The organism is Stenotrophomonas sp. BIO128-Bstrain (assembly GCF_030128875.1).
Classification (GTDB): Bacteria; Pseudomonadota; Gammaproteobacteria; order Xanthomonadales; family Xanthomonadaceae; genus Stenotrophomonas; species Stenotrophomonas bentonitica_A.
In genome coordinates this window covers 1,266,028-1,322,704 of the sequence record NZ_CP124620.1, presented here as the reverse complement: position 1 = coordinate 1,322,704, position 56,677 = coordinate 1,266,028, and the positions used below count along the sequence as shown (strand labels likewise).

Annotated in this window: 53 protein-coding genes and 1 riboswitch (2 of these 54 running past the window's edge); of the genes, 21 read left to right on the top strand and 32 right to left on the bottom strand. The window is 67.3% G+C overall.

The annotated features are described in order from the left end of the window. From POS15_RS05960 to POS15_RS05950, 3 genes are all read left to right on the top strand, one after another. Positions 1-445, top strand: the 3' portion of a protein-coding gene (locus POS15_RS05960) for a TadG family pilus assembly protein (RefSeq protein WP_284129194.1). It extends 1,727 nt beyond the left edge of the window; the window shows 445 of its 2,172 coding nt (coding positions 1,728-2,172); the start codon falls outside the window, past its left edge; it ends in the stop codon at positions 443-445. Positions 446-537: 92 nt separating this feature from the next. Beyond that, a complete protein-coding gene (locus POS15_RS05955) occupies positions 538-1,257 on the top strand; it encodes a DUF2968 domain-containing protein (protein WP_026070082.1) in 720 nt (239 codons plus the stop codon). A 120-nt stretch (positions 1,258-1,377) separates the two neighbouring features. Then, a complete protein-coding gene (locus POS15_RS05950) occupies positions 1,378-2,757 on the top strand; it encodes a serine hydrolase (protein WP_284129193.1) in 1,380 nt (459 codons plus the stop codon). A 209-nt stretch (positions 2,758-2,966) separates the two neighbouring features. On the opposite strand, the gene POS15_RS05945 is transcribed toward POS15_RS05950, so the two are convergent. The 7 genes from POS15_RS05945 to POS15_RS05915 all read right to left on the bottom strand — a co-directional run bounded on the left by POS15_RS05945 (position 2,967) and on the right by POS15_RS05915 (position 10,001). Then, positions 2,967-3,209, bottom strand: a complete 243-nt coding sequence (locus tag POS15_RS05945; RefSeq protein ID WP_284129192.1) for a hypothetical protein — start codon at positions 3,207-3,209, stop codon at positions 2,967-2,969. Between the two features lie 127 nt (positions 3,210-3,336). Then, a complete protein-coding gene (locus POS15_RS05940) occupies positions 3,337-3,804 on the bottom strand; it encodes a GNAT family N-acetyltransferase (RefSeq protein WP_019185090.1) in 468 nt (155 codons plus the stop codon). Positions 3,805-3,910: 106 nt separating this feature from the next. Then, entirely contained in the window at positions 3,911-6,634 is a 2,724-nt protein-coding gene (locus POS15_RS05935; protein WP_284129191.1) for a TonB-dependent receptor, read from the bottom strand. Positions 6,635-6,832: 198 nt separating this feature from the next. Then, positions 6,833-7,600 (bottom strand): SapC family protein, encoded by a 768-nt coding sequence (locus tag POS15_RS05930; protein ID WP_046272573.1) that lies wholly within the window; start codon positions 7,598-7,600, stop codon positions 6,833-6,835. Positions 7,601-7,901: 301 nt separating this feature from the next. Next, positions 7,902-8,678 (bottom strand): CDP-diacylglycerol diphosphatase, encoded by a 777-nt coding sequence (locus POS15_RS05925; protein WP_080341474.1) that lies wholly within the window; start codon positions 8,676-8,678, stop codon positions 7,902-7,904. A gap of 98 nt (positions 8,679-8,776) precedes the next feature. Then, positions 8,777-9,406: a hypothetical protein gene (locus tag POS15_RS05920; RefSeq protein WP_019185086.1), complete on the bottom strand. Its 630-nt coding sequence runs from the start codon at positions 9,404-9,406 to the stop codon at positions 8,777-8,779. Between the two features lie 100 nt (positions 9,407-9,506). After that, on the bottom strand, positions 9,507-10,001 hold the full coding sequence (locus tag POS15_RS05915) for a DUF1543 domain-containing protein (protein ID WP_284129190.1): 495 nt from the start codon (positions 9,999-10,001) through the stop codon (positions 9,507-9,509). A gap of 170 nt (positions 10,002-10,171) precedes the next feature. Between POS15_RS05915 and POS15_RS05910 the strand changes: the two genes are divergently transcribed. Next, complete coding sequence (locus POS15_RS05910) at positions 10,172-10,477, top strand: hypothetical protein (protein WP_019185084.1); 306 nt, start codon at positions 10,172-10,174, stop codon at positions 10,475-10,477. Positions 10,478-10,603: 126 nt separating this feature from the next. On the opposite strand, the gene POS15_RS05905 is transcribed toward POS15_RS05910, so the two are convergent. The 8 genes from POS15_RS05905 to POS15_RS05870 form a co-directional block, all read right to left on the bottom strand. After that, positions 10,604-11,215, bottom strand: coding sequence for an SMI1/KNR4 family protein (locus POS15_RS05905; RefSeq protein ID WP_284129189.1), 612 nt, complete (start codon positions 11,213-11,215; stop codon positions 10,604-10,606). An 84-nt stretch (positions 11,216-11,299) separates the two neighbouring features. Further along, the gene (gene dld / locus POS15_RS05900) at positions 11,300-13,012 is read right to left on the bottom strand and encodes a D-lactate dehydrogenase (RefSeq protein WP_284129188.1); all 1,713 of its coding nucleotides are present in this window, start codon (positions 13,010-13,012) and stop codon (positions 11,300-11,302) included. After that, on the bottom strand, positions 13,009-14,169 hold the full coding sequence (lldD, locus tag POS15_RS05895) for an FMN-dependent L-lactate dehydrogenase LldD (protein WP_019185082.1): 1,161 nt from the start codon (positions 14,167-14,169) through the stop codon (positions 13,009-13,011). Before lldD ends, dld begins: the two co-directional genes overlap by 4 nt. A 3-nt stretch (positions 14,170-14,172) precedes the next feature. Further along, complete coding sequence (lldR, locus tag POS15_RS05890) at positions 14,173-14,937, bottom strand: transcriptional regulator LldR (RefSeq protein WP_026070079.1); 765 nt, start codon at positions 14,935-14,937, stop codon at positions 14,173-14,175. A gap of 67 nt (positions 14,938-15,004) precedes the next feature. Next, positions 15,005-16,663: an L-lactate permease gene (gene lldP, locus POS15_RS05885; protein WP_019185080.1), complete on the bottom strand. Its 1,659-nt coding sequence runs from the start codon at positions 16,661-16,663 to the stop codon at positions 15,005-15,007. A gap of 185 nt (positions 16,664-16,848) precedes the next feature. Next, a complete protein-coding gene (locus POS15_RS05880; protein WP_019185079.1) occupies positions 16,849-17,283 on the bottom strand; it encodes a VOC family protein in 435 nt (144 codons plus the stop codon). Continuing rightward, entirely contained in the window at positions 17,280-17,738 is a 459-nt protein-coding gene (locus POS15_RS05875) for an MgtC/SapB family protein (RefSeq protein WP_019185078.1), read from the bottom strand. Before POS15_RS05875 ends, POS15_RS05880 begins: the two co-directional genes overlap by 4 nt. Positions 17,739-17,837: 99 nt before the next feature. Then, complete coding sequence (locus POS15_RS05870) at positions 17,838-18,596, bottom strand: SDR family NAD(P)-dependent oxidoreductase (RefSeq protein ID WP_019185077.1); 759 nt, start codon at positions 18,594-18,596, stop codon at positions 17,838-17,840. Positions 18,597-18,804: 208 nt separating this feature from the next. On the opposite strand from POS15_RS05870, the gene POS15_RS05865 reads away from it, so the two are divergent. Then, complete coding sequence (locus POS15_RS05865; RefSeq protein ID WP_026070078.1) at positions 18,805-19,899, top strand: alkene reductase; 1,095 nt, start codon at positions 18,805-18,807, stop codon at positions 19,897-19,899. Positions 19,900-19,999: 100 nt separating this feature from the next. Here the strand turns inward: POS15_RS05865 and POS15_RS05860 are convergent, their stop codons facing one another. The 3 genes from POS15_RS05860 to POS15_RS05850 all read right to left on the bottom strand — a co-directional run bounded on the left by POS15_RS05860 (position 20,000) and on the right by POS15_RS05850 (position 23,742). Next, positions 20,000-21,895, bottom strand: coding sequence for a CocE/NonD family hydrolase (locus tag POS15_RS05860; RefSeq protein ID WP_019185075.1), 1,896 nt, complete (start codon positions 21,893-21,895; stop codon positions 20,000-20,002). 99 nt (positions 21,896-21,994) lie between these two features. After that, complete coding sequence (locus POS15_RS05855; protein ID WP_284129187.1) at positions 21,995-22,390, bottom strand: hypothetical protein; 396 nt, start codon at positions 22,388-22,390, stop codon at positions 21,995-21,997. Then, on the bottom strand, positions 22,387-23,742 hold the full coding sequence (locus POS15_RS05850; RefSeq protein WP_026070076.1) for an MFS transporter: 1,356 nt from the start codon (positions 23,740-23,742) through the stop codon (positions 22,387-22,389). Before POS15_RS05850 ends, POS15_RS05855 begins: the two co-directional genes overlap by 4 nt. A 106-nt stretch (positions 23,743-23,848) precedes the next feature. Here POS15_RS05850 and POS15_RS05845 point away from each other — a divergent pair, with 106 nt between their 5' ends. Continuing rightward, positions 23,849-24,745, top strand: coding sequence for a LysR family transcriptional regulator (locus tag POS15_RS05845; RefSeq protein WP_046272568.1), 897 nt, complete (start codon positions 23,849-23,851; stop codon positions 24,743-24,745). A gap of 38 nt (positions 24,746-24,783) precedes the next feature. Here POS15_RS05845 and POS15_RS05840 read toward each other — a convergent pair whose 3' ends face one another. Both POS15_RS05840 and POS15_RS05835 read right to left on the bottom strand, forming a co-directional pair. Beyond that, positions 24,784-27,612, bottom strand: a complete 2,829-nt coding sequence (locus POS15_RS05840) for a glycoside hydrolase family 3 C-terminal domain-containing protein (protein WP_080341473.1) — start codon at positions 27,610-27,612, stop codon at positions 24,784-24,786. 268 nt (positions 27,613-27,880) lie between these two features. Beyond that, on the bottom strand, positions 27,881-28,324 hold the full coding sequence (locus tag POS15_RS05835) for a helix-turn-helix domain-containing protein (protein WP_046272567.1): 444 nt from the start codon (positions 28,322-28,324) through the stop codon (positions 27,881-27,883). 75 nt (positions 28,325-28,399) lie between these two features. Between POS15_RS05835 and POS15_RS05830 the strand changes: the two genes are divergently transcribed. The 6 genes from POS15_RS05830 to POS15_RS05805 all read left to right on the top strand — a co-directional run bounded on the left by POS15_RS05830 (position 28,400) and on the right by POS15_RS05805 (position 36,110). Continuing rightward, a complete protein-coding gene (locus tag POS15_RS05830; protein WP_284129186.1) occupies positions 28,400-29,740 on the top strand; it encodes an MFS transporter in 1,341 nt (446 codons plus the stop codon). After that, entirely contained in the window at positions 29,662-30,096 is a 435-nt protein-coding gene (locus POS15_RS05825; RefSeq protein ID WP_088433435.1) for a glyoxalase, read from the top strand. Before POS15_RS05830 ends, POS15_RS05825 begins: the two co-directional genes overlap by 79 nt. A 256-nt stretch (positions 30,097-30,352) precedes the next feature. Beyond that, entirely contained in the window at positions 30,353-30,970 is a 618-nt protein-coding gene (imuA, locus tag POS15_RS05820; protein ID WP_019185067.1) for a translesion DNA synthesis-associated protein ImuA, read from the top strand. A gap of 9 nt (positions 30,971-30,979) precedes the next feature. Beyond that, the gene (locus POS15_RS05815; protein WP_284129185.1) at positions 30,980-32,395 is read left to right on the top strand and encodes a DNA polymerase Y family protein; all 1,416 of its coding nucleotides are present in this window, start codon (positions 30,980-30,982) and stop codon (positions 32,393-32,395) included. Beyond that, on the top strand, positions 32,392-35,493 hold the full coding sequence (locus tag POS15_RS05810) for an error-prone DNA polymerase (protein ID WP_019185065.1): 3,102 nt from the start codon (positions 32,392-32,394) through the stop codon (positions 35,491-35,493). The genes POS15_RS05815 and POS15_RS05810 overlap by 4 nt, the downstream gene beginning before the upstream one ends. Before the next feature lie 110 nt (positions 35,494-35,603). Continuing rightward, the gene (locus POS15_RS05805; RefSeq protein ID WP_284129184.1) at positions 35,604-36,110 is read left to right on the top strand and encodes a hypothetical protein; all 507 of its coding nucleotides are present in this window, start codon (positions 35,604-35,606) and stop codon (positions 36,108-36,110) included. Here the strand turns inward: POS15_RS05805 and ptsJ are convergent. After that, the gene (ptsJ, locus tag POS15_RS05800; protein WP_284129183.1) at positions 36,077-37,405 is read right to left on the bottom strand and encodes a transcriptional regulator PtsJ; all 1,329 of its coding nucleotides are present in this window, start codon (positions 37,403-37,405) and stop codon (positions 36,077-36,079) included. The genes POS15_RS05805 and ptsJ overlap by 34 nt on opposite strands. An 88-nt stretch (positions 37,406-37,493) precedes the next feature. Between ptsJ and POS15_RS05795 the strand changes: the two genes are divergently transcribed. Together POS15_RS05795 and POS15_RS05790 are read left to right on the top strand one after the other, a co-directional pair. After that, entirely contained in the window at positions 37,494-38,261 is a 768-nt protein-coding gene (locus POS15_RS05795; RefSeq protein WP_019185062.1) for a YggS family pyridoxal phosphate-dependent enzyme, read from the top strand. Beyond that, positions 38,258-38,494, top strand: a complete 237-nt coding sequence (locus tag POS15_RS05790) for a hypothetical protein (RefSeq protein ID WP_019185061.1) — start codon at positions 38,258-38,260, stop codon at positions 38,492-38,494. Before POS15_RS05795 ends, POS15_RS05790 begins: the two co-directional genes overlap by 4 nt. 271 nt (positions 38,495-38,765) lie before the next feature. Here the strand turns inward: POS15_RS05790 and POS15_RS05785 are convergent, their stop codons facing one another. Continuing rightward, positions 38,766-39,668, bottom strand: coding sequence for an AraC family transcriptional regulator (locus POS15_RS05785; RefSeq protein WP_019185059.1), 903 nt, complete (start codon positions 39,666-39,668; stop codon positions 38,766-38,768). Between the two features lie 160 nt (positions 39,669-39,828). On the opposite strand from POS15_RS05785, the gene POS15_RS05780 reads away from it, so the two are divergent. Together POS15_RS05780 and POS15_RS05775 are read left to right on the top strand one after the other, a co-directional pair. Then, on the top strand, positions 39,829-40,899 hold the full coding sequence (locus tag POS15_RS05780; RefSeq protein ID WP_019185058.1) for an aldo/keto reductase: 1,071 nt from the start codon (positions 39,829-39,831) through the stop codon (positions 40,897-40,899). A gap of 3 nt (positions 40,900-40,902) precedes the next feature. Then, entirely contained in the window at positions 40,903-41,427 is a 525-nt protein-coding gene (locus tag POS15_RS05775; protein WP_037553735.1) for a nuclear transport factor 2 family protein, read from the top strand. Between the two features lie 61 nt (positions 41,428-41,488). Here POS15_RS05775 and POS15_RS05770 read toward each other — a convergent pair whose 3' ends face one another. The 3 genes from POS15_RS05770 to POS15_RS05760 form a co-directional block, all read right to left on the bottom strand. Next, positions 41,489-42,475, bottom strand: coding sequence for an MDR family oxidoreductase (locus tag POS15_RS05770; RefSeq protein WP_284129182.1), 987 nt, complete (start codon positions 42,473-42,475; stop codon positions 41,489-41,491). 236 nt (positions 42,476-42,711) lie between these two features. After that, positions 42,712-43,575: a trypsin-like serine protease gene (locus tag POS15_RS05765; RefSeq protein ID WP_019185054.1), complete on the bottom strand. Its 864-nt coding sequence runs from the start codon at positions 43,573-43,575 to the stop codon at positions 42,712-42,714. Between the two features lie 70 nt (positions 43,576-43,645). Continuing rightward, positions 43,646-44,065 (bottom strand): MarR family winged helix-turn-helix transcriptional regulator, encoded by a 420-nt coding sequence (locus POS15_RS05760; RefSeq protein WP_019185053.1) that lies wholly within the window; start codon positions 44,063-44,065, stop codon positions 43,646-43,648. Between the two features lie 114 nt (positions 44,066-44,179). Between POS15_RS05760 and POS15_RS05755 the strand changes: the two genes are divergently transcribed. Beyond that, entirely contained in the window at positions 44,180-45,664 is a 1,485-nt protein-coding gene (locus POS15_RS05755) for an FAD-dependent oxidoreductase (protein WP_019185052.1), read from the top strand. A 7-nt stretch (positions 45,665-45,671) separates the two neighbouring features. On the opposite strand, the gene POS15_RS05750 is transcribed toward POS15_RS05755, so the two are convergent. From POS15_RS05750 to POS15_RS05735, 4 genes are all read right to left on the bottom strand, one after another. Beyond that, positions 45,672-46,352, bottom strand: coding sequence for a L,D-transpeptidase (locus POS15_RS05750; protein ID WP_026070074.1), 681 nt, complete (start codon positions 46,350-46,352; stop codon positions 45,672-45,674). Between the two features lie 156 nt (positions 46,353-46,508). Next, positions 46,509-46,778, bottom strand: a complete 270-nt coding sequence (locus tag POS15_RS05745; RefSeq protein WP_019185050.1) for a membrane protein — start codon at positions 46,776-46,778, stop codon at positions 46,509-46,511. Positions 46,779-47,124: 346 nt separating this feature from the next. Beyond that, entirely contained in the window at positions 47,125-48,399 is a 1,275-nt protein-coding gene (locus tag POS15_RS05740; RefSeq protein WP_284129181.1) for a hypothetical protein, read from the bottom strand. 301 nt (positions 48,400-48,700) lie between these two features. Next, on the bottom strand, positions 48,701-49,078 hold the full coding sequence (locus POS15_RS05735; protein ID WP_070470822.1) for a glycine zipper 2TM domain-containing protein: 378 nt from the start codon (positions 49,076-49,078) through the stop codon (positions 48,701-48,703). Positions 49,079-49,304: 226 nt separating this feature from the next. Here POS15_RS05735 and POS15_RS05730 point away from each other — a divergent pair, with 226 nt between their 5' ends. The 4 genes from POS15_RS05730 (at position 49,305) to POS15_RS05715 (ending at position 53,267) form a co-directional block, all read left to right on the top strand. Then, the gene (locus POS15_RS05730) at positions 49,305-49,682 is read left to right on the top strand and encodes an H-NS family nucleoid-associated regulatory protein (protein WP_046272557.1); all 378 of its coding nucleotides are present in this window, start codon (positions 49,305-49,307) and stop codon (positions 49,680-49,682) included. A gap of 9 nt (positions 49,683-49,691) precedes the next feature. Beyond that, positions 49,692-50,048, top strand: a complete 357-nt coding sequence (locus POS15_RS05725; RefSeq protein WP_019185044.1) for a VOC family protein — start codon at positions 49,692-49,694, stop codon at positions 50,046-50,048. Positions 50,049-50,112: 64 nt separating this feature from the next. Then, complete coding sequence (locus tag POS15_RS05720; RefSeq protein ID WP_284129180.1) at positions 50,113-51,021, top strand: hypothetical protein; 909 nt, start codon at positions 50,113-50,115, stop codon at positions 51,019-51,021. A gap of 191 nt (positions 51,022-51,212) precedes the next feature. After that, positions 51,213-53,267 (top strand): TonB-dependent receptor, encoded by a 2,055-nt coding sequence (locus tag POS15_RS05715; protein ID WP_266084451.1) that lies wholly within the window; start codon positions 51,213-51,215, stop codon positions 53,265-53,267. Positions 53,268-53,315: 48 nt separating this feature from the next. On the opposite strand, the gene pnuC is transcribed toward POS15_RS05715, so the two are convergent. From pnuC to POS15_RS05700, 3 genes are all read right to left on the bottom strand, one after another. After that, positions 53,316-53,912 (bottom strand): nicotinamide riboside transporter PnuC, encoded by a 597-nt coding sequence (pnuC, locus tag POS15_RS05710; RefSeq protein ID WP_019185041.1) that lies wholly within the window; start codon positions 53,910-53,912, stop codon positions 53,316-53,318. After that, positions 53,909-56,074, bottom strand: a complete 2,166-nt coding sequence (locus POS15_RS05705) for a TonB-dependent siderophore receptor (RefSeq protein ID WP_284129179.1) — start codon at positions 56,072-56,074, stop codon at positions 53,909-53,911. The genes pnuC and POS15_RS05705 overlap by 4 nt, the downstream gene beginning before the upstream one ends. A 67-nt stretch (positions 56,075-56,141) precedes the next feature. Beyond that, positions 56,142-56,237: riboswitch (TPP riboswitch) on the bottom strand. Positions 56,238-56,277: 40 nt separating this feature from the next. Then, on the bottom strand, positions 56,278-56,677 hold the end of the coding sequence (locus POS15_RS05700; RefSeq protein ID WP_284129178.1) for a phosphotransferase. It continues 737 nt past the right edge of the window; 400 of the gene's 1,137 nt are visible here — the last part of the coding sequence; its start codon lies off the right edge, out of view; it ends in the stop codon at positions 56,278-56,280.

Below are 56,677 nucleotides of genomic sequence, written 5' to 3'. Positions count from 1 at the left end.
TCTTGGCACCTGTTTTGAAACCGGCTCGGTCTGGGACGGCTACAACGCCACCGTTACCGGAAAGGGAATGGGCGGGCTCAGTGGCCTGCTCGGCTCCCTGCTCGGTGGGCTGGTGATCAACCGCTGCAACAGCCTGTTCAGTACCCTGCTCAACTACAACAACTGCGTCAAATCCAACCTGGCCGCTTACCTGCAGACCCGGCCGGGCGGCCTGGAGGACCTCGCCGGCGGAACCGGAGTCACCGACCCGGGCACCGACCAGGTCCGCTGCAGCGGCCTGCTGTGCCTGGCGCTGACCCCGGTGCTGGAAACCCTCAAGCCGCTGCTCAACGGCGTCGGCACCCTGCTCTCGCAGACGCTGGCCCAGGTGCTCGGGCTTGAGCTGGGGCGGACCGACGTGCACATGCAGTCCATCCAGTGCACCCCGGCACAGTTGGTTTATTGACGCTGCGGCAAAGTGCAGGCCCCGCGATTGTGCGTGCTAGACTCCGGCGGGGACTTTACTTCACTGATAATCCACTCGTGGATGGCCTGAATATGCGAGAGAGAAAAGGGGTTGGTTCCATCGTCGCGCACGCGCTGACCGGTGGGATTGTGTTGCTGCTGTCGTTGAGCGTCATTCCGCAGGCCCTGGCCGCGCGCGCACCGCGTGCCGAGCCGGCCGTGGAGACCGCCGTTCGCCCGGCGCCGGTGGTCCGCAATACCGTGGACGAACTGCGCCAGCTGGTCGACTCCAAGCAGCTCACCGAGCTGCGCACTACCTATAACGGCAGTTACGGTGCCAGCCTGCTGTTCAATACCAGCACGCTGAATTACTACGTGGCGCTGTTCCACGAGAAGGACTTCTGGCGCGTGATCAAGACCGATTCGGTCGACAACGCCGAGAAGGTCTACCGCACCTTCGTCGAACAGACCGAACAGCTGGCCCAGGTGTATATCGATACCACCCGCCTGCAGGCCGGCAAGCGCTATACCGAAAACCTGGTCGCCTACAACGAAGAGCGGCTGCGCAGCCTGCAGCAGGAAGCCGATCTCCAGCGCCAGCAGTCGCTGCAGGTCAGCGCCTCGCTGGAACAGGCCAAGCAGCAGGCGGTCAGCCTGAGCACCGACCTGCGCAGCAGCCACAGCGAACTGGACGCGCTCAACCAGCGCATCCAGATGCTGCAGGCCCAGCAGCTGAACCCGGCGCTGTCGCTGCCGTCAGCCGAGTCGGCCACGCCGGCACCGGCGCCGCAGGGCAACCCCGGCAACCCGTAACGGCATCGCGCGCCCTGCCCCGGCAGGGCACGTCACGGACGGCGCCGATGGCGCCGTCTTTCATTCCGGTGCAGTACCCTTGGTGGCACAGACGTCCTGCGCATCAGCAAGGAGTGCCCCATGCCCGTTCCGCGCCCCCTCATCGCCCTGACCCGCGTGCGCGCCGCCTTGGCGTCATCCCGCGCCCGGCTGGCCGCGGCCCTGGTCGCGGTGTTCGCCCTGCCGGGCGCCGCCACTGCCGCTCCGGCCTCGCCCACCTCGCCGCCGCTGTCGGCCGAAGCGTCCGATCCCAGGCTGCTCGGCTGGATGCAGGGCGCGCCGCCGCCGGAAGACAAGCGCATCCGTTACACGGATGACGACTATTTCAGTTTCCCCAAGCTGCGCTGGACGGCCTGCCATTTCCGCCAGTTGATGCCCACCGTGGGCGTCAGCCGGGGCCCCGGCGCGGCCCGTGACCTGCCACGCCGACTGGATGCCGCGATCGACGCGCTGTCGTTCACGCCCACCGGCACCCACCGTCAGATGACCTGGGCACAGTCACTGTCGGCCAACTACACCGACGGCATCGTGGTGCTGCACGACGGGGTGGTGGTCTACGAGCGTTACAGCGGCTGCCTGGACGAGCATGGCCAGCACGGTGCGATGTCCGTCAGCAAATCGATGACCGGCCTGCTCGGCGAGATGCTGGTCGCCGAGGGGGTGATCGATGAAACCCAGCGCGTCAGCGCGATTGTTCCCGAGCTGAAGGACAGCGCGTTCGGCGATGCCACGGTCAGGCAGGTGCTGGAGATGACCACGGCACTGCGCTACAGCGAAGACTACGCCGACCCAAACGCCGAGGTCTGGGCATTTTCCGCCGCGGGCAGCACCCTGCCCCCGGCCCCCGGCTACACCGGGCCGCGCAGCTATTACGATTACCTGAAGACCGTGCAGAAGCAGGGCCGCCACGGCGAGGCCTTCGGCTACAAGACGATCAACACGGACGCGCTGGGCTGGATCATCGCCCGGCGCACGGGGCAGTCGGTTGCACAGCTGCTGCAGTCGCGCATCTGGCAGCGCCTGGGCGCCGAGCAGGACGCGTACTACACCGTTGATTCCACCGGCACGCCGTTTGCGGGCGGCGGCTTCAATGCCGGCCTGCGGGATCTGGCCCGCGTCGGCCAGCTGCTGCTCGACGACGGCAAGGTCGACGGCCAGCCCATCGTGCCCGCCGCCGCGATCGGCCGTATCCGGGCCGGCGGCAGCAAACAGGCCTTTGCCAAGGCCGGTTACGCGCAACTGCCTGGCTGGAGCTATCGCGGCATGTGGTGGATCTCCCACAACGACCATGGCGCCTACATGGCGCGCGGCGTGCATGGCCAGGCGCTCTACATCGACCCCACCGCACGGGTGGTGATCGCGCGGTTCGGCTCGCATCCGGTCGCTGCCAACAGCGCCAACGACCCGACCACCCTGCCCGCCTTCGATGCGGTCGCGCGGTATCTGATGGCGCAGCCCTGAGCGTGCGTGCCGGCTGACTACCGGCACGCATCGTGCACCAGGTCATCCATTCGCCGGCTGAGCGCCAGGCTCGGCCGGCCGCCCGCTTTCCGGTACGTCGTCTCGCGCTGGCGTCGCGCGGCGGCGCAACGGGCGGGATCGGCATGCACGGAGATGACCGCCCCCCGGATCGCGGGCGTCGGGCGGACACTGCGTCGCGGCAGACGCTTCTATCGCACGGCTGCAGCCTCAGCACGCCGCTTGGCCTGTAGTTCCTGCCGCACGGACTCGATATGGATCTCATTGGCCCAGGTATCGGCGGGCGGCGGCATCTCGCGGATGCGCTCGGTGCGTCCCTCGCACGGGGTGGACTGATAATGACGCGCGCCGTCGACCAGGCAGGTATGCACCTGTCGCGGCGGCAGATCCACCGCTGTGGCGCTCATCATCAGGGTCAGCCACCACGCAGGCATCGCATCGCTCCGTCCAGATGCGCCCAGCATGTTTCAGCGGCGGATCACCGAGCCGTGACCGGCTGCACAGTGAGCGGGCGATGCGCATGCCCCTGACACGCCATCACTGCCATGCCCTACCCAGGTGCTATGGCCTGGCGCCCACGTGCAGTTCCAGCACTTCGTCACCCAGGGCGTCGATCTCGCCGGTCGGCCGCCAGCCCAGGTAGCGATAGAAGCCATGCGAGCGCACCGCAGGATCCGCCGCACACCCCAGGATCAGCCGCGAATGGCCGGCCTCGACTAGATCGGCGATGGACATATCCAGCAGCCGCCGACCGATGCCCTGCCCTTCATGGGACGGCAGCATTGCCAGCACCACGATCTCGCCGCCGTCGCGATCGCCGAAGCAGTAGCCGACCATGTGCTCGCCTTCCAGCGCGATATGCCCCGGCAGTACATCGTCACGGATACCGGCCGCCCAGCTGTCTTCGGTGATGCCGAGTCCGGCAAGCTCGGCCGCGGAAAACGCATTTTCGCGGGTGCGCCCACGCAGATCGATGCAGGCAGCGGCATCGCCCGGCACGGCGCGACGGTAATGAATCGGGTGGGTCATGCGTGCTTCCTGCAACCGCCGGAACACTCGGCGGCGCGCAGTATATCGTCGCATGCGCTGTAGACCCAAACGCAGCGGGCCCGGCATTGCCGGGCCCGCGAGGGAATTACAGGAAGCGGTAATCGAACTCCAGCCACAGCTGGCGGCCGTAGGGGTCGTAGTTGCCGACCGGATAGAACGGCCAGCCGCCGCCGTTCTTGTCCGCCGGCGGGCGGCTGTCGCGCAGGTTGTTGACGATCAGGCCGAGCGTGGCGTTGTCGTTGAGCTTGCGATACAGGCTGGCGTTGTAGGTCATGTACGGCGCGATGCGACCACTGCCGTCGGTCTTCGGCAACGAGCCGTAACGCATGCCGTACAGGGTGGCGGTCCAGTCGTTGATCGCCCAGGTCACGCTGCCGTTGACCTTGCTGCGCCACTGGTAGGAATCCAGCGAGTTGCGCTGGTCCTGCACCTCATCGCCGGCGAACTGGCGGTAGCTGTGATCGATCACCAGCGAGTACGCCACGCGGGCGGAGAAACGACCATAGCGGCCCGCGTCCCAGCGCAGGGTCGACTTCAGGTCGATGCCGCGCACCGTTTCGGAGGCGGCGTTGATCGGGTTGATCAGCACGCGCACGACCTGGTTCGGCTGCACTGCCGCGTCGGCCGGATTGCGGATCACGCGACGCAGCGCGTCCTGGCATTGTGCCGAGCCGATGTCGCGCGCGTCCCCACCCACGGTCTGGCCGAGGCGGCAATCGGCTTCGTCCTTGAGGATGCGGGTGGCATCCAGGTTGGTGACCTCATCGTCGATGCGGATGTCGTAGTAATCCGCCGTGAAGTCCAGATTGGCCGACGGCGACCACACGAAGCCCAGTCCATACGATTTGGCGGTTTCCGGCTGCAGCTGCGGATTGGCACCACTGGTGTAATCGATCGCCAGGCCGCTGAAATCGCAGTCGTCATACGCCTGGCCGGCACTGCGGCAGCGCCAGTAATCGGTCATGCCGGGGTTGTAGCCGCGCGTTTCGGTGGCGAACACGTAGTTCATGTCCGGCGCACGGAAGCTGGTTGCTGCACTCGCGCGCAGCAGCAGCGTATCGAACGGACGGAACTCCAGACCGGTGCTCCAGGTGGCCTTGCCCAGATGATCGCCGGCAGCACGATACTGGTCGTATCGACCGGCCACGGTCGCGGTCAGGCGCTCCAGCAAAGGCAGCTGCAGCTCCACCCCGGCGGCATAGCGGTCACGCTCGCCACCGGCCGGAATGCCGGCATTGAGGTTCCAGAACACGCCCTGTCCCAAGGCCGGGTCGGGGCGGTTGCGGTAGCCCTGGCTGCCGGCTTCGACCACGGCGGCCAGCGCTGCACGGCCGCCGGGCAGATCGAACAGCTGGCCATTGACGCTGACGCTGGCGGTCTGCAGCCACGCAGCGTTGCGGCTCTCGTAGCGGTCCGACAGCCCCTCGTACTCGCCCGGGGTCAGCGGCTGGTACAGGCGCGACGGATCCGGCGCATACACTTCAACGCCATCGCGGGTGCCCAGTTGTGGGCCCAGCAGGTACGCATTGATGCCGACCAGCAGGCCCGGGCGCTGCGTCCTGTTCTCGTAGCGCGAGCGGCTGTAGGCCGCTTCGTAATCCCAGTCCGAGCCGCCGATGCTGCCACGGGCGCCGACGTTGAACGACCACGACTGCTCCAGGAAGCGGTTGGCATTGCGCTGCACGCCGCCGATCTCTTCGGGCGCGAAACGCCGGTACCAGCTTTCCAGCTGACCGCTGTTCTGGTTATAGAAGTAATTGCGCGAAGAGGTCCAGCTCGGTGCGCGGGTGTTGTTGTAGATGCGCGCAGTGCCGATCGCCGCATCGGCGAACAGTTCCTGACGGTCATTCAAGCGCCAGGTCACCGCGCTGTACGCATCGATGTTGCGCTTCTCGGTCTGCACGGTCCAGAACGTGGGTGCGGCTTCATTGCTGCCGCAGTACCAGCCCTGGCGGGGATTCTGCGCGCGGAAGACGCTGCCGCCGTACAACGTGCTGGCGGCATCGCAGCCATCGGCACCGGGATCGATGTAGTTGTTGGTGGAGGCGTTGCGGCGATACGCCACGGCCGTCGCGAGCGGCGCCACGCCGCGCGGATCGTCGGTGAGCGAATCCATGAAGTCGCGCTGCGAACCGTAGATCGCTTTGCGGTTGGCGATCTCCAGGCCGAAGATCGCGTCCCAGTTCTCACCCGAACCGCCACCGACCGCCTGCAGGCGCTGGTTGTCGCCGCCACCCTGTTCGGTGGTGCCGGCGCGGACATTGATCCCGACGCCGTCATAGGTTTTCTTCAGGATGATGTTGACCACGCCGGCGATCGCATCGGAGCCGTACACCGCCGAGGCGCCCCCGGCCAGCACTTCGATCCGGTCGATCAGCGCGCTGGGGATGTTGGCCAGGTTGACTACGTTGACCGAGCCTTCGTAGGCCAGCGGGTAGTCCGACTGCCGGCGGCCGTTGACCAGCACCAGGGTACGGTTGGGGCCGAGGCCGCGCAGGTTGATGGTGTTGGCAGCCGGGGTGAAGGTGTTGCCGAAATCCTCGCCCTGCACGTTGCCGGTATTCTCGGTCAGCGCGCTGAGCGCCTCGAACGCGCTGCGGTAGCCCTGCGCCTCGATCTGCTCCTGGGTGATCACGGTAACCGGGGATGGACCTTCCACGCTGGCGCGGGGGATGCGCGAGCCGGTGACGGTGACGGCCTCCAGCTGGGTGGGTGCATCGGCCGCGTGGACCAGCGATACCGCACCAAGCAAAGGCAACAACGACACAACCAGGGCCCGCCGACGCAGCGGGCGATACAGCACAGACATGCAGATTTCCGGTAAAGACGTACGTGCCGGCGGGGTCAGGCCCGTGCCGGAGCGTAGTGAGGGAGGGGCCGTGATTCTGCTGAACAGGCGGAAAAGGAGGAAATGACCGCCCGCGATATGCTTATCGATATTTCGCCTAAGCAACGAAAAACGGCGGCCCTGCGGCCGCCGTTTCCGTGACACGCCGTGCGCCCGGACTCAGGCGTCGGCAGGCAGCGCGCTCTGGCGGTTCACCAGCGCGCTGAAACGTGCCAGCGAGCTCAGGTGGTGGTGCACCAGCGCCAGCCAGCCACTGCGATGCCAGGCCACGACGGTGGCGTCCGGCAACGCGGCGAACTTTTCCACATCCACGACCTGGAAACCGTTGACCGACATCTGCCGGCCGTCAGCGAGGGTGACGTCGATGTTGCGGTCGATCAGCAGTTCGTTTTCGATCAGGGCAGCAGTGAAGCGGCGGGTCTGGTCATGCTCGCGGGTGTAATCGCCGCAGAAGCGCATGGCGTTGTCGACGATCTCGGTGGCCTTGCCATCCTGGAACAGCGGCACGCCGTCCTCGCTGTGGCCCTGGTTGACCTGCCTGGCGGCCGAATCCAGCGCGAGCACGTACTCGTCCTGATCACCGGCCTGCATGAACACGAACGGATAACGGCGCACGTAGGCCGGCACGTAGCTCTGCTCGTCCCACACGCCATCGGTGACGAACAGGTTGCGCTGTGCCAGGCCGACGGCGACCAGCGGCATCGCGTCCTTGCCGGTGAAAATGATCGGGTAATGCTGGGCCAGCGAACCGAATTCGCCGATCACGGCGGGGATCGCGTTGGTTTCCCCGGCAAAATGCGCGGTGTCCGGCACCAGGCGCCAGGCGGCGTGCAGATCCGAGCGCAGCGGAACGGGCGCCTGGTAGAACAGCGGACCGGTGGCCTGGGACGGCGCAGCGGCGGGCGGAGTCGTGGTTTCAGCAGTCATGGATTAAGTCGGATACGTCGCGCCAGTCAGCCCGGGCGCGAAAGCGGGAACCGCATTGAACGGCCACTATAACGTGCCACGTCCGTGGTTTTTGTTTCAATCGCGCTGGATTCCCTGCGCCGCGCGATCGTCCGGTGATTCCACGGTAGCCCGGCACTGCCTCTGATCGGCGATACAGGTGTCGTCCGGGGAAGCGAGATTCACGCCGCCAGGAGCAGGCCGGATCCAACACGGTGCGCAGGTGCGACGTTTTTACCCGGGCATGCGCAAGCCGATGCTGCGCGCCCTGCCCTGCACCGCCTCACAGCACACCGTCCAGCGGGCCGGCGGCACCGGTCAATACGGCGCAGGCGTGATCCTGCAGTTCCTCACCGCTGGCCTTGTTGCCCGCCGCAAGGTCCAACCGGGTGGCCAGCAACACGAAACCGGGCGCACCGGAGGGGCCCGTCTGCCCGGCGACCACCAGCGACCAGTTCCCGATATCGGCCGGATCGGCCAGATGGGCGGCCAGCAGACGCACCGGGTTCGCGGTGAGCTCGGCCCCGGGCAACTGGCGGGCGAGATAGGCATGCCCGCGCAACGGCTCCGGCAGCGGCTGCCAGCTGGCGCCGATGACCGGCTGCAGCCGGCGCAGCTGGGCCAGGACATCCGCGCGCAGGCAATCCACGTGGATGTGCAGTTGGTGCTGGGAGCGTCCATGGGGCGAATTCAGGGCCAGGCTGGCCACATCGCGCGGCAGTGCCATTCCGAGTGCCTGCTCGGTGTGGCTGCGCGCGTTCCACGCGGCGGCGAAGTAGTTGGGGGCACCGGCACGCAGCAGCGCCGGGCTTTCAATGCCCGAGATGCGGTCCAACGGCAGCACCAGGAACTGGTAGTGGCCGTGCGAATCCTTGAGCAGCACATCGCGCCGCTGCGCCTGGGGAGAAACGGCCAAACAGCTGCCGCGAGGGGCGGCCTCGCCGGCGCAGTCGCGCTGGATGATGCCCCACAGGGCGTCTGGATTGGCAGGCGGTCTGGCCGGCGGCCGGGGCGGCGTGGCGCAGGCTGCCAACAGCAGCACCGCACAGGGCAAGGACAATCGGGCGATCACGGACAAGCTCGGACAGGAATGCGGGCCCAGCCGGCCGTGCCGATGGGCGGGCGCGATTGTACCGCGCCGTTTCTGTCGCTTCCGTGTCAGTAGGTGCTGTACGGCACCTCGACCACCACCGGTGCGGCCGGTGCCGGCGGCTGCAGGGTGTAGCGATCCAGCGCGCCATTGTCATCGGCGAAGCGCTGTGACTGCACCTGCAGGCGGTACGTGGTGGTACCGAACTTGACGCTGCCGCCGCTGGCATCCAGCGCGGCACCGGCCGGCAGCAGCAGGCCGCCGAGGTCACTGTAACCGCCGCCTTCCTGCGAGAAGACATGGTCGACCAGGTCGCCCTCGCGCTTCATCGCAAACACATGCGGGTCGCCGTGGCGGCGGTTGTAGTCCTCGTTGCCGAGCAGATCGGCGATCCACACCCCGGGCAGCCGGTAGCTGGTTTCCAGGGCAATCGCATCGAGACGGTCACTGTCTACCACCAGGCAGCAGACCGCCTGCTTGTTTTCGCGGTCCAGGATCGCAAAGCGCTCGCCCTTGGCAACCTCGCGCGGCAGGATCGCAAACGGCTGGTTTCTCAGAACCGGTTCGGCGCCACTGGCCGAATGCAGGTTGCGCCAGCCACCGAATACCGGTGCGTCCGGCTCGGCCGCCACGGCGTTGCCGGCCATCGTCATTCCCAGTGTCACGATCAATGCGGCCGTGATCTTCCTGCTGTGCATGCGCTACTTCCGTTGGTTGACCTGTCGCGGCGACATCGCCGGACCTCACAAGACCGCGACACTATGCGCCAGCAGTGGGGCCGCGGGCAATCGGCGCCGCTCAGCCGATCACGATGTAGTCACTGACCAGCGTGATCCCGCGGTGCTCACCGCGCTCAAGCTGCACGTGGCGTCCACCGACCTGGTCGATGGCGATGCAGTCATCCACCTCCAGCAGGGCATCGGTATGCGGCTTGAACCAGCTGGCATCACGCAGGGCCTTGGCCTTGCGCTTGGCCGCCTCGGCATCCGTGGCGACCAGCAGCCGGTAATCATGCGCCTCGCCCAGCGCGCCGGCGGCATACCCGCCGAGATTGAGGAAGTAAAGGCGCGGCGCGCCCACGGCCGGGGCCGCGTCGCCGAAGCGCACCCGGTACGCCTCCACCCCATCCACCGCGAGCCAGCCATCGAGATGCAGCCCTTTCCGCTCACCGAACCAGTCCTGGCGCAGCTGCGGGTAGGCCTCTTCAATGGTATCGACGTTGGCGAAGGCCACGTCGTGGACCTCGATCCGGGCGCGGGCATGTCGCCCACCCAGCATGAACACGTGCAGCACCTGCGACTCCCGGCATGGCCGATCTGAGAGGCCGCCAGTGTAGCGCCGGTGGCCGTTGCGCCCTGCCCCATCAGCCGCGTGGGCTGCGTCCAACGGTCGCGGGGTGCCCACCACGCGCCGGTGCACACCGCAGTGGTATGGTCGGCGCCTGACCCCGCAGGAGCGACCCGATGGCATCCCTTTTCCGTTACCCCCTCGCCGCGATCACGCTCGCCGGCACCCTCTCGCTGGCCGCGTGCGTGAGCACGCCGGGCCCGGAGATCAAGGGTCCAGGCCTGTGCAAGGCCGATGCCCTGGGCTGGGCCATCGGCCAGCCGGCCGACGAGGCGAACATGCGCAAGCTGCTGGTGCAGAGCGGCGCCGGCCTGATCAACCCGATCGGCCCGGCCACGATCACCACCCGTGACCTGCGCCAGGATCGGCTGCGGGTGTTCATCGACAAGGACAACGTGATTACCGCCGTCCGCTGCGAATGAAGCCCCGCGGGTAGAGCCACCCCATGGGTGGCTGCCCTGAAACCTGCGATACGCCGGCACAGCCACCCATGGGGTGGCTCTACCGTGGCCTCACGCCGGTAACGCCGCTCAACGCTGAGCGGCTGCCTATTGGAAGATTGCCGGTAGTGCATATCCGCCATCGGCGCGGTTTGTGAGGCACTCCCCATCCCAGTCCGCCTGCTTCAGCCACTCAATGGCGTGGAGGAGAAAAGGGGAAATGTCGGGCGCGAGCAGGATCTTGGTGTCTTCATCCCTGCCAAAAACGATCATCTGCCCAACGCTACCGCTATGGTCTGGATCAAAATCCAGACCCATGTGATTCCCGCCGGCGTCACGGCTCAATGCAATCCAGTGCGGGTTGGTATACATGGGCTTGACGGCCCCCGGCGGTCGGGACGCCATGTTCCACGCAAATTCCTTGTTGAGCTCGTCCTCCTCAATACTCCGCCATCCATCCCAGGTAGATCGAATGCCTTGAGTGGACAACATCTGCATGCCGAACAGGACGCCAAACGCTGTTTGTCCATCATGGATTCTCAGCATGGCCTTGAGCAGCTCCGGAAGAGCCACTCCCAAATGGTGTTCGAGATCGATAAGCGCCTTCTCGCTGGCACCCGGTTGGAGTCCCATCTCGGCAAGGCAATCCTTCCGCGCGAGGATCGCCTTGATTTCGTTCCATGTTTCAGCCGCCTGATGCATGCGCACTGCCTTTCTCACGTTGGATCATTCCGCAGCCAACGCTAGATCCTTGTGGCTCCGCAGGAAATACAACAAATACGAATATGGCGCGACATTTTCGCGTCAGTGCATTCCACAGTCGCTCCAATGCCGGGTTCTGGGCGTCTGCCCGATGCCCGGGTTGAACGTATTGCTCGGATCCAGTTGCTGGTAGAACGCCGCCAGGGCCGGCTTGGCCGGGTACAGATGGCCCACGTTGTGTTCGGCCGGATACTCCGCGCCACGCGCGTCCAACAGCGCCCACATCGCGTGCTCGATGGCCAGCGGATCCTCGCCCTTGCGCACGATGTAGTCCTGATGGAACACATGGCACAGGAAATGCCCGTAATACAGCTTGCCGGCCAAGCGTGCGTCGAGTTCGGCCGGCAGGTGTTCCACCCACGCGCGGTCATCGCGCCGTAGTGCCACGTCCAGGGCCACGATGTCCTCGACCTCGCGCCGGTGCACCTCGCGATAACGCACGGCCGCGCCGGCCACCGCAAAGCGGTGCAGGAACGCCTTGCGCCCCTCCTCGGCCGTGCACTGGAAGAAGTCGCCCTCGCTGTCAGCGAAGTGAGTGCGCAGGAAGGTTTCGGCGGCGGCGGCATCCACCGCTGACACCTTGAGCAGCAGGTGGTGCTCGTAGCGGTCACGGAACTGGCCCATGCGCGCGGGCAGATGGCCCGGCAGGCAGCGCATCGCCCCCTGGATCACGCGGTCGGTGACCCCGCGCAGGCCAAGGCTTTCGAACCATCCATCGACGCGGCTTTTCAGCGCGAACGCCGCCGGCACCCTGGCCGTGCCGAAGCGATCGATGAGCAGGAAGGTGTCCTTGCCGTACCGTTCGCCGATGTCGTACGCCTCGCGGTGCAGGTACTCGCCCGAGATCGGCAGGCGCTCGAACGCGGTCAGCAGATGGCGGCGGATCGCGGTCAGATCCTCCATCGCATTGCTGCCGATGTAGAACACCTCGCCGGGCTCGCGCGCAAACGTATCCAGCCGCACCGCGAACACCGCCAGCTTGCCGGCCGAGCCGGAGGCTTCGTAGTGGCGCGAGGGATCGGCGTTGTAGCGGGCCGGCGTGGCTGCATCGACCTGGCGCACCTGCTCGGCATAGCGCGGGTCGGAGGCGGCGCGGTCGTTGCCATTGTCCACGTCGGCGGGCGCGTAGTCGCCGCCCTGCAGCCGCTCCAGGATCTGCTCGGCGGTATCGCCCAGCGCGATGCCGAGATGATTGACCAGCTGCAGCTTGCCGTTGGCATCGACCTGGGCGAACAACGCCAGTTCGGTATAGGCCGGGCCGCGTCGCACCAGCGAGCCGCCGGAGTTGTTGCAGACCCCGCCCAGCACCGAGGCACCGATGCACGACGAGCCGATCACCGAGTGCGGTTCGCGGCCCAGCGGCGCCAGCTCCTTTTCCAGCCGGTCCAGCGTCGCCCCGGGCAGGCAGACCACCTGGCGGCCCTCGTTGATCAGCTGCACACCGGTCAGGCGCAGCGTGTTGAGGATGACCACCGGTCGGTCATAGTCAGCACCATCCGGCGTGGAACCGCCGGTGAGGCCGGTGTTGGCCGCCTGCATGATCACGATCGCGTTGGCCGCCACGATGGCCTGCAGGGCGCGCCACTGTTCCAGCAGCGTGCCCGGGCGGACCACCGCCAGCACCGGGCCATCGCCGAAACGGTAGCCCTTGCGGAAGCGCCGGGTCGGCTTGTCGCCGCACAGCACGTGTGCGTCCCCGACGATCGCGCGCAGCTGCGCCAGCAGCGCTGCCGTGCCCTGGGATGCCGCGTTCATGGTGCGGCCGCGAGGCGACGCGTGGCGTCCACCAGCGAATCGCGGCTGATGTCGGCGATGGTCCTGGCGCCGGTGAGCGTCATCGCCACGCGCATTTCCTTGGCCATCAGGTCCAGCAGATTGGCCACGCCGGCCTCGCCCTGCGCGGCGAGCGCATAGACGAAGGCACGGCCGAGCAGCACGCTGTCGGCGCCGAGCGCGATCATGCGCACCACGTCCAGGCCGTTGCGGATGCCCGAATCGGCCAGGATCTTCAGCTCACCCTTGACTGCATCGGCGATCGCCGGCAACGCCCGCGCGGTGGACAGCACACCGTCCAGCTGGCGACCGCCGTGGTTGGAGACCACGATGCCGTCGGCCCCGAAGCGAACGGCGTCACGTGCATCGTCCGGATCAAGAATGCCCTTGATCACCATTGGTCCGCTCCAGAACTCGCGGATCCACTCCAGGTCTTTCCAGGAAATGGACGGATCGAAGTTGTTGCCCAGCCAGCCGATGTAATCGGCCAGGCCGGTCGGGCTGCCCCGATAGGTGGAGATGTTGCCCAGATCGTGCGGGCGGCCGAACAGGCCCACGTCCCATGCCCAGCGCGGGTGCGTCACCGCCTGCAGCATGCGCCGCGCCGGCGCGTTCGGGCCACTCATGCCCGAGTGCGCATCGCGGTAGCGCGCGCCCGGCGTGGGCATGTCCACCGTGAACACCAGCGTGGTCACGCCAGCCGCCTTGGCCCGCTCCAGCGCATTGCGCATGAAGCCGCGATCCTTGAGGACATACAGCTGGAACCACATCGGCCTATCGATGGCCGGGGCCACTTCCTCGATCGGGCAGACCGACACGGTGGACAGCGTGAACGGAATCCCCCGGCTCGCCGCCGCCCGCGCCGCCTGCACTTCACCGCGGCGCGCATACATGCCGGTCAGCCCGACCGGCGCCAGCGCCACCGGCATCGCCAGGCGCTCACCGAACAGCTCCGTTTCCAGGCTCAGATCGGACATGTTGCGCAGGATGCGCTGGCGCAGCGCGATCTCCGACAGGTCCGCGACGTTCCGCTTCAGGGTGTGCTCGGCATACGCGCCGCCATCGATGTAGTGGAACAGGAACGGCGGCAGGCGGCGTTGTGCCGCTGCGCGGTAGTCGGTGGAGGCGGAAATGATCATGGGTCAACCGTGGGAAGAAGGAAGCCGTGACGCACGTGCGCGCCGGGCCTCGTTGTCATCGAGCGTGCGCAGGGAGGTGTGCACGAATTCCAGGTGCGCGTGTGCGGCGGCACGCGCGCGTTCGGGGTCGCCGGCGAGCACGCCATCCATCATCTCGCGGTGCTGGACGGACAGCGGCTCGAAGGTGCGGGCGGAGGTATAGAGCTTCTCGCGGCTCTGCGAGATGTTGGTCTGCAGCAGCTCGAACAGGCCACGCATCACCTGCAGCAGCACCAGGTTGTGCGAGGCCTCGGCGATGGCCAGGTGGAAGGCCGCGTCGGCCTGTGCCTCGCCGGCCGGATCGTCCTTGCCATGCGCAGCCATCATGGTGTCGAAGGCCTGGCGGATCTTCGCGCGGTCTTCGTCGGTGGCGCGCAAGGCGGCGTGCCACGCAGTCGCCCCTTCCAGCGCGTGGCGGATTTCCAGCACGTCGAAGCGGTATTCCGGGTCGCCCTGGAACAGCGGCAGGTACGGCATCAACGGCTCATCGATGGCCTGCCGGGCACGGGCCGCCGGTTCGCTCACGTAGGTGCCGCCGCCGACCCGCGCGTTCAGCAGGCCCTGGCTGGCCAGCTGCGCGATCGCCTCGCGCAGCGCCGTGCGCGAGACCCCCAGCTGCACCGCCAGCGGTCGTTCGGCCGGCAGACGGTCACCCGGCTGCAGGTTCTGCTCACGTATCAGGCTGCGCAGCTGCGCGGCCACCTTGTCGGACAGGCGTTCGTTCTTCATGCCGCCATTGTCGCCCGCGTGGCGGGCGATGGGGTCGATGCCGGTGGCCGGACTGCCGCGCATGGGCTCAGGGAATCATCCAGGTCAGCCAGTACGCCTGCACCGTGGTGATGATGCCGACCATCACGGTGAAGATCAGGCTGTGCTTGACCGTGAAGCGGAACAGGTCCGATTCCTTGCCGGCCAGCCCGACCGCCGCGCAGGCAATCGCGATCGACTGCGGCGAGATCATCTTGCCGGTCACCCCGCCGGTGGTGTTGGCCGCGACCAGCAGCACCTGGGACACGCCGATCTGCTGGGCCGTGGTGGCCTGCAGGGCGGAGAACAGCGCATTGGAGGACGTATCCGAGCCGGTCAGGAACACGCCCAGCCAGCCGAGGAACGGCGAGAAGAAGGTGAAGGCCTTGCCGGTATGCGCCAGGGCCAGCGCCAGCGTGGCCGACAGGCCCGAGTAGTTGGCGATGAAGGCAAACGCCAGCACCATGCCGATGGAGTAGATCGGCACCTTGAGCTCCCGGGCGGTTTCGCCGAACGTGCGCAGCGCCGCGGCCGGGCGCATCTTCAGCAGCACGATCGCGATCACCGCGCCCAGCATGATCGCCGTGCCGGTGGCCGAGACCGCATCGAACGTGTAGACCGCCTCGTAGCCGGTCGGGACCGGCACGATCGGCGGCATTTTCAGCACCAGCTGATCCAGCGCCGGTACCGGAATCTTCAGCACCCAGTGCTCCAGCGCACCCCCGGTGGCGAACAGCGCCTTGAACGGCTTGATGCTCCAGATCGTGACCATCGCGGTCAGGATCAGGAACGGCGACCATGCCTTGACGATCTGGCCGGTGGAATAGCGCGGTGCCTCCAGTGCCTGGGCGGCAGCTTCTGCGCTGGTCTCGGTATCGAAGCGGAAGATGCGCACCGGCGTCCACTTGCGCAGGAACAGGGTCAGGCAGACCAGCGACGTCAGCGAGGCGGTGATGTCCGGCAGCTCCGGGCCGATGAAGTTGGAGGTCAGGTACTGGGCGATCGCGAACGAACCACCGGCCACCAGCACCGCTGGCCAGGTTTCCTTGATGCCGCGCCAGCCGTCCATGATCGCCATTATCCAGAACAGCACGATGACGGTCAGGAACGGCAGCTGGCGCCCGGCCATCTGCCCGATCTCGAATGCATCCAGCCCGGTCACCTGCCCGGCCACGATGAGCGGAATGCCCATCGCGCCGAAGGCCACCGGCGCGGTATTGACGATCAGGCACAGGCCGGCGGCATACAGCGGCTTGAAGCCCAGCCCGACCAGCAGCGCAGCGGTGATCGCCACCGGCGCTCCGAAGCCGGCCGCCCCTTCCAGGAACGCGCCAAACGCAAAGCCGACCATCAGCATCTGCAGGCGCTGGTCTTCGGTGACCGACAGGATCGACGCCCGGATGATGTCGAACTGTCCGGTCTTGACCGAGACCTTGTACAGGAACACCGCGCCCAGAATGATCCAGGCGATCGGCCACAAGCCGTAGACGAAGCCATAACCGGCTGCTGCCAGCGCCTGCGACAGGGGCATCCGATAGAACAGCAGGGCCACCGCCAACGCGATCACCACGGTGATCGTGCCGGCCAGCCAGCCCTTCATGCGCAACACGGCCAGGGCGACAAAGAAGAAGGCGATCGGCAGCAGCGCGATCAGGCTGGACAGCCAGAGGTTGCCAGCGGGGTCATACAGTTGTTGCCAGGCCTGCATCGGCGGATCTCATCAAGACGGACAGGGGTCCGCGCGGTCAGCACCGCGCGAGCCGAGAACGTCCAACAGCGATTATTGGTAGCACCAATAACCAAAACGCCTGTTGGAACTGCCCGCATTGAAACGCCAAACGCGAGACGAGCCTATTAGACCATAGGTCTACGTCCGAATATTGGTCCTACCACTCAGCAGCCGCAATCGTTCGAACGACCCTTGAGTTCCACCGAGTTGCCGTCCGGGTCGCGCAGACGCAGCGAGAGGCCATCGCCCTCGGCACCGTAATTGCGCTCGGCCGGCCCACTGAGCTCTACCTGCAGTCCCTGCAGATGCACGCGCACCTGCTCGGCATCGAACGGTTCCACGCGCAGGCAGACATGCTCGACATTGCGCCCTTCCCGCCCGGGCGCCGCACCGCCCTTGATTCCCAGCGGACCGTCCACGCTGATCAGATCGATCAGCGACTCACCGGCATGCAGATGCACCATGCCCAGCGACGGCCGTTCGCGGGCGACCGTGCAGCCCAGAACGTCACAGTAGAAGCGCACCGCGCGGGGCAGATCCTGCACGCGCAGCACCACGTGGTCGATGCGCTGGATCTCGAAGGGACGTTCGCTGCTCATGACGACTCCAGTTTTCTGGCGATACGGCTGAATACCACCAGCACGATCAGGCACAACACACTCACGCCGACAGCGATCACATACTCGCCGATGCCAACCGCGATACCGATCGCGGCGGACATGATCAGTGAACTGGCGGTGGTAAGGCCGCTGACCTGGTCATCGCGCGAGCCCCGCAGGATCGTGCCGGCGGCAACGAAGCCGACACAGGCCACCACCGCCTCGATCAGACGCACCGGATCGACCTGCAGCAGGTCACGGTAGCGTTCCTCCTGGAAGTGTTCGGCAATGCTGTCGCCCAAGCCGACAATCAGTGCGGCTGCACCGGCGATCAGCATGTGCGTGCGCAGCCCGGCGGCGTGCTTGCCCATCTCGCGTTCGATGCCGAGCGTGGCGCCCAGCAGCATGGCCACGGCAATCCGCAGCAGGATCGATAGATCTTGTTCCAGTCCCATCTGCGTCTCTCATCCGGCAATGGACGGAGCGTCGCAGACAGGGGCGTCTGGGGACCGTGAAACCAGTGGCAGGCCCGGGTGAGCCTGCCACCACGTGTCTTACTGGGCCAGGTATCCGCCATCGATGGCGTAGTAAGTGCCGGTTGCAAAACCCGCATCCGCGCTGGCCAGCCAGGCCACCAGCGCGGCGACTTCTTCCGGCTTGCCGAGGCGTCCCAGCGCATGCTTGCTTTCCAGCGCCTGCTTCACCTTCGGGTCCATCTTGTCCAGCAACGGGGTGGCGATGAAGCCCGGGCCCACCGCATTGATGCGGATCTTGTCCGCCGCGTGTTCCCACGCCGCCGTCTGGGTCAGGCCGACCACGCCATGCTTGGCCGCGACATAGGCCGCCGAGTTGTTGAAACCGACCTGGCCCAGGATGGAGGCCATGTTGATGATGCTGCCGCCCTTGCCCGTGCTGCGCATCGCCTGGATCTGCGCCCGCTGGCACACGAATACGCTGTTGAGATTGACGTCGATGACGTTCCTCCAGCCATCCACGGGGTAATCGCCACTGGCCGCCGACGGCCCGCCGATACCCGCGTTGTTCACTGCGATGTCCAGCCCACCGAGTTCCTGCACGGTCTGCTTCACGGCTGCTTCCACCGCGTGCTCGTCGGTGACGTTCAAGGCGATGCCGATCGATTTCACGCCTTTGCTGCGCAGCGCCTCGGCGGTCTTCTCGACGGCGTCGGCCGTGAGATCCCACACCGCCACCGCCGCGCCGGAATCGGCCAGCAGTTCGGCCACGGCCAGTCCGATGCCGGAGACGCCGCCGGTGACGATGGCGACCTTTCCCTTGAGCTGATAATCAATCATCGCGTTGTTCCTCGGGTTGGAATAAGGCTGCGGGCACTGCCTGCCCATGCCTCGACCATACGCCGCGAAAACGTTACAGAACGTGCACAGCGTGCTCCGCAACAATCCTTCCCATCGCTGCAACGCACCTGCCCCTATGCTCGGGGTCGTACGCCCACATCCTTTCTTTCATCCGCCGCTGGCGGTCGCCCTCCCCCAAGGTAAGCCCATGACAGATTCCACTGACGGCCAATTGTTCTCCCCCACCCGTCTGGGGGCCATCGACGTCGCCAACCGCGTCGCGATGGCACCGCTGACCCGCAACCGCGCCATCAAGGACCGCATTCCCAATCCTCTGGCCATCCAGTACTACGAACAGCGCGCCAGCGCCGGGCTGATCATCGCCGAGGCCACCCAGATCAGTCCGTTGGGCCAGGGCTATCTGGATACGCCCGGCATCTACAGCCAGGACCAGATCGATGCCTGGAAAAAGGTCACCGACGCCGTGCACGCGCGCGGTGGGAAGATCGTGCTGCAGCTGTGGCACGTCGGCCGCATCTCGCACACCAGCCTGCTGCCCGAGGGCGAGGTGCCCGTCGCGCCGAGTGCCCTGCGCGCCGATGCGAAGACGTTCACCGCCAAGGGCTTTGAAGATGTCTCCGAGCCGCGCGCCCTGCGCCTGGACGAGATTCCCGGCCTGATCCAGGACTATCGCCAGGCCGCACGCAACGCCATCACGGCCGGCTTCGACGGTGTGGAAGTGCATGCTGCCAACGGCTATCTGATCGACCAGTTCCTGCGTGATGGCAGCAACCAGCGCACCGACGAATACGGTGGCAGCATCGAAAACCGCACCCGCCTGCTGGATGAAGTGGTCAGCGCGATCGTTTCGGAAATCGGTGCAGAACGAACCGGCGTACGTCTCTCGCCGGTGACGCCAGCCAACGACGCTGCCGACTCCAACCCGCAGCCGTTGTTCGAACGCGCCGTGGAGCGTCTGGATGCCATCGGCCCGCTCGCGTTCATTCACGTGATCGAAGGCGCGACCGGCGGCCCGCGCGACAACATCGCCTTCGACTACGCCGCGCTGCGCGCCAAGTTCAAGGGCGCATGGATCGCCAACAACGGATACGACCAGGCGCGTGCCGAAGCGGCGGTCGCCTCCGGCTATGCCGACATGGTCGCCTTCGGTCGTCCCTTCATCGCCAATCCCGATCTGGTCGAGCGCTTCCGTCTGGGCGTGGCGCTGTCCGAGCTGGACAACGACACGCTGTACGGCGGTGGCGCGCACGGCTACACCGACTACCCGACCATCGACGGTTGAGTGTTGATCCTGTTGGGCCGGATGCACGTTCCGGCCCACCAGGGCGAGATGCGCTGCATCCTGGAAGTGCCGGCCGGTGGCCGGCACTTCCTTCAAGGGTTCAGTACACCGGCAACGAAATGAAGCTGGCCTGCTGCGGCGAATGCCAGACCTGCTGCGTTGCCTTCTGGTAATCGCCCGGCTTGGCGAGGTAGATGTTCGGCACGAACGTCTGCGGGTTGCGGTCGTACAGCGGGAACAGACTCGACTGCACCTGCACCATCACCCGGTGGCCCGGCTGGAACACATGGTTCGCGGTCGGCAGACCGAATTTGTAATCCAGCACCTGGTTGCTCGCGATCGCCTTCGGGTCGCTGAAGCTTTCGCGATACCGGCCACGGAAGATCGCCATCGAGACCGACAGCTCGTAGCCGCCCATCTCCGGCGTCGACGGGGTCTGGTCCGGATACACATCGATCAGTTTCACCACCCAGTCGCTGTCGCTGCCACTCGTCGCTGCCTGCAGATTGACCTGCGGCGCGCCGCCGATCCGCAGCGGCTCGGTCAACGGCTCGCTGACGAAGGTCAGCACGTCCGGGCGACCATCCACGAAACGCTGGTCCTTCACCAGCCAACTCGTCCACATATCGCGGTCAGCAAACCGCACCGGGCGCGGTACGAACGGCACCGGCTTGGCCGGATCGGATACATACGCCTCGAACGTGGCCTCCCCCGCCTGTGGTGCTTCAAAGGACAGCCTGCCGCCCGCGCGCAGGTACAGCGGCCGGGACTGCGCCGCGCTGCGCGGCCACTGCTGCAGCCTGTCCCAGTGGTTCTCCCCGGTGTTGTAGATCAACACCGGCGGTGTCTGCGCCTTGGGCGCGCCATCGACCAGGTACTGATCGAAGAACGGCTTGAGTACATCGCGGCGGAACTGCAGCGCGGTGTCGCCCTCGAACTTCAATGCGCCCAGGCTGCTGCCGTCATAGTTGACCTGGCTGTGCCGCCACGGCCCCATCACCAGATAGTTCAGCGTGTTGCCGGTGTCACGCGGCTCCATCGCCGCATAGCTGTGCACCGCGCCCCACATGTCTTCCTGGTCCCACAGGCCCTGCAGCCACATCGTGGGGACCTTCAGTTCGGTTCTGGCCATGCGCGCGTCCAGCGCCTGTTCCTGCCAGAACGCATCGTAGCTGGGGTGTTCGATCAGCTTGTGCCACCACGGCAACTGATCCAGCCCGTTGGCCCTGGCGTAGTCACCGGCCGAGCCGGCACGCAGGAAGGTGGTGTAATCGTCATAGCCCACGCTGGGAATCGCCGGGCCCTTGCCGCGCTTGGCCAGCTGCCCGGTGAAGTAGCCGAAATTGACCTGCCGGAACGCGCCGTAGTTGAGCCAGTCGTCGCCCATCCAACCATCGATCATCGGGCTCTGCGGCGCGGCCACCTTCAACGCCGGGTGCGGGTTGGTCAGTGCCATCACCACGGTGAAGCCCTCGTAGGACGAGCCCAGCATGCCGACCTTGCCGTTGCTTTCGGGCACGTGCTTGACCAGCCAATCGATGGTGTCCCAGGCATCGGTGGCGTGGTCGACCTTGGTGTTGTTGAGCGGCCCGCGCAGCGGCCGGGTCATCACGTAATCGCCCTCGGAGCCGTACTTGCCGCGGATGTCCTGGAACACGCGGATGTAGCCGCCATCCACGAACACCTCATCGCCCTGCGGCAGGATGTCACGCATGTTCGGCGAATCCATGCGCTTGGCACGATTGGCCGCATCGTAGGGCGTGCGGGTCAGCAGGATCGGCGCATTCCTGGCGCCCTTGGGTACCACGATCACCGTGTAGAGCTTCGTGCCGTCACGCATCGGCACCATCACCACGCGCTTGTCGTAGTTGTCCTGCGCCGTGGGGGTCGCGAAGCCCTTGGCCGGAATGTCTGGGGTCATCGGCGAGGTCTGCGCCGACACACTGGCGGCGACCATCAGACTCAACAGCGCAACTGGCAATACACGCACACGCATGGGCTCTCTCCCGGCAGTGAAGGCAACGTCCGGAGCCTAGCGCTGCCCGGCCCGCACCGGTAGATGCCGATCGGCCTGGCGCAGGGCCTTCATCCCCATTCAGCCGCCAACCACCGTTTCGTGCAAAGCCTGCCAGCGCAGCATGCCGTCGGTGCCGCCAACAAGAATGGCCAAGGACTCGCGCCGATTGCCGGTGCCCTGTGCGTCGCTCTGGTCTTCCCGATAGCGCACCGCGCATGCGCCCGTGCCCAGCGGCAGGTACGTCATTGCATCGATGGTGATGTGCAATCCCGGCCGGCTGCCATGCGCGGCAGCGAAGAAGCCGGCCAGCGTGGGTTTGTCCAGGCGCACGCCGCGGACGCCGACCATGCTGAAGCCCTCGCTGAAGCGGGCCAGCAGTGTGTCCAGCGCCGCCACCGGCGAGCGGCCGGTGAACCAGTCTTCGATCAGCACATGCAGGTCGTGGATCTCATTGAAGGCAAGGGTGTCATTCATGGGGAGGTTCTCAAGGAAAGGGCGGACGCCGGCAGGCGCCACAAGGGAAGGAGCGGCAGCAGGCTCATGCCCGCCGCCAGCACCAGGGTGAGTGCAAAGGCGTGATCCGGCGTCACCGAAGAGAGCACCGCCAGCACACAGGCCAGCACCGCGGCCGCCAGGCAGAAGCTGAGTTGGCGGTTGAGATTCCACAGCGCGCTGCCCGGCAGCAGCTCCGCATCGGCCAGCCTCTGGAAGGCGAGCGTCTGCGCGCTGCTGCTGCACAGGCTGCCCCCCAGGCCCATCAGCGCGAAGGCCAGCACGGGAAGCCAGGGCTGCTGGGCCTGCACGGCGATCAGCAGCACGATACCGACGGCCTGGCATCCCATCCCGGCACTCAGCAGTGGGCGCGCCCCGATGCGCGGCAGCCAGTGCCGCGCAGTGGCGATCGCGCAGGCCGAGGCGAGCGCCCACGGGAGCATGAAGCCACCGATGGTCGCTGCACCGTAACCCTGCCGATGCAGCAGCAACGTCGCCACCAGCTGGGTGCCGATGAAGGTCCCGGGCACCAGCAGGTAGACCGTCATCGCCAGCCGCAGCGAGGCATGCCGCAGCAACGACCACTGCAGGACCGGATGATCCGTCCGGCGCGCACTGCGGGCATACTGCGCCAGCACCAGGGTGGCGACCACCAACAGGCCCGCGCCCAGCATCCGTTGCCCCGGCGCTGCGAGCAGTCCCAGCGCGACCAGCAACGCGCTCAGGCCCACGGAGCCCAGCAGCAGCCCACGCCGGTCTAGTGCCGGCACGGCCACCGGTGCACCCGGGCGCACCCACGCGGCCGCCAGCGCGAAGGCCAGCGCGGCCAGCGGCACACTGACCAACAGCACGCCCCGCCACGAGCCCCACTCCACCAGCAGTCCGCCCAGCGTCGGTGACAGCGCCGGCACCAGCAGTGCGACCGCCATGATGCGGGCGGTCAGTCGCGCACGATCGGCCGGCGGGCATTCGCGGTAGGCCATCGCCTGCCCCACCGGAATCAACAGCCCACCGCCCAGCCCCTGCAGCAGGCGCCACGCGATCAGCCACTCGATGCTCGGCGCGGTGCCTGCCAGCACGGCGCCCACGGTAAACAGGGCCAGCGAGAGGCACAGCACCCGGCGTTCGCCCAGGCGCGCCGCCAACCAGCTGCCCAGCGGAATGACCAGGGTCAGGCCCAGCATGTAGCCATTGCCGATCCACGCCAGCTGCGGCACGGAGGCCTGCAGGTCCGCGGCGATGGCCGGATAGGCCACGGTGCCGATGAACATGTTCACCAGATCCAGCGAGAATCCCAGCAGGTACAGCGTTTCCACTCTGGCCCGGTATGTCATGGCGCGCTCCGATTTCGAGGCGGCAGCATGCGCGTCGGCAGCGGCTGGATATACGGGCAGGCGGATGCAAGACTGTCAAACCATTTTTGACAGTTAAAACGCCGCCATGGTCAGCCTGGACCGCTTCGAGACCTTCAAGGCCATTGTCGATGCCGGCAGTCTGACCGCTGCCGCACAGCGCCTCGGCCAGAGCCGCGCCGTGGTGAGCTTCAACCTCAAGCGGCTGGAACAGGAACTGGGCGTGACCCTGCTGGTACGCAATACCCGCAGCCTGGCCCTGACCGAGGCCGGTGAACGCTTCTACCAGCACTGCACGGCGCTGTTGGCCACTGCCGAGCTCGCCATCGAGGAAGCACGCAGCGAACAGCTGCAGCTGCGCGGCACGCTGCGGCTGACCACTACGCCGGAATATGCGATCGCGAGGGTCGTGCCGGTGCTGGAGTCGTTCCGCGCCCTGCATCCCGAGTTGCGCCTGCACCTGTCCACCTCACCGGCACCGGCGGACCTGATTCCCGAGCGGTTCGATCTGGCGATCCGGTTGGGGCGGCTGCAGGACTCGCAGCTGCGCGCGACCCTGCTGGACGAACACGCGCTATGCGCGGTCGCCTCACCGTCGTTGTTGGCCACGCTGCCCGATGAGGCCGCGCGCGATGATCCGGACTGGGTCCGTACGCTGCCAAGGCTGGGCTATCCGCGCCTGGCGGATCTCCCACTGGTGGCGCCCGATGGCAGCGACCAGCTGTTTGCCTGCAACCCCGCCCATGCGGTGGTTACGGTTGATAACGCCTCCACCCTGCGGGCGTTCGCGCTGGCCGGGGCCGGCGCGACCGTGTTGCCGCACTGGTTGATCGATGACGATCTGGCGCAGGGCCGGCTGCTGCCGATCCTGCGCCGTCATCGCTTCCCGCGCCAGGGGGTGTATGCGGTGTTTCCCAACACCGCCCAGCCCTCGCGCCGGGTCCGGCTGCTGCTGGCGCACCTGCGCGAGCACCTGCCGGGGTGACCGGAGGCACGACCCACGGTCGTGCCCTGCCCGTCAGCTCAGCGGACCACCTGCCCGGCCAGCTCCAGCGGCACGCGCTGCACCGGTGCATTGGCCGCGCGCGAGAGCTGCACTTCGTACTGCCCACCGGCGATCTTCCACTGCTTGTCGGCGGTGTCGAAGCTGGCCAGCGTCTTCGGCTCGGCTTCGATGCGGATCCGGCGGCTTTCACCCGGCTGCAGCGTCACCTTCTGGAAGCCGATCAGGCGGATCGGAGTGGTGCTGCCCTGCGGCAGCTGCAGGTACAGCTGCGGCACATCCGCACCGGCGACCTTGCCTGTGTTGCGCACGTCCACGCTGGCGACCACGCGCTGGCCTTCCACCACCACCGTCAGGTTGTCGTAGCCGAAGCTGGTGTAGGACAGGCCATGGCCGAACGCGTACTGCGGGGTCAGGCCCTTGGCGGCAAACCACTTGTAACCGACGTTGGCGCCTTCGATGTCGTAGTCGATGGTGTCATCCGGCTTGTTCTTCGGGTTGAAGCCCAGGCCGTTGACGTGCGGGCGCGGCAGCTGGCTGACATCCACCGGCCAGGTCACCGGCAGGCGGCCGGACGGATTGACCTTGCCGGTCAGCAGCGCGGCGATGCCTTCGCCACCGCGGATACCCGGATACCAGGCCTGCAGGATGGCCGGCACCTGCTGCAGCCACGGCAGCTCGACCGGGCCATTGGTTTCCAGCACCACCACCGTCTTCGGGTTGGCCTTGGCCACCCCCGCGATCAGCGCGTCCTGGTTGTCCGGCAACTGCATGTGCGGCAGATCGACCGACTCGGCCGACCACTGCGTGGCGAACACGATGGCGACATCGGCCGCAGCGGCAGCGCGCGCGGCGGCCGCGACATCGCGGCCATCCACGTAATCGATCCGGGCATCCGGACGCTCGGCGCGCAGCGCTTCCAGCGGCGAGGACGGGTGGAAGATCACCGGGCCCGGCCAGGTGGTCGGCATCACGCCCGGCACCGCATTGGTGCCGCGGGCGGTCCAGCCCACCATCGAGGAACCACCACCGCCGATCACGCCCTTGTCGGCATGCCCACCGATGATGACGATGCGCTGCACATCCTTGCCCAGCGGCAGCAGGTCATCGGCATTGCGCAGCAGCACGCTGCCTTCTTCGACGGTGCGCTGCGCGGCCAGGAAGCCGGCCTCGTCATCGATCGGCTCGTGCACCGGCGGCAGGTCGAAGTTGCCGTGCGCGAACATGGTGCGCAGGATGCGGCCAACCATGTCGTCCAGGCGCGCCTGCGGCACGACGCCACCGGCCACGGCCAGGCGCAGCGGCTCATCGAAGTAGACCGCCTTGTCGAACACTTCACCGGCCGACTGCTGGTCCAGGCCGGCCAGGGCCGCCTTGGAGCCGCTGTGCACGCCGCCCCAGTCGGACATCACGAAACCGGGGAACTTCCATTCCTGCTTGAGCACCTCGTTCATGAGGTAATCGTGTTCGCAGCCGTAGGTGCCGTTGATGCGGTTGTACGAGCACATCGCCGAACCCGGCTTGCCGATGTCCATGGCGATTTCAAACGCCAGCAGGTCCGATTCGCGCATCGCCTGCTCGCCGATCTCGGCGCTGTGGAAATTGCGCGAGGTCTCCATGTCGTTCAGCGCGAAGTGCTTCATCGTGGAGATCACGTGCTGGCTCTGCACGCCGCGGATCGACTCGCCCACCAGCACGCCGGCCAGCAGGGGATCTTCACCGGCGTATTCGAAGTTGCGGCCGTTGCGCGGGTCGCGCTGCAGGTTGACGCTGCCGGCCAGCAGGATGTTGAAGCGCTGCTGCCAGGCTTCGCGACCCATGGTGGCACCGCCGGCGAAGGCGATGTCCGGGTTCCAGCTCGATGCGGTGGACGGGCCCGACGGCATCGCCGTGGCATGGTCACCCTTGCGCAGGCCACCCGGGTTGGTCACGCCGACGCCGGCATCGGCCGACTGCTGCGCCGGAATGCCCAGGCGCGGCACGCCCGGCACGAAGCCGGCCGAACCGACCGCACCTTCGGGCAGCGGGCCGCCGTCCTTGCCCAGCCCGAAGTAGCTGTGCAGCATCTGGAACTTCTCGTCCACGGTCATCTGCGCGACCAGTGCCTTGGCACGGGCATCGGCGTTCAGGCCGGTATCCATCCATGGCGTATCGCCACCGACCGGCGCGGTGTAGCCCAGGGTCAGCAGCGTGGCCGCGGTGGTGCCCTTCTTTCCGTCATGGGTGCGCAGCTTGATGGCGGCCGAGGTAGCCGACTGGAAGCCATCGCTGAAGTAGCTTTCGTTGGCTTCCAGCGCGACACGCGACGGATCGAAGCCGGCGGTGGTGGCCGCATCGGCACTCACCGCGCCCAGCAGCACGGCCGGTGCGCCCAGGCGTGAGCCGGTGACCAGCGGCGGCAGCGCGGCGGCATCGGCGGCATCGGCGGCACTGGTGTACAGCGCGACCACATGGCGGCCATCGTTGAGGCGCAGGTAATTCAGCGACGGCTGTTCGGTGCCCGACTCGGCCTCGATCGGCAGGCGGGTCAGCACGACACTGCCGGTCTGCTGCGCGGCGGCCGGATCGGCGGTCACGAAACGATAGTGATAGCCCAGCGCATCGGCCAGACCCTGCAGCGGATCCACGCGGTCGGCGCGGCGCTCCACGTTGCGCACCGTCACGGCATCGACCTGCAGCTGTTCCAGCTGTGCGGCGACCACGGCCGCATCCAGCTCACCCGGGGTCTGTTCCAGGGTCAATACGGTGAACGCGTCGGTGGTGGCGGCCGGGGCAGCGGCCCAGGCGGAAGCGCTCAGCGAGAGCGCGATGGCGGCCGTCAGGGCCAGGGGCTTTGAAATCGTTTTCATGAGCGGACGAAACACCTTTGCTTGCGCAATAAATCCAGGGAGTCTTGCCGCAGAAGGGTGCAGCGCCATATCGGCGGGAACCACGCGCAGGGGCGCGGAACCGTTTACAACGCAAGGCGATGACGGCTACGTCCAGGCCCCTCCGCCCGTCGTGACAGCCGCACCACCCGGGAGGCCCTTGCCGGCACCTCACCCCGGAAGAGTGTCCGAGCGTGTTCATGCCTGTCAACAGGATGCTTACATTTGAGACAGTGAAAACCGCCCCGAATCAGGGCGACGGCGGCTTGATCACCTGGGTGTCGGCAGCCGCCACCACCTGCCCATGCTGGTCACGCGGCTGCATCAGCGCCAAGGGCAGGCCATCGCTGTCGGCCTGCAGCACCGAGCGCGGCTCGCCCGGCGCGAACAGGAAGGCCTCGCCCCACTGCCGCAGCGCCACCACCAGCGGGAACAGCGCGCGGCCGCGTTCGGTGAGCACGTATTGCTGGTAGCCGCGCCCCTCCTCCAGCGGCTGCTGCGTCAGCACATCGGCCTCCAGCAAGGCCTGCAGGCGCTGGCTGAGCATGCTGCGCGACATCCCGAGGCGGCGCTGGAAATCACTGAAGCGCCCTACCCCATCGAACGCCTCGCGCACGATCAGCAGCGACCAGCGGTCGCCGACCAGGTCCAGCGCGCGCCCGACCGGGCAGGGTGTCATCGACTCGGTGGCCATCAGGATTCTCCGCTAATAGTTTCATTTTAGAACCACATCCTGCAGAATCAACTGGTTCTATTTTGAGACCTAATGATGGCGACCATCGCATCCGGCACTTCCCCCTCCCCGCTTCCCTCGTCCCTGCTGATGCTGTTCGCCTGCGCGGCCGGCCTGAGCGTGGCCAATGTCTATTACGCCCAGCCCCTGCTGGACGCCCTGGCTGCCGACCTGCAGATCAGCACCGGCCGCATCGGCACGGTGATCGCGGCGACCCAATTCGGTTCGGTCGCCGCCTTGTTATGGATCGTGCCGCTGGGCGACCGCGTGGACCGCCGCCGCCTGATGGCGGTCCAGACCGGCGGCCTGGTGCTGGCGCTTCTGGCCGTCGCGCTGGCCACGCAGGCCTGGAGCCTGCTGCTGGGGATGCTGGCGGTGGGCCTGCTCGGCACCGCGATGACCCAGGGGCTGATTGCCTACGCCGCCGCCGCGGCGGGCGAGCACGAGCGTGGCCGGGTGGTCGGCGCCGCACAGGCAGGCGTGGTGGTCGGGTTGCTGCTGGCACGGGTGGTGGCCGGGGCGGTGGCCGATCTGGGCGGTTGGCGCGCGGTGTACCTGCTCTCGGCAGTGCTGATGATCGTGACCGGCACCGTGTTGTGGGCACGGCTGCCGCGATTGCCTGTGTCGGCCGCACACGACGCGCGGACCGGCTTGTTCGCGCTGCTGCGGCAGCAGCCGGTGCTGCGCCAGCGCGGCGTGCTGGGCCTGCTGCTGTTCACCGTGTTCGGGGTGTTCTGGAGCAGCATGAGCCTGCCACTCAGCGCGCCACCCTATGCCCTCAGCCACACCGCCATCGGCGCTTTCGCGCTGGTCGGCCTGCTCGGTGCGTTGGCCGCGGCCCGCAGCGGGCACTGGAGTGACCGGGGCCATGCCGGGCGGGTCACCACCGGGGCCCTGTGGCTGATGCTGCTGAGCTGGGCGCCGATCGCGGCGATGTCCCATCACCTGGGCTGGCTGGTGCTGGGCGTGCTGCTGCTCGATCTGGCCGTGCAGGCGCTGCACGTCACCAACCAGAGCCGGATCCTGGCCGCCGCACCGCACGCGCAGGCACAGGTGATCGCCGCTTACATGCTGTTCTACGCGGCAGGCAGCGGGCTGGGCGCGTTGGCCGGCAGTGCGCTGTATGCCGCCTTCGGCTGGCCCGGGGTGTGCATGGCAGGCGCTGCCGTCTCGCTGCTGGCACTGCTGGCGTGGTGGGCGATGCGGGGTTATCACACCATCACCGGTGGTCATGAGCCCAGCCCGGTTCCCGGTGGATCGCGGATCGATAATGACCGCTCACGTCCCGGAGCGACCGCATGCCCCCACACCGCCACTTCGATCAACTCTGGCGCGACCGCAACGACACCTCCCGGCAACGCAGCCCGCGGGTGCTGATCCGGGTGTTCGTCGGCCCGGGCGAACTGGAAGCGCGGGTGGCGTTCTACGAGCAGTTGCAGGGCGTGGTCGCCGATGCGGGTTTCCCGTTCCCCGAGGCCGGCCTGCGCCTGGCGATGGTCGGGGCGTTCCTGCTGATCGAAGGCGCGCCGGACAAGCTGGCCCCGTTCACTTCCACCACCGGCACGCTGCTGGTGGATGACGTGCAGCCGTACTACGACCGGCTGGTGGCGGCCGGGGCGGAGATCATCTTCCCGCTGCAGGTCGTACCGACCGGCGCAGCCTTCAACGCCGTGCATCCGGACGGCACCGTGGTCGAGTACGTGCACCACCGGCCTGATCCGCAGGGGCGCTAAGACCCCGCTCCCTGTACATCGACAGGGCGCCCAGCCCCCATCCCGTGTAGATCCACGCCATGCGTGGAGGCTCTCGCTGAAGCATTCAGCACCTTCAACCGGTTCGGAATCCGGCTGTCGAATTCGTTAGCATTTTTACTAATTGCGGGTAGGATTGTCGGTCTCAGCCTTTGACACGCGTGCTGCCGATACTCGCCGCCATGCCCTTGTTTCCCGCCCGTTTCCGCCTGCTCCAGCCCTGCCGGGAGGCCCGCTGATGGGCGCCGTGCTGGCCCTGGACCGGCTGCTGGAAACCCGCCGGGTCTGGCGGGGGCAGCCACGTACGGCCTTCCCCGAGGTAGCGCCGCACCCGACCGGCCACCCGGCACTGGATGCCCGCCTGCCCGGTGGTGGCTGGCCGCCCTCGGCCCTGTCGGAAGTGCTGCTGGCCTCGCCCGGGGTCGGTGAGCTGGCGCTGGTCTGGCCGACCCTGGCGCGGTTGAGCCAGCAACAGCAGACCGTGGTGCTGATCGCCCCGCCGCACCTGCCGCATGCCCCGGCCTGGGCACGCGCCGGGTTGGCACTGAGCCAGGTGCAGGTGGTCCAGGCCAGCCCGCGCGATGCGTTGTGGGCGGCCGAACAATGCCTGCGCTCGGCAGCCTGCGCGGCAGTGCTGTGCTGGCCGCAACAGGCCGATGACCGCGCGCTGCGCCGGCTGCAGGTGGCCGCTGAAACCGGCCAGTGCCTGGGCTTTTCCTTCCGCGATGCCCGGCATGCGCGCAATCCCTCCCCGGCCGCGCTGCGCCTGCAGCTCGACGATGGCCAGGTGCGGGTGCTCAAGTGCCGTGGCGGGCTGGCACCGGCCCAGCCGCTGCCGCTGGCCGTGGCCCATTGAGCCGCCGCCGTGGATTGGGCCTGCCTGCTGCTGCCGCACCTGGCGCTGGATGCCGCCCTGCGCCAGCAACCCGATCCGGACGCGCTGCTGGTGCTGGTCACCGGCCCGGCGCAGCGGCGCGTGCTGCACGCGGTCAGCCCCTCGGCCCGGCAGCGCGGGCTGCGCCGCGGCATGCTGCTCTCGGCCGCCCAGGTGCTGACCCGCGACATGCTCAGCGTGGAGTACGACCCACGCGCCGAGCAGGCCACCCGCCACCTGCTGGCCAGCTGGCTGTACGGCATCAGCTCACAGGTCAGCCTGGATTTCCCGCATGCGATGGCGCTGGAAATCCGGGCCAGCCGCGCGCTGTTCGGTGATTGGCCGAGGGTCGAGCAGCGGCTCACCCGTGGCCTGACCGAACTGGGTTTCCGGCATCGGCTGGTGGCCGCACCGAATCCGCATGCCGCCAGCGTGCTGGCCCGCGTGCATGGCCGGCTCGGCGTGGCTGCACCCCAGCTGGACACGGCCCTGGCCCAGGTGCCGATCGAACGCAGCGGGTTGCCGGCCGAGGCGGTCACGGTGCTCGCGCGCTCGGGCCTGCGCACGCTGGGCGCCGCGTTCGGCCTGCCGCGCGAGAGCCTGGCCCGGCGCTTTCCACCGCAGGTCCTTGCGCATCTGGATGCACTGCGCGGCATCAGCACGCCACCGCTGCGCTATTTCCAGCCACCGGACCGCTTCGATGCGCGCATCGAGTTCGAGTACGAGGTCGAGTCCACCCAGGCGATGCTGTTCCCGCTGCGGCGCCTGACCGCCGACCTGGCCGCGTTCCTGTGCTCGCGCGATGGCGGCGTGCTGCAGTTCGATCTGTGGTTCGAACACGAAAACCACCCCGACACACGGCTCTCGATCGGCCTGCTCGCCCCCGAACGCGAACCGGCGATGCTGTTCGAACTGGCCCGCAACCGCGTCGATCATCTGCAGTTGCCTGCCGGCAGCCGTGGCCTGCGCCTGCAGGCCGAGCAGCTGCCGCCGTTCGTCCCGGCCGCACGCGATCTGTTCGACCCGCGCCCGCAGCAGGCGATGCCGTGGGAGCAGTTGCGCGAACGCCTGCGTGCCCGGCTCGGCGATGACGCCGTGCAGGGGCTGGGGCTGCGCGCCGACCATCGGCCCGAACGCGCGACCGGCGATGCCAAGGGCGCCCCCAAAGCACCGCCGCCGCAGCTGCCGATGCGCCCGGGCTGGTTGCTGGCCCAGCCGCAGGCGCTGCAGGATCCACACCTGCGCATCCTGTCCGGACCGGAACGGATCGAATCGGGGTGGTGGGATGCCGGGGACATCCGCCGCGACTATTACGTGGTGGAAACCACGCAGGGCCAACGCGGGTGGGCGTATACCGCCGCCGATGCACGCAGCGGGCCGTTCATGCTGCACGGCTGGTTCGCATGAGCGCGCCCCTGCCCGACTACGCCGAGCTGCATTGCCTGTCGGCCTTCAGTTTCCAGCGTGGCGCGTCCATCGCCGAGGAGTTGTTCGCGCGTGCCAAGGGCCAGGGCTACCGCGCGCTGGCGATCACCGATGAGTGCTCGCTGGCCGGCATCGTGCGCGCCTGGCAGGCCGCGCAGAAGCACGCGCTGCCCCTGATCACCGGCGCCGAATTCCAACTGGAAGACGGCCCGAAACTGGTGCTGCTGTGCACCGATCAGGGCAGCTACGCCGCGCTGTGCCAGCTGATCACCACCTGCCGCAGGCGTGCACCCAAGGGCGAGTATCGCTGCCTGCGCAGCGACATCGAGCAGTTGCACGCCGGCCTGCTGTGCCTGTGGCCGGCACCTGCCCCGGCCATCGAGGATGCGCAGTGGCTGCAGGCCTGCTTCCCGCAGCGGCTGTGGCTGGCGGTTGAACTGCACCGCGAGGCCGACGACCGCGCGCGCCTGCAGCGCCTGCGTCGTTTCGGCCGTGACCAGGGCATTCCATTGGTGGCCAGCGGCGATGTGCACATGCATGTGCGCCGCCGCCGCGCGCTGCAGGACACCCTCACCGCGATCGGCCACCACTGCACGCTAGGCGAAGCCGGCTGGCGGTTGTTCCCCAACGGCGAGCGCCACCTGCGCACCCGCCAGGCCCTGGCCACGCTCTACCCACCCGAACTGCTGGCCGAAACCCTGCGCATCGCCGAGCGCTGCCACTTCGATCTCAAGCAACTGCAGTACACCTACCCACGCGAACTGGTGCCGGCCGGCCACGACCCGGCCAGCTGGCTGCGGGTGCTGGTGGAAGAAGGCATGCGATGGCGATGGCCAGCGGGCGAGACGCCCCGGCAGCGCCACCAGATCGAACACGAGCTGGCGCTGATCCATACCAAGCAGTACGAGTCCTATTTCCTGACCGTGCACGACATCGTGCGCTTCGCGCGCGGCCAGCAGATCCTGTGCCAGGGCCGCGGCTCGGCCGCCAATTCCTCGGTGTGCTACGTGCTGGGGGTGACCGAGATCGATCCCAGCGAGATGGAGCTGCTGTTCGAACGGTTCATCTCCGCCGAGCGCGACGAGCCACCGGACATCGACATCGATTTCGAACACGAACGCCGCGAGGAAGTGCTGCAGTACGTGTTCAACCGCTACGGCCGCGAGCGTGCGGCACTGACCGCCGTGGCGATCAGCTACCGTGGCCGCAGCGCGGTGCGCGATGTGGCGCGGGTGCTGGGCCTGCCGCCGGACCAGGTCAACGAACTGGCCGCCTGCCTGGACCGCTGGAGCAGCCACGAGCCGCTGCCCGAGGCATTGCGCGAACGCGGCTTCGATCCGGAGACCCCGTTGATGCGGCGCGTGGTGGCGCTGACCAGTGAACTGGTCGACTTCCCGCGCCACCTGTCCCAGCACCCGGGCGGTTTCGTGATTTCCGAACATCCCTTGTCCACGATGGTACCGGTGGAAAACGCGGCCATGGACAACCGCACCGTGATCCAGTGGGACAAGGACGACCTGGACGTCACCGGCCTGATGAAGGTCGACTGCCTGGCGCTGGGCATGCTCACCGCGGTACGCAAATGCCTGGCGATGCTGGAAGCGCATGGCGGACCGCGGATGACCATGGCGAAGATTCCGCAGGGCGATGCGCCCACCTACGACATGATCTGCCGCGCCGATACCCTGGGCGTGTTCCAGATCGAGTCGCGCGCGCAGATGGCGATGCTGCCGCGCATGCAGCCACGCTGTTTCTACGATCTGGTGATCGAAGTGGCGATCGTGCGCCCGGGCCCGATCCAGGGCGACATGGTCCACCCGTATCTGAATCGACGGAAGCGGCTGAAGGAAGAAGGCATCGAAGAGATCGACTACCCGCCCGCCCTGGAGAAGGTATTCAAGCGCACCCTCGGCGTGCCGCTGTTCCAGGAACAGGTGATGCAGCTGGCCGTCGCCGCCGCCGGCTTCAGCCCCGGGCAGGCCGACGCACTGCGCCGCTCGATGGCGGCGTGGAAACGCCACGGTGGGCTGGAACCCCACCGCGACAAGCTGCTTGCCGGCATGGCCGCCAACGGCTACAGCCGCGACTATGGCGAGCGCCTGTTCGACCAGATCAAGGGCTTCGGCAGTTATGGCTTTCCGGAAAGCCACGCGGCCAGTTTCGCGCTGATCACCTATGTCAGCTGCTGGCTCAAGTGCCACCACCCTTCCGCGTTTGCCGCCAGCCTGATCAACAGCCAGCCCTTGGGCTTCTACACCCCGGACCAGATCCTGCAGGACGCGCGCCGCCATGGCGTGCCGGTGCTGCCGGTGGATGTGCGCTACAGCGCATGGGACTGCACGCTGGTGCCTCCCGCCTCGCCGGGCCGGCCGTTCGGCATCCGGCTGGGGCTGCGCCTGATCGATGGTTTCAGCGAAGATGTCGCCACCGGCGTGGTGCAGGCACGCACCCGCGCGCCCTTCGACAGCGTCGCCGACCTGAGCCAGCGCGCCCGGCTGGACCGTCGCCATCAAGGCCTGCTGGCCGATGCCGGCGCACTCAAGGGCTTGAGCGGCCATCGCCATCGCGCGCGCTGGGAAGTCTCCGGCGTGGAGAAGCCGCTGCCGCTGTTCGAGACCGCCCGTGCCACCACCGAAGCCGCCGTGCCACTGCCGCTGCCCAGCGCCTTCCAGGACATGCAGGCCGACTACAACACCACCGGCACCACGCTGGGCCGGCACATGGTCTCCTTCATCCGCAGCCAGCTGCGTCAGCGCCGTTGCCACCGTTCCGATGAACTGGCCGCGCTGCCACACGGGCGCAGCGTGCGCTTTGCCGGGCTGGTGCGCATGCGCCAGCGCCCGCAGACCGCCAGCGGGGTCACCTTCCTCACCCTGGAAGACGAATGCGGCATGGTCAACGCGGTGGTCTGGCGCAAGATCGCCGACCGGCAGCACCGCGTGCTGGTCGAAGCCCGGATGATGCAGATCGATGGCCGCCTGGAACGCGTGGACGGCGTGCAGCACCTGATCGTCCGCCAGATGCACAACATCGATACGCTGATCGACGGGGTGCGTACCCACAGCCGCGATTTCCGCTGAGCCATCCCGTGACCGGGTTCACGGTCTGGTGGTAATTCCAGAATTTTCCGACTGGTGCCGTCAATGGCCTATCCGGTATGGTCGCAACCTTCCAAGGATCCGGAGAACCCATGTCGCGCGCCCTGACGCTTACCACGCTGGTCGTCTCCAGCCTTGCCCTGGCCGTCTCCGGCTGGACCGCGCTGCGCCTGCACCACAGCCAGTCCGATGAGCGTGTCATCACCGCACGCGGCCTGGTGATCCGCGATGCCAGCGGCCAGGCAAGGGTGATCCTCGGCGCACCGGTGCCCGATCCACTCACCAAAGGGGTCACCCAGGGGCCGCGCGCCTCACCGCTGTCGGGCCTGATCCTGCTGGGCGCCGATGGTTCCGAGCGCGGCGGCTACGGTACCGCCGATGTCGGTGACGAGGCCATCCTTACCCTGGACGATGCCAGCGGCACCACCGAAGTGTTCAAGGTCACCGCCAATCCTGACCGGGGCGCGACCCTGGTGGTCAAACACCAGAACAGCACCGGCGCGATGCTGACCTCCTGGCAGGGCAAGCCGGAACTGATCTTCCTCAACGAGGACGAACAGTCGCACTACGTCAGCCCCAACGCTGCCGCTGCCCCCTGAACCCGGGCGGCCAGCGCCTCGCGCAGATCCCGGGCGAAGCGCCTTGCGTCGGTCGCGGTCAGCGTGGCGGTGGTGATCCGCACCCCGTGCACCGGCGTGTGGACCGAAAACACTTCGCCGCCGCGCACCTGCCAGCCGCGCTGGGCCAGGGCCATCACCAGCGGCTGGCTGTCACGCTGCAGCGGCAGCCACAGGTTCAACCCATCCATCTGCGCGCCCACCGCGATGCCTTCGGCCCGCAGCGCCTGCCGCAACACCTCCCGGCGCGCCACGTAATCATCCCCGGCCCGTTTCATCCGCGCTGCCACCCGGCCAGACCCCAGCGCCGCGGCCGCCGCGTCCTGCAGCAGATGGCTGACCCAACCGGTACCCGGTGCCATCCGCAGGCGTAACCGGGCTGCGGTCTCGGCATCACAGCCAATCAACGCCAGGCGCAGATCCGGCCCCAATGACTTGGACAGCGAGCGCAGCAACGCCCAACGCCGGGTCGTTGGCGGAATCACCGCGTGATACGGCTGCCGGGACAACAATGCGAAATGGTCATCGACCAGCACCAGCACCTGTGGGTAGCGCTCCAGCACCTGGCGCAGCGCGCGCGCACGTCGCCGGCTGAGGCTGGCGCCGGTGGGATTGTGCGCACGCGGGGTCAGCAGTACCGCCCGCGCGCCGGCGGCCAGCGCCTGTTCCAGCGCTTGGGCCTGCATGCCCTCGTCGTCGATCGCCACCGCCACCGCGTCGTAGCCGGCCGCACGCATCGTATTGAGGCTGCCGAGGAAACACGGGTTCTCGACCGCCACGGGATCACCGGCCAGCAACCAGCAGGCCAGCACACGTTCGATCGCATCGACCGCGCCGTGCGCCAGCTCCAGCGCATAGCCGGCCGGACAATCCGCGGCCAGCTGCTGATGCGCCAGTTCAGCCAGCACCGGATCGATCGTCGCTGTGCCGTACAGGCGTGGCGGCCGCGCCGGCAGCAACGCGCGCAGGTCCGGCAGGCAGCGCGGGTCCGGATTGCCACTGGCCAGATCATGCAGTGCCGAGCCCGCCTGCGTGCCCTCCTGCGCCCCAGGGCTGGGCCGTGCACTGACCACGGTGCCGCGCCGGCCCTGGGTCTGGGCCAGACCGGCCGCGTCCAGTCGCTTGTAGGCCGACGCGACCGTGTTGCGGTTGATCCCCAGTGCGAACGCCAGATCGCGGACCGGGGGCAGCAGCTGCCCGGGCACCAGCGCGCCACTGAGGATCTGCTGGCGGATGCTCTCGAACACCGCACTGGCGGTCTGGCCGGTGATTTTCATTTTGTCCTATGCCAATATGTTCATCGTCACGGGACAGTGTTGCACGTGCGCTGCCGCCTTGCAGCCGTCCCCGCTTCCGGAGCTCCCCATGCCCATCGCTGCCCCCACCTGGCCCCAGGCCACCACTGTCGACGAGATCCGCCACAACCTGCAGGCGGTCCGCGAACGCATCGCCCGCGCCTGCGCGCTGGCCGGTCGCGATCCGGCCAGCGTGCGGCTGCTGCCGGTCAGCAAGACCGTCGATGAAGCCCGCCTGCGCATGGCGTGGGACGCCGGCTGCCATGAGCTCGGCGAGAACAAGGTGCAGGAAGCCCAGCGCAAGGCCGCGGCCATGGCCGACCTGCCCGGCCTGCGCTGGTCGGTGATCGGCCACCTGCAGACCAACAAGGCGCGAGACGTGGCGCGCTTCGCCAGTGAGTTCCAGGCGCTGGACAGCCTGCGCGTGGCACAGGCACTGGATCAGCGGCTGGAACTGGAGCAGCGCACGCTGGACGTGTTCGTGCAGGTCAACACTTCCGGCGAGGACAGCAAGTACGGCCTGGACCCGATCGAGGTCGCCGATTTCGTGAAGCAGCTGCCGGCCTTCTCCAACCTGCGCGTACGCGGGTTGATGACGCTGGCAGTGTTCTCGCCCGATCCGGAACAGGTACGGCCGTGCTTCGCGAGACTGCGCGACCTGCGCGAGCGGCTGCGCCCCACGCTGCCGGCGGGCATCAGCCTGGAGGAACTCTCCATGGGCATGTCAGGCGATGTCGAGATCGCCATCGAAGAAGGGGCTACCGTCGTGCGCGTCGGCCAGGCCATCTTCGGTGCGCGCTCCACCCCGGACAGCCTCTACTGGCCGAGCCCGGCATGAGCCACTATCGCTTGATCATCCATTGCCACGATCAACGCTGGGGCCAGTTCGACAGCGAGGGCCCGCAGGCCCGCGAGCACCTCATCGCGCTGGCCGCCCGACTCCCCGATGCGGACGGTTTCCGTCTGCAGTGGCAACAGGCGATCGGGGAGCAACGGCTGCTGCACAGTGGGCCGGACGGACTGAAGGTGCTCAGCAGCGAGCCGGTGTACCGGGACATGCCTGCGCCCTGAACGGCCGCAGCCCGGGTTCACTCCAGGGCGCCCATCGCACGCCGATGCGCCGGCCGACACCGGATGTGCCATGCTCGCCCCGTTGCAACCCACCTGGAGAGCGTCATCATGGCCAAAGGCCTGAACCAACAGAAAGAGCAGAAAAAGAAACCTGCCAAGACCGCCAAGGAAAAGAAGGCGGAAAAGAATGAAAAGAAGACCACCCGCGGTTTCGCACCGGTCTGACGGCGGCCGCCCGCAGTTGCGCGGGCATCATGGGAGTGCGGCCACACTACGGTGTCCCGCAGCTCCTCCCCTCCGCGAACCGCAGCCGCTGGGCATCGGTCGCCGGGGGCAAGCCGAACAGCCGTGAGTAGTCCCGGCTGAACTGCGAAGGGCTTTCATAGCCCACGTTGAAGCCGGCCTCGGCCGCATCCAGGCCATCACTGACCATCAGTCGCCGCGCCTCCTGCATCCGCAGCTGCGTCCTGAAATCCAGCGGACTCATCGCCGTGACCGCCTTGAAGTGCGCATGGAAACTGGAACGGCTCATGCCGGCGATCCCGGCGATCTCTTCGATCCGGCAGGCCTCCCGGAAGTGCGTGCGGATCCACAGGATCGCGCGGGCAATCTGTCCTTGCCGGCTGTCGTTGAGGGTCATCGCGTGCAGCACGCCGCCATCGGGGCCGCGCAGCAGCCGGTAAAGGATCTCGCGCAATGCGAGCGGGCCCAGTGCTCCGGCGTCTTCCGGTGAATCCAGCAAGCAGACCAGGCGCGTGGTGGCATCCAGCAGCCCGGGCGTCATCGCGCCGAGCGACAGACCCGCGGCTGCCCGGTGCTCCGCAGCGGGCCGCGGGTACTGCAGCGCAAGCTCGCCCAGCACCGCCGCGTCCAGATCGAGCTGCAGGCTCAGATACGGCTGCGCTGCCGTTGCCTCGATCACCGAGCCCATGACCGGCAGCCCCACCGAGGCCATCAGGTAGCAGGTCGGATCGTAGTAATAGACGCTGGTGCCGAGCATCGCACGCTTGCGGCCCTGGGCCACGAAGCAGACGGTCGGCTCGTAGATGACCGGCATCGGCAGCGTCGGCGTGCTGCATCGGATCAGCTTCACGCCGGGCAACCGGCACTCGAAGGTGCCGTCGCGCGGTGCATGCCGGGCGATGGCATCACGGAACAGGTCAAGCGAGGGCATGCCGTGGTCTCCGGACGCGCGCCTGCGCGGGCGCTCATCTTCCCTTGCCTTCGGACGATCGTGCAAGTTTCCCGGAGGACGGTGCTACCGGCTCCGGGCATTGCGGCGGAACACTGGGCGTCCACGCAGGCAATCGCTGCCCACCCCGGAGAACAACCGCATGACCTCCCCCACCTCGCTTGATCACTACCGCCTGCTCGGCCGTTCCGGCCTGCGCGTCTCGCCCCTGTCGCTGGGCACGATGACCTTCGGTGCCGACTGGGGCTGGGGCGCGGACGACGCCGAAGCCCGGCGCATCTTCGATGCCTATGTCGACCGCGGCGGCAATTTCATCGACACCTCGGTGAACTACACCAATGGCGCATCCGAACGCATCCTCGGCCGCTTCGCCAAGGCCCAGCGCGACCGCCTGGTGCTGGCGACCAAGTTCACGATGGCGCGCGATGCCACCAACATCAATTCCGGGGGCAACCACCGCTACAACCTGGTGCGCTCGGTGGAAGCCAGCCTGCGCCAGCTTGCTACCGACCGCATCGACCTGCTGTATGTGCACGCCTGGGACTTCACCACCGGTCCGGAGGAAGTGATGCGCGCGCTGGATGATCTCGTCCGCGCGGGCAAGGTGCAGTACCTGGGCATCTGCAACACCCCGGCCTGGCGCGTGGCCGAACTGCAGACGCTGGCCGATCTGCGCGGCTGGTCGCCGTTGGTCGCGCTGCAGATCGAGTACAGCCTGGTCGAGCGCACCGTGGAGCACGAACTGCTGCCGATGGCCCAGGCCATGGGGCTGGGCGTGCTGCCCTGGTCCCCGCTCGGCGGTGGCATCCTGACCGGCAAGTACACCCACGCCGATCTCTCCGATGAGAACAGTGCGGACGTGGCGAGCAGTCGCAAGGGCGTGATCGCGTCGATCGGCCATCTCAACGAACGCTCGCTGGCGATTGCCACGGTAGTGGGCGAGGTGGCCGAGGAGCTGGGCGTGACGCGCTCGCAGGTGGCCATTGCCTGGACGCTGGTCAATCCGGCCGTGGTCTCGCCGATCATCGGCGCCCGTACCGTCGCGCAGGCGGAAGACAACCTCGGCGCGCTGGAGATCGTCCTCAGCGAGGCGCATCTGGCCCGGTTGGATGAGGCCAGTGCACCGGCACCGATCTTCCCCGCCCGCTTCATCGGCCGGCCGATGGCCCAGCAGTTGATCTTCGGCACCTCCACGCTCAGCGGGCGGAGGTAAGCCATGGCATCCTCTCCCCTTGGCGGGATGCTCGCCATGGCCATCACGGTGGCCACGCTCGCCGTTGGGCCAGTCATCCCGGTCGCCGCGGCGGCTGAAGCCACCCTGCCGCACACGACGCACAACAAGCAGGTGGTGACCGAGGCCTTCGATCGCTGGGCGGCCGGTGGTACGGCGTTCTTCGACGAAGTGCTCGCACCCGAGGTCGTGTGGACGATCGCCGGCTCCAGCCCGAGCGCAGGCACCTACCGCGGGCGGGAGGACTTCATCGCCCGCGCGGTGCGTCCCTTCGTCAGCCGGCTACGCACGCCGGTCCGCCCGACCTCCCAACAGATCTGGGCGGACGGCGAGCATGTGATCATCCACTGGACCGGCAACGCGGTAGCCCTGGACGGCAAGCCGTATCACAACGACTACGTCTGGATCTTCCGCATGCGCGATGACAGGGCGGTCGAGGTACAGGCCTTCCTCGACCTGGTGCCTTACGAAGATGTCCTCCGCCGGATCCCCGCCAAGAAGGCACCCTGACGCCTCCGCACCTTTGCCGGTATGCCGGTCACCCGCGGTGGCTCCCATGGGCATTCACGCCTCAGGCGTTGACGTCGACCACGGTGCGGCCCTGCACCCGCCCCTGCAGGACCTGGCTGGCCAGCGCCGGCACCTCGGCCAGACTGATCATCTGCGTGGTGCGGGCCAGCTTGCCCAGATCCAGATCGGCCGCCAGGCGCGTCCACGCCTGTTCGCGTGCGGAATACGGCGCGTTCACCGAATCGATACCGGCCAGGGTCACATTGCGCAGAATGAAGGGCAGCACGGAGCCCGGCAGATCGGCCCCCTGGGCCAATCCGAAGGCGGCGACCACGCCGCGATAGCGGGTCTGCGCCAGCACGTTGGCCAGCGTATGGCTGCCCACCGCGTCGATCGCACCGGCCCAGCGTTCCTTGGCGATCGGCGCGCCCGGCTCGGACAGCGTCGCGCGGTCAAGAATCTCGGCGGCGCCCAGTTCCTTGAGGTAGGCGGACTCCTCCAGCCGGCCGGTCGATGCCACCACTCGATAGCCAAGCGTGGACAGCAGCGCGATGGCGATGGAGCCGGCACCGCCGTTGGCACCGGTCACCAGGATGTCCCCCTGGTCCGGTGATACACCGCCATGCTCCAGCGCCAGCACCGACAGCATCGCGGTGTAGCCGGCCGTACCGATTGCCATCGCATCGCGGCTGGTGAACGCCTCGGGGATCTTCACCAGCCACTCGCCGGGCACGCGTGCCTTCTGCGCATAGCCGCCGTGGTGGGTCTGGCTCAACCCCCAACCGTTGACCAGCACACGGTCACCAGCGGTGTAACCGGGATGGCTGGAGGTCTCGACCACACCGGCCAGATCGATACCGGGGATCAACGGGAAGGTACGGATCACCGGTGAGCGACCGCTCAGCGCGAGGGCATCCTTGTAGTTCACCGTGGAGTACTCCACGGCCACGGTGACGTCGCCGGGCATCAGGTCCTGCTCGGTCAGCTGGACGACACCGGCGCTGATGGCATCGCCGGTCTTGGTGGCAAGGAGGGCGTTGAAGGACATGGGATCTCCGGTTGCGGTGCATGAGGGACAGTGCAGACCGGACCAGTGTGCGCACCTGGCCGTACCGTGGCGTTAAATCGCTGGGATCACTCCACAGTACAGAGCAGGGGCTCCGCCCGGAGATCGGCAGGAAGATGGCCGGCATGTCGGGCACCACACCGGAGAACATGGAGCTGTTCCTGGTGACCTGCATCAGCAGTACGGCGGTGCCGAGGCCTACCTGAAGTCCATCGGCGTCAACGAGGCAGAGATCGATCAGCTGAAGGTACGGTTGGATCAGGTGGGCTGGTGTGTTCATCCATCACGCGCCGGATCCACTCCGCGTAATGACTCATCCGCACATTGCACGTCACCTGCTCGTATCGCCCGGGCCGGGCCGTCAGCACATTGCCCTGGACGACTTTCCACGACCCCTGCCCGGCCAGCAGCCACTGGCCATCGTGCTCGACGAGCACGGGGCCACCGCTGTCACCGTTGCCCAGCGCACCCTCGAGCGGCAGCGCTTCTGGTGGTGCATCGAAGACATAGCAGAGCCAGCGGTCGTAGGCACTGGTGATCCGGTTGAATGCGCGGCGAAGGTCGGTGCGGTTGGGGCCATTGGGAGAGTGCCCGGTAGCACCGGTACCCGTCGCGCCCTTCCCCAGGATCTTTGCCACCTGACCGGCCTCGTCGCTGCCGCTGTAAAGCACAACAGGCGCGACGTCGGTGACGGGCGTCTTCAACTTGATCAGGGCAACATCATCGCCCGAGGCCAGAAACACCACGATCAGCATCGCCTCGCCACTGGCCATGGCCTGGTCGATCAACGTCTGCGGCAGCGTGCGATAGCCGGGATGGGTGACGACGCGCTCGACGTCCCGGGCACTTTCATTGATCACCACCTGCTTGAGGTCGGCATGCATCGGCAGCGTGTGCGCGGCGGTGAGCACCCACTGCGGTGCGATCAACGCGCCGTGGCCTTCGCCGGGCATGTCCACGAGGGCGGGAAATTCGGTGGCGGGAACGCGGTACCGCGCATCGTCCACGTCGTCGCGGATGACGATGGCATGGGCGGTCGAGGACGCGACCGTGAGCAGGGCGAGAATCAGGAATCCTTTCACGTGTGATGCCTTGAGGGTCTGACAGGGGCGTCCAAGCGACGGGCGGTGGGCTGAAGTCTGCGCTGCGTCGTTACGGCTCCCGCTCACGGGCTTCCAGCGCGCTGGCGAACTGTGCCATCAAACGCACCAGCTCCGATACCTCCTGCGCGGGCCACGACGCGAAGATCTCCCGGCCGATCCGCTCGCGTGCGGCGTCCAGCCGATCGGTCATCTCCTTGCCCTTCGGGGCGATGGTCGCCTCCCGGATACGGCGGTCCTGGGGGTTGCCGCGACGCGTGACCAGCTCCATCGCCGCCAGTTTGGCGACCTGCCGGCTGATGGTGGTGTAGTCGCGGCCCAGCCGATCGGCCAGCTCAACCACTCCGATCGGCCCGACCCGCTCGATCACCACCAGCAGGCGGAACAGGGCCTGGTCCAGCGTCACCCCCGCCTCCTGGATGAGCCGCTCATCGTTGCGCGGCCGGTTCATCACGCTGGCGAGGCTGACCATGGAAAGGTGCAGCGACTTCAATGCGGAAGAATTATGTGTATCTTGCACCTTATTTTTCGCAGGCATAGCATCCCCTCCAAGTAAGTGCATATTACACACACCTGGAGCGGCACAATGGGCAATACCCCTGATGTAGTGATCTGTGGTGCCGGCGCCGCCGGCCTCACCCTGGCCATCGAACTGGCCCGCCGCGGCGTGACATTCCGCCTGGTGGAGCAGCGGGAACAGCCCTTCCATGGCTCACGTGGCAAGGGCATCCAGCCGCGTAGCCAGGAAATCTTCGAGGACATGGGCATCATTGACAGACTGTTCGCCGCCGGCGGCCTCTATCCAGTCTCGCGGTCGCACCATGCCGATGGCACCGGCACGGACGCCGCGGTCATCGAGGCCGCCCCGGCAACACCGGCCGAACCCTATCGGCGGCCGCTGATGGTGCCGCAGTCCATGACCGAGGCCGTGATGCGCGATCGCCTCGCCGAGCTGGGCCACCGGGTCGAGTTCGGGCACGCAGTGATCGGGTTGGAACAGGACGCCAACGGCGTAAGCGTCCGCCTTGCCACGCCAACGGGCGAGCAGACCGTGCGCACGCGCTACCTGGTCGGCGCGGACGGCGGTCGGAGTTTCGTACGCCAGGCACTGGACATCGGCTTCCCGGGCAAAACACTGGGCGTGCGAGCGGTGGTGGCCGACATCGTGCTGCAAGGTCTGCCGCGCGATGCCTGGCACAACTTCAACGAAGACGACCCGCAGCGGCGGATCTCGCTGTGCCCGCTGATGGGAACGGCGCTGTTCCAGCTGCAGGCCCCCGTACCGCTCGACGGTGACGTGGACCTTTCCGTCGACGGGCTGGCGGACATGGTGCGCGTGCGTACCGGCCGCAATGATCTGGCGGTGCTTGATGTCTGTTGGGCCTCGGCGTACCGGATGAACGCGCGATTGGCCGACCGGTACCGCGACGGCCGCGTGTTCCTCATCGGCGACGCCGCCCACACGCATCCGCCCACCGGCGGCCAGGGCCTGAACACCAGCGCGCAGGACGCCTACAACCTCGGTTGGAAACTGGCGGCGGTGTTGAAGGGGGCGCCGCAGGCCCTGCTGGATACCTACGAGGAAGAGCGCCGCCCCATTGCAGCCTCGATGCTCGGGCTTGCCACGACGCTGCTCGCCCAGGCCCAGCGCGGCGACAACCGCCGCGGGCGCGAGGTCCAGCAGCTCGATCTCGCCTATGCTGAATCGTCACTCACGCTGCCTGCCGAGGCCCGCAGCGGACGCATCGCGCCGGGCAACCGGGCGCCGGATGCGCCGCTGCAGGGCGCGGGTGGACAGCGCGTGCGCCTGTTCGAGGTGCTGCGCGGAACGCATTGGACGTTGCTGGGTCACGAAGCGGACCGCGGCGCAGCGCCCTCAAGAAAGGGGTTGCATGTCCATATCATCGGCCACCGCGGTGATCTGCGCGATACCCAGGGCTGCTTCGCCGATGCGTATGGATTGCACGCGGGCGAGTGGCTGCTGATCCGGCCCGACGGCTACGTCGCGGCTGTCGTCGACACGCCGCACCTGGCGGCGCTGCTGGCGCATTTTGAACGCCATGCGCCGTGACGACGCATTACTTGCCGGCAGGACCCGCGCGGGCTCCCTCATCGCCCTGGGTCGCCTCGCGACTCTTCGCGAACTCCGGGAAGGTCTCGGCTATCGATGCCTTGTCGGGCAGCACGTAGAACACCCCGCCCCGCTGGAACGTGGATTCAATGATCTGCTCGTAGAACGCCGGCGAGACATTGATGCAGCCATGGGTGACGCGATTGTCGTCCGGTGACGCCGATGCCAGGCGCTCGGCCCGTCGCTCTTTCGGGACACCTGTCGCTGTGGGGTGGATGGAGACGGCGGAATCGTAGTCGACCCACAGGACGCGGCCCGCGTCGATGGACGGCCCAAAGCCCCCCACGAAGCGCCCGGCGGGCGTCGTGCGATCCCGGCCTGGAATTTCGCGAAGGGCGAGTCCGGCGATGCCGGGCGCGATATGGTCGCCGGTGGCCGAGCCGAACAGCCCCGGGGCGGCGCCGCGAAGTTTGCCTTCGCCGTCGAAGACCAGGATCTGCGCAGCGGCCTTGTCCATGATGGCGAACGGATAGCCCTGGCTGTCCTTGGTGGCGACAACCCACCCGGCCAGGTCAATGACGGTGTTGGAGACTTCCTGGCCCGGCGGAAGTTCGTCGACGGCGGCGGTCGGTTTCGCGACAGCCTCGTCGGCATTGGCCACGCCAATGCTCGCGAACGCCAGCGCCAGGGTCAGCGCCCCGCGAAGGGCCAGGACGGCAGGAGATGAGTGCGTACGGATGGGACACTTCCTTGCAAAGGACATTGCACGACCAACGGAGACCAGTGGCCTGCACAGGCCACCGGTCGCCGATTCAGACGTTGCACACAAACGGTGCAGCAGCGATCAACCGCGCGGCTTGCGGCGGGGCGCCTGTTCGAGCTGCTGGACGCGACCTTCGATCTGATCCAGACGCTGGTTGGCCTGCTGCGCCGACTGGTTGGCCGACTCGGCACTCTGGGCGGCGCCCTGCACCTTCGTGTCGAGTTGATCCAGGCGGGAGTTGATGGTGGCGAACTCGTCTTTATACGTAGCGCAGGCACTCAGGCCCACAGTTGCGATCAACGCCACTGTCAGCGTACGCGCCGTTGTCAGTTGCTGTTTTGTCAGGAACATTGCACTGCCTCCTTCGTATGGGGTGTTCGGACGATAGCGGCCTCATCGCCAGAGCCATGACCGGGGTTCAGTTGAAGCCGAAAGACGTAGACGGAACGTGAAGAAACTGAACACTTCCGATCAGACTTCGCCGTTGGCCTGCGCGTCCATCGCAACGCGTTTCAGGTGCGGCAACATGGCAAAGGCAAGGCCACGCCGCTGCTCCGCACGCATCCCCTGCCGCCTTTTCCAGCAGAGCCGCCAACACCGCGTGGTCGTCGTGACTGTCACGCAATCCGGCGTTGCCAACGGCATGCGCACGCCCTGCCTCGCCGGCAGGGTCGTACGAGTTTGACTGTCCGATACGTCACTCACCCGCATCGCCCGGATCACCCACGCCCAGTCCCCACACCTTCGTCAAACCCCACCCGTCGCCGCCCCGCTCCAGGCGCCATCCTTCGCGGAGTACGAGCGTCCAGCCTGGTCCCGTCCATCTGGAACCCGCGCCGTCCACTACGCCGCCGCTCACGCTGAGCAACGCCCAATCCCTGGACAGAAGCCCCCCGGATACTGCCGTCAACTCGCCCCACTCATCCCGTACCGTCAGCGGCGTATAGACCGTCCCGGCATCATCGAGCGGGAACAGCGAGCGGGGATCGAAGGAGATCGACGGGTTGCGCAGGGGCAGACGAACCGCATCGTTGCCGAGGAAACGCTCACGGTAGCCGGCACTGCGTCGCTCCCGCTCTTTTGCTCGCTCGCGCTCCTCTGCGCGTACCTCGTCGACGCCATAGCCGGCACCGCTCTGTGCGATGCCGGCCCCACGCCATGTGACGCCCAGCGCATCCGCCAGCAGCGCAGGCAACGTCGTGCCCGCAGACGCCCCGCGGCGCCACGCTGGCGACCAACGGTCGAGCAGCAGTCCGTACGCGGGCCCGGTCACGTACGCCGCCGAACGCACGAAACTCTGCGACGCATCCGCCTTGGCGAGTGCATCTACGGCGGCAGCTGTCGCATCGCCACCGTGGGTGGCCGCAGCGATCGCGCGTCCCGTGTACTCGGCCAGGCCTTCATTGCGCTCTACCTTGGCTTCTTCCTCCAGCGCGCGCGTCGGCGGTGCCGCGGCATCAGAACGCAGAGCCCTGTAGCCCAGCGCTGCTGCCGCGTGCTGGCGCGCTTGATGCTCGTCGCGCGTGGAAAGTGCCTGCGCCAGCGCGCGCATCTCCAGCCGCAACGCCGTGCGACCGGCCTCCCCATCCAGGTGTGCGGTGTCGCCCTCGGCGGCAGGCAGACCGAGGGCCGCTTGCACGCAGTGCCACTGCTCGTGCCAGAACAGCGTCGCCAATCCGTCCCGGTCGCCGGGAAGCGGCAGAAGCAGCAGGACGGCAGGGGCGCCATCGATCGTGATGCAGGTGTTGGCGGGCGGCTGGTCATTCCGCAGTACGACAGGCAGCGCGGCCCCTGTGGCGGTGTCTCTGCGCCAACTACTCCCGGAGGCGCGGTCATGCACGATCACCGGCGCGTCCAGCGGCATGCGCCACAGCGCCTGTGCGGCCTGCGTGGAGGCGGGTGCGTCCGCCACGGTGGCGATGCGGGTCAGCGCCTCCTCCACGCCCTCCGGCGGACGCTGGGCTGCAGCCATGCATGGCATCAGCCAGAGACCGGCGACGCTGGCTGCAACGGCGGCAGCAACGCTGTGTCGCCGAGGAAGGTGCCGCTGCTGCCCCGCCCGTTCTGCTGTGGACTTCCCTGCCCTCATCTCCGGCCTCTCCCTGACAGCACCCGCGCTGCGTCAGATCCGGACGGTAACCCACGCCAGCCCGCGATGTCATGACGTGCCGCTGGCGCGCTATCTCATGGCGCGCGCCGCGCGGCCACCCAGCGGGCGCCCAGGCGCCCGATACGCAGGCTTGGCGCGCCGGGCCCGGGCGATACCCTGGGGATCAGCGCCAGCCGCGATTGTGGTTGCGGCGGTCCTGGTTCCAGCGACGCTGGTCATGGCGGCGATCGTGATGGCTGGTGCGCTCGTAGCGGTGGCCACGGTCATAGCGACGATCACGGTCGTAGCGATCATTGCGGTTGTCGCGACGGTCCTTGGTGGTCACGTTGCCGATGGCGCCACCGGCCACTGCTCCGCCGGCGGTCATCAGCGGATCACCGTTGGACAGCACGTGCCCGGCTACGCCGCCCACGACGGCGCCGACCAGCGTGTTCTTGTCCTTGCGCGACATCGCATCCGCATTGCCTGCCGCGGTCACGCCAGCGGTCAGTGCCACTGCCAGGGCCAGGCCGCGGAAGCTGAAAAGGGTCGAGGTGATCATGGTGGGTTGCTCCTGGGGAACGGTGTTGAATCGAATCAGGTCGCCGAAGGTTGCCGGAACATTGCGTACCCCACGGATGAACCAACCCCCTGTTCAGGTTTCGTGGGCAGGGCGTGTTACGCCATCGGCCGCTTCACGTACGCATTTGTTATGGTGCCCTCCGTCAGCCCCTCCTCCCTGGAATCCCATGCCCCGTACGCCTTCCACCGCCCCCTCCGCAGCAACGATGAATACCCGCCTGGCAGCGGCGGTCGCGCGGTCGGGACTGGACGAGCAGGCGCTGCTCAAGGCGGCGACCAAAGAGGCCTATGAGCGGGTGACTGTACTGCTGACCACCAGCTATGCCGATTTCAGCCCCGAGCAGCAGCGCCGGATCCGGGCGCTGCTGGACACCGCGCCTGCGGCCAGGCGCGAGAAAGCCCCCAAGGTCGCCAAGGCCCCGAAGGAAGATCTGCCGCCCCGTTTCTGGTTGCCGCACAGCGGCGCCACCTGGTCGGGCCGCGGGCGCGTGCCGAACGCGTTCCTGTCCTGGGAAGGCACGGTCGCGCATACCGAATGGAAGAAGACCCACCCCGATCAGCGCTTCCCCTCCTATCCTGGCTGAGGCCGCAGCATGCCCCAGACCGTCATTCCGCAACTGCGCATGACCGATGCCGCGATCAGCGTGGCGTTCTACCAGCGGCTCGGGTTCGCGATCGACTGGGAACATCGCTTCGCACCGGACATGCCGCTGTTCGTCCAGATCAGCCGTGAGGGCCAGCAGATGTTCCTCAGCGAACACGCCGGCGACTGCGAGCCGGGGGGCGCCGTGTATTTTCATGTGCCTGACGTGGACGCATTGCATGCCGCGTTCGTTTCGGCCGGCGCGCCGGTCTTCCGACCGCCGGCCGATGTGCCGTGGGGCGGGCGCGAAATGATGGTGATCGACCCGGACCACAACCGGCTGCGCTTCGCCACGCAGGGTGACTGATCGAAGCGACTATGATGGTCGCCATTGAACGAAGCAGTGGTTGCAGATGAGTCGCGGAATCAAGATGCGCAAGGCAGTGGGCACGCACGGCACCCTGCACCGGGTGGGCGACCTGCAGAAGCGTCATGACGCGCAACAGACCCTGCCAACGCTGCTGTGCGATGGGTGCAACGTGCCGGTGAGATTCGTTCCCGAGCACAGCAGGCCCGGCGTGGACCGCGCCCCGCCCCTCCATTTGCCCGCCTACCTCGCCCTGAACAAAGGCAGCGGGCATCTGCCCGGGTGTCGCTACAACGCGCCCGCCCATCTGCAGGCCCTGCTTGCCGCCGGAGCCGATGCCGAGTTTCTGACGACCCTGGATGATGGGACGCACGAGCTTCGCTTGCTCATCCTCCAACACGCCCTGAAACGCGGCAGTGCGGGCCCGACGCTGCTGGCAGACGCACCGCTGGACGGTTACCTGCGCAGCCTCACCGACCTGCTCACGCTGCAGGCGATGTGCGAGGACGACACGCTGCTGGCCTCGCAGCTGACCCTGCGCCTGGGCAAGAAGCGGGTGGACTGGACGAATTTCCTCTACCGGCAGGAGCGCTACGACGCGGCATGGGAGCGGCTTGGCGCCGCCTCCAGCGAGCTGCCGATGGCACTGCTCGGAACCGTGCGGTCACATCGTACGCCGCAGCCCGGTGACCCCCATGGCGTCACCTTCCTCAATTGTGCCCCGAAGTATCAGCACACCGGCGTTACCGACCGCCGGGATTTCTACGAAGTCAGCGTCGGGCACACCGATGCTGCGTGGCTGAAGTCTTTCCCGGTGGGTGCGGAGATCGTGATGTTCGGGTTGTGGCGCCAGGGCAGGAGCAGTACCGCCTCCCGGCCGCATCCGACCGATCCACGCCGCACGATCACCAGCGTTACCCACAAGCTGGCCTTGCGGCCGAGCTTTGCCCGGCAGTTGACCCTGGTGGAGTGATTCGCTCGGTCGGCATGGTTTTCCTGTGATAGACAGCGCGCAACGCTAACGACATCCGAAGTTGTGGAGATGTATCACTACATTTCAAATGCGAATGGTTCGTGATACGATTGTTAAGATTTCTTGAAACCCCCACACGGACGTCCCCAGCCATCGCCAGCGGGCTCCCATAGCCACGGAGTATTTTCGCGATGTCGCACCCCTCCCCCTCTCCCCGTCGTTCCGCCGCCACCCTGGCCATTGCCATTGGCCTGGTGCTGACCGCCCAGGCGCATGCCGATGCTTCGGCGGACGCCGCCGCCTCGCCCCGCCAGATGGATACGGTCGTGGTCACCGCCACCGGCGCCCAGCAGTGGATCAAGGACGCCCCGGCCAGCATCAGCGTGATCACCCGCGAGGAGATCGAACGCAAGCCGGTCAGCAGCATCGGCCAGCTGCTGAGCACCGTCCCCGGCGTGACCGGTGGCTATGCGCTGTCCGGCGCGCAGTCCAAGATCCGCCTGCGCGGCCTGCCCGAGCAGTACACGTTGATCCTCATCGACGGCCGCCGCCAGGGCAATTCCTCCGGCGTGAACTACCGCGATGACCTGGGTCCGCAGGATCTGAACTGGCTCTCGCCGGACATGATCGAGCGCATCGAGGTGGTGCGCGGGCCGATGTCTTCGCTGTACGGCTCGGACGCGATGGGCGGCGTGATCAACATCATCACCCGCAAGATCGCCAACGAATGGGGTGGCTCGGTCACCTACAACTACAGCAAGCCGGATTCCCCGACCCGAGGTGACACCACCCAGATGGGCGCGCTGTTCAGTGGCCCGCTGACCGAGAATCTGGGCCTGCGCGTCGGTGCCAACGTGACCAATCGGGAATCGGACACCGGGCGGCGGCAGACGCCGGGCAACAAGGCCGAGAACGCCAATGCCCTGCTCAACTGGCGCATCAACGATGACCACACCGTGGGCTTCGAAGCCTCGCGCGGCGAGCAGCGAAACAGCGGCGCTGGTGACGTCGGCGCCTGGGGCCTGTCCAAGCTGGTGCAGACCGGCTATGTGGTCATGCACGATGGTCGCTACGGCGATGCCGCCACGTCCAAGACGACGCTGGTGCAGAACGATTACGAAGACAAGGGCAGCGCTGTCGGCAACCACTCCAAGGAGACGGTGTTCGATACCGCGTTCACCCGCAGCTTCCATTGGGGGTTCGAGCAGAGCTTGAACGTGGGCGGCCAGTGGAAGCGCGAGGAGCTCAAGAACGGCGATACCATCGGGACGGTGCCGGTGACCTGGACCGGCACGGGCCGGATCAGCCCGGTCAGTGAAGCTGACTCCTGGGCGCTGTTCGCCGAAGACCACATCACCCTGCACGAGCGTTTCATCCTGACCGTGGGCCTGCGCTGGGACAACACCGACAACTACGACGACAACCTCAGTCCACGCGTTTACGGCGTCTGGCACCCGTCCGATGACTGGACCGTGCGTGGTGGTGTCTCGCAGGGCTTCCGTGCACCGACGTTGAAGCAGGGCACGGCCGGCGCGGCGACGCAGTCCGGTGGCAACGGCTGCACTGCCCTGACCGCCGAAGGCTGGACCAATCGCTCGGTCAGCGCCGATGGCACCACCGGCTGCTACATGGCCGGCAATCCCAACCTGGAACCGGAAACCAGCACCAACTACGAGCTGGGCGTCGGCTTCGACAAGAACGGCTGGTCGGCCTCGGCCACCTACTTCCTCACCGATTTCGACGACAAGATCCAGCAGGTTCCGCTGCGCGAGATTCCGGGCCAGACCACCAGCTTCGTCAACGGATTCTGGTGGACGGTCGCGCAGAACATCCAGAAGGCCCGCACCCGCGGCGTCGAAGCCAGCGTCACGGTGCCCCTGCATGAGCGACTGAACTGGATCACCAATGCCACCCGCATGCTGGAGTCGAAGAACCGCACCACCGGTGCGAGCCTGCTGGTGGTGCCCAAGCTGACCGCCAACACCTCGCTGGACTGGCAGGTGACCGATGCGTGGTCGCTGAACCTGAGCGCGCAGCACATCGGCGAGCAGCTGGTGTCCTCCACCAGCGCCACCTTCGCCAAGGCGTACACCACCTGGGATCTGGTCACGGGCTACGACGTCAATGAGCACCTGACCGTGCGTGCCGGCGTGCTCAACCTCGGCGATGTCTCCACCATCGAGGAAGGCAACAACTACGACGGCGGTGCACGCACCTTCTTCGTGGGTGCCACGGCGCGGTTCTGACCGCGCCGGGTCGAGTGCAGACCTGAAGCAACGAAGGGCGGCGCGGACTTAACCGCGCCGCCCTTCTGCGTTGTGGAGCAGCGCGTCGTTGCGCGCCACCGTCCATGCCCGCAACCCCATCACGGCCAGGCCGACGAACACCAGATACAGCACGGCGGTCACGTGCAGGGATTTGACCAGGTACATGCCCACATACACGACGTCGACCAGGATCCACAGCCACCACGCCGCCGTGTGCCGGCGCGCCTGCCACCACTGGGCGACCAGGCTCAGCGCGGCCAGCATCGCATCCAGCCACGGCAGCGCAGCGTTGGTGTAGACATGCATCGCCGCGCCGAGGGCGAGGCCGAACACCACGCCGATGGACAGATCACGCCACAGGGCGACCCGCGCCAACGGCACGATCGCGACCCGGCCATCGTCCTCGACCTGGCCACGCCAGCGCACCCAGCCGTAGACCAGGAAGCCACCGAACACGATCTGCAGCAGCGTGTCCGAGTACAGCCTGGCTTCGACAAAGACCAGTGCATACAGCGCGACCGAGATCAGCCCCACCGGCCAGGCAAGGGTCACCCGTCGCGTCATCAGCCACACGCCGAGCATGCTGACGATGGCGGCCGACCATTCCAGGATGGCCGGGTTCATAGCGCGAAGGTGACCGACAGCCGGGCCTGACGCGGCGCGCCCGGGAACAGGTAGTAGTCGCCCGAGCTGCTGCCGGTGTCACGCCAGTAGAAGCGGTTGAACAGATTGTCCACCGAGAGGTTCCAGGTCACCGGATGCTCACCCACCCGGTGTTTGAAGCGCAGCCCGGCGTCGAACACGCTGTAGGCCGGCGCACTGACGCGGCCGTCGGCCGTGGCCACATTGGAGGAGGCATAGCGCCAACCACCGGTCAGCCCCAGGCCCGTGACGAACGGCAGCTGGTACTCCGCATGCACGGTCGCGCGCGTCTTCGGCACGTTGATCAGCTGGTGACCTTCGTAATCCGGCGTGCCTGCATCGCGTGCGCGGGCGCGCAGCACACTGGCGCTGGCGGTCAGCGACAGGCGCTCGCTGAGCTGCCCCTGTGCGGTGAGTTCCAGCCCGGTGTGGGTCTGCTGCCCTTCTTCGACGAAGGTGTAGCCCGCGTCGCTGTCGTCCGGCCTGGCGTACTGGAACGGCTGCGAGGTGCGGAACAGTGCCGCACCCAGCCTCAGCGCATCACTGGGCACGTACTTGATGCCCACTTCGGTCTGGCGCGACAGCACGGACGGCAGGAACGCACCGTCGTTGGAGGTCCAGAACGGCGCTTCCTGGCCAAGCGAGATGCCCCGCACGTAGCTGACGTACGCATTGACCTCATCGGTCGCCTTCCAGACCAGCGCGGTCTGCGGCAGGAACCGCGACAGGCGGCTGTGCCGCTCGGGATTGCCGCGCTTGTCGTAGGCACGCTCGTCCAGCCGGACGAAGCGGCCACCGGCCAACCACTGCCAATCACCGAAGCTCATCCGGTCCAGCGCGAACACCGCCGTCTGCGCACTGTCCAGGCGCCGCGCGGACGGGCCCGGCATCAGCGGCGACGGGTCGAACTGCGGCACCTGTGCATCATGGATGTTGGCCGTGCCGACGTACTCGTTGACGTTGCGGCGCTTGTCCACGGTGCGCTCGAATCGATCCGCGCCAATACTCAGTTCGTGCCGGATCTCACCGGTGGCGAAACTGCCACGCAGCTCGCCACGGAACTCCAGGTTGCGGCGGGTGTCGTCCGGGCTGCGGTAATCGTAGATGTCATAGTCGCCGTTCGGCGCGAAGTAGTTGCCTGGAACGCTGCCATCGGCGCAGCCGGCGGCGTAGTAGCAGCCGTAGGCAAAGGCGACGTTGTCGTCGATCACCGAGCGGCTGTAGCTGGCGGAAATGCGCGACTGCCAGTTCGGACTGAAATCGAAGGTATGCAGCGCGGTCAGGTTGGTGCTGTCGATGCCGACCGGCCGCTGCCAGGCCTGATAGCCCAGCAGGTGCTTGCGGTCCACGCCACGCGGCAGCTCGGTGGCCCCCAGCAGCTGATAGCCCGAGGCCGAGCGCTGCGCGCTGGTCTGGTAGTTGGCATCCACTTCCAGTTTGCCGCGCTCGCCGATCAGCCAGTCGGTGGCCAACGAATAGAAGTTGCGGCGACCGTCGGCATGATCGATGTAGGAATCGCTGTCTTCCCAGGCGGCATTGAAGCGCACGCCGAAACGCGGCGAGAGCCAGTGGCCCAGATCCACGGCGGTGTAGCGCGAGCCTTCCGAGTCGGTGCCGAGGGTGACAGTGCGGACCTCGGCCGGGCGCTTGCCCACGTAGTTGATGATGCCGCCCGGGGCCATCACACCGGCGGCGAGGCCGGCCTCGCCCTTGAGGATTTCCACCGCCTGGATGTTCTCCAGCGCCAGCCGCTGCTCACCGGTGATGGCCAGCCCGTTGAAGCGGTAGCCGGTGCCGGTATCCAGCGGGAAGCCGCGTATCGCGATGTTCTGGTAGTAGCCGACCGGCGCGTAGCTGTCGCCCAGCGACCCATCATTGCTGGCCAGCTCGGACAGCGTCCGGACCTGGCGGCTGTCGAGCAGGTCGCGATCGAGCACGTTCACCGAGGCCGGCGTGCTTTTCCAGTCGCCGGCGCCGAAGCTGCCGGTCTGCGTGGCGGTGGCTGCCGGCTGATGCGCCTGCACGCGCACGGCGGCCAGTTCCGTCGGCGAGCGCTCGGGCGCCTCGGCGAGTTCATTGGCATGAAGGGGCAGCGCGGCGCAGAGGGCGGCGGACAACAACGTAGGGCGGAAGCAGCGGTTCATTCGATTCGTCATCAGCTGGAGGAGACGAAGCGAAGGCGCGCACGCGCACCGACCCATCACGGCGGTATGCCTGCTGCTCAAAGCTCCCTACGCCGGTGCAAACCGGATCAGGTTCCAAGGGACTCTCTCAGCCTGGTTTCGCCAGGCACCCCCGCTTCTGTGACTATTTCACTACAAATGGTACGGATTTGCGAGCCCGCCCTTCAGGCGGCCGCGTGCAGCGCCTTCAACAGGCCCTGCCCGGCCGCGCTGCTGAACCAGTCAGCGTGGCCCAGCAGGAAGGTGTGGTAGGCCACGTCGGCATTGGCAGGCGAGTGCGTCACGCCCTGGAAGTACTCCACTTCCGACAGCGCGAAATCCAGCTGCACGATGGGCAGCAGATCAGCCAGCAGATGCACGCGCTCGGCCGACAGCGGCACGATCTCGCGGTAGCCGGCCAGCAGCGCCAGCGCGATATCCACGCGCACGGCCGCCTCGCCGCTTTCCAGCGCCAGCCAGGCAATGGCGTTGCGTTCGATGGCGGTCGCAAGGTCGAACAAGGCACTGGTCGGTGAGGCAAGACCCAGATCAAGCACGGTATCGACCACGGTGGCACCTCCTTGC

What these genes read in the sequence shown, in the direction of transcription:
- POS15_RS05880 (WP_019185079.1), bottom strand. Translation starts at nt 17,283, where the DNA reads ATGAGCAGCGAACGTCCCTTCGAGATCCAGCGCATCGACCACGTGGTG.
- POS15_RS05825 (WP_088433435.1), top strand. Translation starts at nt 29,662, where the DNA reads ATGCCCCCACACCGCCACTTCGATCAACTCTGGCGCGACCGCAACGAC.
- POS15_RS05735 (WP_070470822.1), bottom strand. Translation starts at nt 49,078, where the DNA reads ATGATCACCTCGACCCTTTTCAGCTTCCGCGGCCTGGCCCTGGCAGTG.
- POS15_RS05945 (WP_284129192.1), bottom strand. Translation starts at nt 3,209, where the DNA reads ATGCCTGCGTGGTGGCTGACCCTGATGATGAGCGCCACAGCGGTGGAT.
- POS15_RS05780 (WP_019185058.1), top strand. Translation starts at nt 39,829, where the DNA reads ATGACCTCCCCCACCTCGCTTGATCACTACCGCCTGCTCGGCCGTTCC.
- POS15_RS05840 (WP_080341473.1), bottom strand. Translation starts at nt 27,612, where the DNA reads ATGAAAACGATTTCAAAGCCCCTGGCCCTGACGGCCGCCATCGCGCTC.
- lldR (WP_026070079.1), bottom strand. Translation starts at nt 14,937, where the DNA reads ATGAAGAACGAACGCCTGTCCGACAAGGTGGCCGCGCAGCTGCGCAGC.
- POS15_RS05785 (WP_019185059.1), bottom strand. Translation starts at nt 39,668, where the DNA reads ATGCCCTCGCTTGACCTGTTCCGTGATGCCATCGCCCGGCATGCACCG.
- POS15_RS05730 (WP_046272557.1), top strand. Translation starts at nt 49,305, where the DNA reads ATGAATACCCGCCTGGCAGCGGCGGTCGCGCGGTCGGGACTGGACGAG.
- POS15_RS05805 (WP_284129184.1), top strand. Translation starts at nt 35,604, where the DNA reads ATGTCGCGCGCCCTGACGCTTACCACGCTGGTCGTCTCCAGCCTTGCC.
- POS15_RS05955 (WP_026070082.1), top strand. Translation starts at nt 538, where the DNA reads ATGCGAGAGAGAAAAGGGGTTGGTTCCATCGTCGCGCACGCGCTGACC.
- POS15_RS05740 (WP_284129181.1), bottom strand. Translation starts at nt 48,399, where the DNA reads ATGGCTGCAGCCCAGCGTCCGCCGGAGGGCGTGGAGGAGGCGCTGACC.
- POS15_RS05845 (WP_046272568.1), top strand. Translation starts at nt 23,849, where the DNA reads ATGGTCAGCCTGGACCGCTTCGAGACCTTCAAGGCCATTGTCGATGCC.
- POS15_RS05935 (WP_284129191.1), bottom strand. Translation starts at nt 6,634, where the DNA reads ATGTCTGTGCTGTATCGCCCGCTGCGTCGGCGGGCCCTGGTTGTGTCG.
- POS15_RS05720 (WP_284129180.1), top strand. Translation starts at nt 50,113, where the DNA reads ATGCGCAAGGCAGTGGGCACGCACGGCACCCTGCACCGGGTGGGCGAC.
- POS15_RS05770 (WP_284129182.1), bottom strand. Translation starts at nt 42,475, where the DNA reads ATGTCCTTCAACGCCCTCCTTGCCACCAAGACCGGCGATGCCATCAGC.
- POS15_RS05940 (WP_019185090.1), bottom strand. Translation starts at nt 3,804, where the DNA reads ATGACCCACCCGATTCATTACCGTCGCGCCGTGCCGGGCGATGCCGCT.
- lldD (WP_019185082.1), bottom strand. Translation starts at nt 14,169, where the DNA reads ATGATCATTTCCGCCTCCACCGACTACCGCGCAGCGGCACAACGCCGC.
- POS15_RS05755 (WP_019185052.1), top strand. Translation starts at nt 44,180, where the DNA reads ATGGGCAATACCCCTGATGTAGTGATCTGTGGTGCCGGCGCCGCCGGC.
- POS15_RS05910 (WP_019185084.1), top strand. Translation starts at nt 10,172, where the DNA reads ATGGCATCCCTTTTCCGTTACCCCCTCGCCGCGATCACGCTCGCCGGC.
- ptsJ (WP_284129183.1), bottom strand. Translation starts at nt 37,405, where the DNA reads ATGAAAATCACCGGCCAGACCGCCAGTGCGGTGTTCGAGAGCATCCGC.
- pnuC (WP_019185041.1), bottom strand. Translation starts at nt 53,912, where the DNA reads ATGAACCCGGCCATCCTGGAATGGTCGGCCGCCATCGTCAGCATGCTC.
- POS15_RS05715 (WP_266084451.1), top strand. Translation starts at nt 51,213, where the DNA reads ATGTCGCACCCCTCCCCCTCTCCCCGTCGTTCCGCCGCCACCCTGGCC.
- POS15_RS05830 (WP_284129186.1), top strand. Translation starts at nt 28,400, where the DNA reads ATGGCGACCATCGCATCCGGCACTTCCCCCTCCCCGCTTCCCTCGTCC.
- POS15_RS05725 (WP_019185044.1), top strand. Translation starts at nt 49,692, where the DNA reads ATGCCCCAGACCGTCATTCCGCAACTGCGCATGACCGATGCCGCGATC.
- POS15_RS05875 (WP_019185078.1), bottom strand. Translation starts at nt 17,738, where the DNA reads ATGGGACTGGAACAAGATCTATCGATCCTGCTGCGGATTGCCGTGGCC.
- POS15_RS05795 (WP_019185062.1), top strand. Translation starts at nt 37,494, where the DNA reads ATGCCCATCGCTGCCCCCACCTGGCCCCAGGCCACCACTGTCGACGAG.
- POS15_RS05865 (WP_026070078.1), top strand. Translation starts at nt 18,805, where the DNA reads ATGACAGATTCCACTGACGGCCAATTGTTCTCCCCCACCCGTCTGGGG.
- POS15_RS05860 (WP_019185075.1), bottom strand. Translation starts at nt 21,895, where the DNA reads ATGCGTGTGCGTGTATTGCCAGTTGCGCTGTTGAGTCTGATGGTCGCC.
- imuA (WP_019185067.1), top strand. Translation starts at nt 30,353, where the DNA reads ATGGGCGCCGTGCTGGCCCTGGACCGGCTGCTGGAAACCCGCCGGGTC.
- POS15_RS05930 (WP_046272573.1), bottom strand. Translation starts at nt 7,600, where the DNA reads ATGACTGCTGAAACCACGACTCCGCCCGCCGCTGCGCCGTCCCAGGCC.
- POS15_RS05760 (WP_019185053.1), bottom strand. Translation starts at nt 44,065, where the DNA reads ATGGTCAGCCTCGCCAGCGTGATGAACCGGCCGCGCAACGATGAGCGG.
- POS15_RS05705 (WP_284129179.1), bottom strand. Translation starts at nt 56,074, where the DNA reads ATGAACCGCTGCTTCCGCCCTACGTTGTTGTCCGCCGCCCTCTGCGCC.
- POS15_RS05790 (WP_019185061.1), top strand. Translation starts at nt 38,258, where the DNA reads ATGAGCCACTATCGCTTGATCATCCATTGCCACGATCAACGCTGGGGC.
- POS15_RS05835 (WP_046272567.1), bottom strand. Translation starts at nt 28,324, where the DNA reads ATGGCCACCGAGTCGATGACACCCTGCCCGGTCGGGCGCGCGCTGGAC.
- POS15_RS05810 (WP_019185065.1), top strand. Translation starts at nt 32,392, where the DNA reads ATGAGCGCGCCCCTGCCCGACTACGCCGAGCTGCATTGCCTGTCGGCC.
- lldP (WP_019185080.1), bottom strand. Translation starts at nt 16,663, where the DNA reads ATGCAGGCCTGGCAACAACTGTATGACCCCGCTGGCAACCTCTGGCTG.
- POS15_RS05870 (WP_019185077.1), bottom strand. Translation starts at nt 18,596, where the DNA reads ATGATTGATTATCAGCTCAAGGGAAAGGTCGCCATCGTCACCGGCGGC.
- POS15_RS05950 (WP_284129193.1), top strand. Translation starts at nt 1,378, where the DNA reads ATGCCCGTTCCGCGCCCCCTCATCGCCCTGACCCGCGTGCGCGCCGCC.
- POS15_RS05855 (WP_284129187.1), bottom strand. Translation starts at nt 22,390, where the DNA reads ATGAATGACACCCTTGCCTTCAATGAGATCCACGACCTGCATGTGCTG.
- POS15_RS05920 (WP_019185086.1), bottom strand. Translation starts at nt 9,406, where the DNA reads ATGCACAGCAGGAAGATCACGGCCGCATTGATCGTGACACTGGGAATG.
- POS15_RS05745 (WP_019185050.1), bottom strand. Translation starts at nt 46,778, where the DNA reads ATGTTCCTGACAAAACAGCAACTGACAACGGCGCGTACGCTGACAGTG.
- dld (WP_284129188.1), bottom strand. Translation starts at nt 13,012, where the DNA reads ATGAACGCGGCATCCCAGGGCACGGCAGCGCTGCTGGCGCAGCTGCGC.
- POS15_RS05775 (WP_037553735.1), top strand. Translation starts at nt 40,903, where the DNA reads ATGGCATCCTCTCCCCTTGGCGGGATGCTCGCCATGGCCATCACGGTG.
- POS15_RS05850 (WP_026070076.1), bottom strand. Translation starts at nt 23,742, where the DNA reads ATGACATACCGGGCCAGAGTGGAAACGCTGTACCTGCTGGGATTCTCG.